The sequence below is a fragment of the Kordiimonas aquimaris genome, assembly GCF_025574485.1.
Classification (GTDB): Bacteria; Pseudomonadota; Alphaproteobacteria; order Sphingomonadales; family Kordiimonadaceae; genus Kordiimonas; species Kordiimonas aquimaris.
Genome location: NZ_JAOBPO010000002.1, coordinates 747,936 through 805,606, shown reverse-complemented (window position 1 = coordinate 805,606; position 57,671 = coordinate 747,936). Strand labels below are relative to the sequence as shown.

General features: G+C 47.5%; 50 protein-coding genes (2 of these 50 cut by a window edge). 22 read left to right on the top strand and 28 right to left on the bottom strand.

What is annotated here, in order from left to right; genetic code table 11:
- From glyS to OEU88_RS09455, 6 genes are all read right to left on the bottom strand, one after another.
- A protein-coding gene (gene glyS / locus OEU88_RS09480) for a glycine--tRNA ligase subunit beta (protein ID WP_262694918.1) crosses the window boundary here: on the bottom strand, nt 1-152 show its 5' end (the start). The gene continues 2,071 nt to the left of window position 1, outside the view; the window shows 152 of its 2,223 coding nt (coding positions 1-152); the start codon lies at nt 150-152; its stop codon lies off the left edge, out of view.
- A gap of 2 nt (nt 153-154) precedes the next feature.
- Nucleotides 155-1,009 carry a glycine--tRNA ligase subunit alpha gene (locus tag OEU88_RS09475; RefSeq protein ID WP_317279132.1) on the bottom strand — a complete coding sequence of 285 codons (855 nt, stop codon included), beginning with the start codon at nt 1,007-1,009 and terminating at the stop codon, nt 155-157.
- Between the two features lie 167 nt (nt 1,010-1,176).
- Nucleotides 1,177-1,917, bottom strand: a complete 741-nt coding sequence (gene map / locus OEU88_RS09470) for a type I methionyl aminopeptidase (protein ID WP_262694916.1) — start codon at nt 1,915-1,917, stop codon at nt 1,177-1,179.
- 18 nt (nt 1,918-1,935) lie between these two features.
- A complete protein-coding gene (locus OEU88_RS09465; protein ID WP_262694915.1) occupies nt 1,936-2,241 on the bottom strand; it encodes a chorismate mutase in 306 nt (101 codons plus the stop codon).
- 21 nt (nt 2,242-2,262) lie between these two features.
- The gene (locus tag OEU88_RS09460) at nt 2,263-3,147 is read right to left on the bottom strand and encodes a S49 family peptidase (RefSeq protein ID WP_262694914.1); all 885 of its coding nucleotides are present in this window, start codon (nt 3,145-3,147) and stop codon (nt 2,263-2,265) included.
- 152 nt (nt 3,148-3,299) lie between these two features.
- The gene (locus OEU88_RS09455) at nt 3,300-4,085 is read right to left on the bottom strand and encodes a tRNA1(Val) (adenine(37)-N6)-methyltransferase (RefSeq protein WP_262694913.1); all 786 of its coding nucleotides are present in this window, start codon (nt 4,083-4,085) and stop codon (nt 3,300-3,302) included.
- Between the two features lie 213 nt (nt 4,086-4,298).
- On the opposite strand from OEU88_RS09455, the gene OEU88_RS09450 reads away from it, so the two are divergent.
- The 5 genes from OEU88_RS09450 to OEU88_RS09430 all read left to right on the top strand — a co-directional run bounded on the left by OEU88_RS09450 (nt 4,299) and on the right by OEU88_RS09430 (nt 9,436).
- On the top strand, nt 4,299-5,327 hold the full coding sequence (locus OEU88_RS09450) for a polyprenyl synthetase family protein (protein WP_262694911.1): 1,029 nt from the start codon (nt 4,299-4,301) through the stop codon (nt 5,325-5,327).
- Nucleotides 5,328-5,656: 329 nt separating this feature from the next.
- Nucleotides 5,657-6,574 (top strand): MBL fold metallo-hydrolase, encoded by a 918-nt coding sequence (locus tag OEU88_RS09445; protein ID WP_262694909.1) that lies wholly within the window; start codon nt 5,657-5,659, stop codon nt 6,572-6,574.
- A 110-nt stretch (nt 6,575-6,684) separates the two neighbouring features.
- A complete protein-coding gene (gene nadA / locus OEU88_RS09440; RefSeq protein WP_394805251.1) occupies nt 6,685-7,674 on the top strand; it encodes a quinolinate synthase NadA in 990 nt (329 codons plus the stop codon).
- A 14-nt stretch (nt 7,675-7,688) separates the two neighbouring features.
- The gene (gene nadC, locus OEU88_RS09435) at nt 7,689-8,534 is read left to right on the top strand and encodes a carboxylating nicotinate-nucleotide diphosphorylase (protein ID WP_262694907.1); all 846 of its coding nucleotides are present in this window, start codon (nt 7,689-7,691) and stop codon (nt 8,532-8,534) included.
- Between the two features lie 65 nt (nt 8,535-8,599).
- The gene (locus OEU88_RS09430; protein WP_262694906.1) at nt 8,600-9,436 is read left to right on the top strand and encodes an N-acyl homoserine lactonase family protein; all 837 of its coding nucleotides are present in this window, start codon (nt 8,600-8,602) and stop codon (nt 9,434-9,436) included.
- 47 nt (nt 9,437-9,483) lie between these two features.
- Here OEU88_RS09430 and OEU88_RS09425 read toward each other — a convergent pair whose 3' ends face one another.
- Nucleotides 9,484-10,254: a M48 family metallopeptidase gene (locus OEU88_RS09425; RefSeq protein WP_262694905.1), complete on the bottom strand. Its 771-nt coding sequence runs from the start codon at nt 10,252-10,254 to the stop codon at nt 9,484-9,486.
- Between the two features lie 121 nt (nt 10,255-10,375).
- Entirely contained in the window at nt 10,376-10,561 is a 186-nt protein-coding gene (rpmF, locus tag OEU88_RS09420; protein ID WP_262694904.1) for a 50S ribosomal protein L32, read from the bottom strand.
- Nucleotides 10,562-10,834: 273 nt separating this feature from the next.
- Here rpmF and OEU88_RS09415 point away from each other — a divergent pair, with 273 nt between their 5' ends.
- From OEU88_RS09415 to OEU88_RS09370, 10 genes are all read left to right on the top strand, one after another.
- Nucleotides 10,835-13,537, top strand: a complete 2,703-nt coding sequence (locus tag OEU88_RS09415; protein ID WP_262694903.1) for a M14 metallopeptidase family protein — start codon at nt 10,835-10,837, stop codon at nt 13,535-13,537.
- Nucleotides 13,538-13,546: 9 nt separating this feature from the next.
- A complete protein-coding gene (locus OEU88_RS09410; RefSeq protein ID WP_262694902.1) occupies nt 13,547-14,248 on the top strand; it encodes a hypothetical protein in 702 nt (233 codons plus the stop codon).
- Entirely contained in the window at nt 14,245-15,186 is a 942-nt protein-coding gene (locus OEU88_RS09405; protein ID WP_262694901.1) for a 2-hydroxyacid dehydrogenase, read from the top strand. Before OEU88_RS09410 ends, OEU88_RS09405 begins: the two co-directional genes overlap by 4 nt.
- A 128-nt stretch (nt 15,187-15,314) precedes the next feature.
- The gene (locus tag OEU88_RS09400) at nt 15,315-16,292 is read left to right on the top strand and encodes a calcium/sodium antiporter (protein WP_262694900.1); all 978 of its coding nucleotides are present in this window, start codon (nt 15,315-15,317) and stop codon (nt 16,290-16,292) included.
- An 8-nt stretch (nt 16,293-16,300) separates the two neighbouring features.
- The gene (locus OEU88_RS09395) at nt 16,301-17,074 is read left to right on the top strand and encodes an SDR family oxidoreductase (RefSeq protein WP_262694899.1); all 774 of its coding nucleotides are present in this window, start codon (nt 16,301-16,303) and stop codon (nt 17,072-17,074) included.
- Nucleotides 17,075-17,079: 5 nt separating this feature from the next.
- Entirely contained in the window at nt 17,080-17,493 is a 414-nt protein-coding gene (locus OEU88_RS09390) for a dihydroneopterin aldolase (protein WP_262694898.1), read from the top strand.
- Between the two features lie 393 nt (nt 17,494-17,886).
- A complete protein-coding gene (uvrC, locus tag OEU88_RS09385; protein ID WP_262694897.1) occupies nt 17,887-19,740 on the top strand; it encodes an excinuclease ABC subunit UvrC in 1,854 nt (617 codons plus the stop codon).
- A 142-nt stretch (nt 19,741-19,882) separates the two neighbouring features.
- Nucleotides 19,883-20,434, top strand: coding sequence for a CDP-diacylglycerol--glycerol-3-phosphate 3-phosphatidyltransferase (gene pgsA / locus OEU88_RS09380; protein WP_262694896.1), 552 nt, complete (start codon nt 19,883-19,885; stop codon nt 20,432-20,434).
- A gap of 3 nt (nt 20,435-20,437) precedes the next feature.
- The gene (moaD, locus tag OEU88_RS09375; RefSeq protein ID WP_262694895.1) at nt 20,438-20,689 is read left to right on the top strand and encodes a molybdopterin converting factor subunit 1; all 252 of its coding nucleotides are present in this window, start codon (nt 20,438-20,440) and stop codon (nt 20,687-20,689) included.
- An 8-nt stretch (nt 20,690-20,697) separates the two neighbouring features.
- Nucleotides 20,698-21,147 carry a molybdenum cofactor biosynthesis protein MoaE gene (locus tag OEU88_RS09370; protein WP_262694894.1) on the top strand — a complete coding sequence of 150 codons (450 nt, stop codon included), beginning with the start codon at nt 20,698-20,700 and terminating at the stop codon, nt 21,145-21,147.
- 73 nt (nt 21,148-21,220) lie between these two features.
- Here the strand turns inward: OEU88_RS09370 and ftsZ are convergent, their stop codons facing one another.
- From ftsZ to OEU88_RS09300, 14 genes are all read right to left on the bottom strand, one after another.
- Complete coding sequence (ftsZ, locus tag OEU88_RS09365) at nt 21,221-22,924, bottom strand: cell division protein FtsZ (protein ID WP_262694893.1); 1,704 nt, start codon at nt 22,922-22,924, stop codon at nt 21,221-21,223.
- A 76-nt stretch (nt 22,925-23,000) separates the two neighbouring features.
- Entirely contained in the window at nt 23,001-24,266 is a 1,266-nt protein-coding gene (gene ftsA, locus OEU88_RS09360) for a cell division protein FtsA (RefSeq protein WP_262694892.1), read from the bottom strand.
- Between the two features lie 5 nt (nt 24,267-24,271).
- The gene (locus OEU88_RS09355) at nt 24,272-25,051 is read right to left on the bottom strand and encodes a cell division protein FtsQ/DivIB (protein WP_262694891.1); all 780 of its coding nucleotides are present in this window, start codon (nt 25,049-25,051) and stop codon (nt 24,272-24,274) included.
- The gene (murB, locus tag OEU88_RS09350) at nt 25,048-25,974 is read right to left on the bottom strand and encodes a UDP-N-acetylmuramate dehydrogenase (protein ID WP_262694964.1); all 927 of its coding nucleotides are present in this window, start codon (nt 25,972-25,974) and stop codon (nt 25,048-25,050) included. Before murB ends, OEU88_RS09355 begins: the two co-directional genes overlap by 4 nt.
- Nucleotides 25,974-27,389 (bottom strand): UDP-N-acetylmuramate--L-alanine ligase, encoded by a 1,416-nt coding sequence (gene murC / locus OEU88_RS09345; RefSeq protein ID WP_262694890.1) that lies wholly within the window; start codon nt 27,387-27,389, stop codon nt 25,974-25,976. The genes murB and murC overlap by 1 nt, the downstream gene beginning before the upstream one ends.
- On the bottom strand, nt 27,386-28,495 hold the full coding sequence (gene murG / locus OEU88_RS09340) for an undecaprenyldiphospho-muramoylpentapeptide beta-N-acetylglucosaminyltransferase (RefSeq protein WP_262694889.1): 1,110 nt from the start codon (nt 28,493-28,495) through the stop codon (nt 27,386-27,388). Before murG ends, murC begins: the two co-directional genes overlap by 4 nt.
- Nucleotides 28,495-29,646: a putative lipid II flippase FtsW gene (gene ftsW / locus OEU88_RS09335; protein WP_262694888.1), complete on the bottom strand. Its 1,152-nt coding sequence runs from the start codon at nt 29,644-29,646 to the stop codon at nt 28,495-28,497. Before ftsW ends, murG begins: the two co-directional genes overlap by 1 nt.
- Nucleotides 29,643-31,001, bottom strand: a complete 1,359-nt coding sequence (gene murD / locus OEU88_RS09330; RefSeq protein WP_262694887.1) for a UDP-N-acetylmuramoyl-L-alanine--D-glutamate ligase — start codon at nt 30,999-31,001, stop codon at nt 29,643-29,645. Before murD ends, ftsW begins: the two co-directional genes overlap by 4 nt.
- A 6-nt stretch (nt 31,002-31,007) precedes the next feature.
- Nucleotides 31,008-32,072, bottom strand: coding sequence for a phospho-N-acetylmuramoyl-pentapeptide-transferase (gene mraY / locus OEU88_RS09325; protein ID WP_262694886.1), 1,065 nt, complete (start codon nt 32,070-32,072; stop codon nt 31,008-31,010).
- Nucleotide 32,073: 1 nt separating this feature from the next.
- On the bottom strand, nt 32,074-33,570 hold the full coding sequence (locus OEU88_RS09320) for a UDP-N-acetylmuramoyl-L-alanyl-D-glutamate--2,6-diaminopimelate ligase (RefSeq protein WP_262694885.1): 1,497 nt from the start codon (nt 33,568-33,570) through the stop codon (nt 32,074-32,076).
- A 13-nt stretch (nt 33,571-33,583) separates the two neighbouring features.
- Nucleotides 33,584-35,281 (bottom strand): peptidoglycan D,D-transpeptidase FtsI family protein, encoded by a 1,698-nt coding sequence (locus OEU88_RS09315; RefSeq protein ID WP_262694884.1) that lies wholly within the window; start codon nt 35,279-35,281, stop codon nt 33,584-33,586.
- Entirely contained in the window at nt 35,278-35,667 is a 390-nt protein-coding gene (gene ftsL / locus OEU88_RS09310) for a cell division protein FtsL (RefSeq protein WP_262694883.1), read from the bottom strand. Before ftsL ends, OEU88_RS09315 begins: the two co-directional genes overlap by 4 nt.
- Nucleotides 35,660-36,670 (bottom strand): 16S rRNA (cytosine(1402)-N(4))-methyltransferase RsmH, encoded by a 1,011-nt coding sequence (gene rsmH / locus OEU88_RS09305; RefSeq protein ID WP_262694882.1) that lies wholly within the window; start codon nt 36,668-36,670, stop codon nt 35,660-35,662. The genes ftsL and rsmH overlap by 8 nt, the downstream gene beginning before the upstream one ends.
- A complete protein-coding gene (locus OEU88_RS09300; RefSeq protein WP_262694881.1) occupies nt 36,667-37,134 on the bottom strand; it encodes a division/cell wall cluster transcriptional repressor MraZ in 468 nt (155 codons plus the stop codon). Before OEU88_RS09300 ends, rsmH begins: the two co-directional genes overlap by 4 nt.
- A 455-nt stretch (nt 37,135-37,589) precedes the next feature.
- On the opposite strand from OEU88_RS09300, the gene OEU88_RS09295 reads away from it, so the two are divergent.
- The 4 genes from OEU88_RS09295 to OEU88_RS09280 are packed head-to-tail and all read left to right on the top strand — an operon-like array spanning nt 37,590 to nt 43,734.
- Nucleotides 37,590-39,008, top strand: coding sequence for an NAD(P)/FAD-dependent oxidoreductase (locus OEU88_RS09295; protein ID WP_262694880.1), 1,419 nt, complete (start codon nt 37,590-37,592; stop codon nt 39,006-39,008).
- A 46-nt stretch (nt 39,009-39,054) separates the two neighbouring features.
- Nucleotides 39,055-40,425 carry an APC family permease gene (locus tag OEU88_RS09290; RefSeq protein ID WP_262694879.1) on the top strand — a complete coding sequence of 457 codons (1,371 nt, stop codon included), beginning with the start codon at nt 39,055-39,057 and terminating at the stop codon, nt 40,423-40,425.
- Between the two features lie 11 nt (nt 40,426-40,436).
- Nucleotides 40,437-41,948: an aldehyde dehydrogenase family protein gene (locus tag OEU88_RS09285; RefSeq protein ID WP_262694878.1), complete on the top strand. Its 1,512-nt coding sequence runs from the start codon at nt 40,437-40,439 to the stop codon at nt 41,946-41,948.
- Nucleotides 41,949-41,994: 46 nt separating this feature from the next.
- The gene (locus OEU88_RS09280; protein WP_262694877.1) at nt 41,995-43,734 is read left to right on the top strand and encodes an amidohydrolase; all 1,740 of its coding nucleotides are present in this window, start codon (nt 41,995-41,997) and stop codon (nt 43,732-43,734) included.
- A 63-nt stretch (nt 43,735-43,797) separates the two neighbouring features.
- On the opposite strand, the gene OEU88_RS09275 is transcribed toward OEU88_RS09280, so the two are convergent.
- The 3 genes from OEU88_RS09275 to OEU88_RS09265 form a co-directional block, all read right to left on the bottom strand.
- Nucleotides 43,798-44,628, bottom strand: a complete 831-nt coding sequence (locus OEU88_RS09275; protein ID WP_262694876.1) for a transcriptional regulator — start codon at nt 44,626-44,628, stop codon at nt 43,798-43,800.
- A gap of 140 nt (nt 44,629-44,768) precedes the next feature.
- A complete protein-coding gene (locus OEU88_RS09270) occupies nt 44,769-51,596 on the bottom strand; it encodes a beta strand repeat-containing protein (protein ID WP_262694875.1) in 6,828 nt (2,275 codons plus the stop codon).
- A 58-nt stretch (nt 51,597-51,654) separates the two neighbouring features.
- Complete coding sequence (locus tag OEU88_RS09265; RefSeq protein ID WP_394805250.1) at nt 51,655-52,563, bottom strand: sulfotransferase family protein; 909 nt, start codon at nt 52,561-52,563, stop codon at nt 51,655-51,657.
- A 223-nt stretch (nt 52,564-52,786) separates the two neighbouring features.
- On the opposite strand from OEU88_RS09265, the gene OEU88_RS09260 reads away from it, so the two are divergent.
- Nucleotides 52,787-54,070, top strand: coding sequence for an MFS transporter (locus OEU88_RS09260; RefSeq protein WP_262694873.1), 1,284 nt, complete (start codon nt 52,787-52,789; stop codon nt 54,068-54,070).
- Nucleotides 54,067-55,821 carry an ATP-binding protein gene (locus tag OEU88_RS09255; protein ID WP_262694872.1) on the top strand — a complete coding sequence of 585 codons (1,755 nt, stop codon included), beginning with the start codon at nt 54,067-54,069 and terminating at the stop codon, nt 55,819-55,821. Before OEU88_RS09260 ends, OEU88_RS09255 begins: the two co-directional genes overlap by 4 nt.
- Here OEU88_RS09255 and OEU88_RS09250 read toward each other — a convergent pair.
- The 3 genes from OEU88_RS09250 to OEU88_RS09240 all read right to left on the bottom strand — a co-directional run bounded on the left by OEU88_RS09250 (nt 55,818) and on the right by OEU88_RS09240 (nt 57,475).
- Entirely contained in the window at nt 55,818-56,507 is a 690-nt protein-coding gene (locus tag OEU88_RS09250; RefSeq protein WP_262694871.1) for a response regulator transcription factor, read from the bottom strand. The two genes, OEU88_RS09255 and OEU88_RS09250, sit on opposite strands and share 4 nt — an antisense overlap.
- Nucleotides 56,508-56,644: 137 nt before the next feature.
- Nucleotides 56,645-57,061 (bottom strand): MAPEG family protein, encoded by a 417-nt coding sequence (locus OEU88_RS09245; RefSeq protein ID WP_262694870.1) that lies wholly within the window; start codon nt 57,059-57,061, stop codon nt 56,645-56,647.
- 33 nt (nt 57,062-57,094) lie between these two features.
- Nucleotides 57,095-57,475 carry a VOC family protein gene (locus tag OEU88_RS09240; protein WP_262694869.1) on the bottom strand — a complete coding sequence of 127 codons (381 nt, stop codon included), beginning with the start codon at nt 57,473-57,475 and terminating at the stop codon, nt 57,095-57,097.
- 162 nt (nt 57,476-57,637) lie between these two features.
- On the opposite strand from OEU88_RS09240, the gene OEU88_RS09235 reads away from it, so the two are divergent.
- Nucleotides 57,638-57,671, top strand: partial view of an AraC family transcriptional regulator gene (locus tag OEU88_RS09235; protein WP_262694868.1) — the 5' end (the start) only. Its footprint extends 914 nt past the window's final position; 34 of the gene's 948 nt are visible here — the first part of the coding sequence; the start codon lies at nt 57,638-57,640; its stop codon lies beyond the right edge, outside the window.

The window sequence follows — 57,671 nt, the reverse complement described above, 5'->3', positions numbered from 1 at the left end:
CGGCGCGGTGTTGCATATGCATCCGCAGCATCAAATGTTAGGCCAGCACCTTTAAGCGCATCACAGATCATGCGCTTCAAATCATCAGAAGCTTTCTTCTGCATACGCGCCGGAATTTCTTCGGAGAACAATTCGATGAGGAGATCAGCCATGACTATAACTCCCATCCATTTTTCTTCACCCACGCATCACAGCAACCTTTGGCAAGGTCGCGCACACGTCCAATATACGCTTGTCGTTCCGTTACCGAAATGACCCCGCGCGCATCGAGCAAATTAAATGTATGACTTGATTTGATGCACTGCTCGTAGGCAGGCAAAGGCAGTTCGGCCTCAATCAGCTTCGCGCATTCATCTTGAGCTTTTTTGAAATCTTCAAACAATTTGTCCGTGTTGGCATATTCAAAATTGAAGGCCGATTGTTCGCGTTCGTTTTCAAGATAAACATCGCCGTACGTTATTCCCGCGCCGTTATAGTCAAGGTCATATACATTATCGACGCCCTGCACGAACATCGCGAGACGTTCAAGGCCGTATGTCAATTCACCTGAAACAGGTTTGCAGTCATAGCCACCAACTTGCTGAAAATACGTGTACTGGCTGACTTCCATACCATCGCACCAGATTTCCCAACCAAGGCCCCATGCGCCGAGTGTCGGGCTTTCCCAATCATCTTCAACGAAACGGATATCATGCAGGGCAGCATCAATACCGATGGCTTTAAGGCTGCCAAGATACGACTCTTGCATATTCTCAGGGCTTGGTTTCAGGATCACCTGAAACTGATAATAATGCTGCAGGCGGTTCGGGTTTTCACCGTAACGGCCATCAGTAGGTCTGCGGCAAGGCTGAACATATGCCGCTTTCCAATGGTCCGGGCCTAATGAGCGAAGCGTAGTAGCTGGATGAAAAGTACCCGCACCCATTTCAAGGTCATAAGGCTGCAGTATGGCACAGCCATGTTCCGCCCAATAATTCTGCAAATTTAGGATCATTTTCTGGAATGGCATCGCGCTTTTGGGCGCTGCTGCATTGCTGGCTGAAGGTCGGGTCATGAAAACTGTTCTTACCGTGTAGTTTGCCGCATAAATGGTGCGAAATTTCCGGCAACCTAGCCTTAGCAAACACCACGGTCAAGCAAGGTTTATCACATATGAGAGATAGCTTGCCTGTTACCTCACGCCGTCAGGATAATTGGTGCGGATTTAGTCACCACAAATGTATGCTCAAACTGTGCACCAAAACCGCCCTGCGCCAAGCGCAGCGTCCAGCCATCTGCATCTTCTGCATACTGGTGGCTTTTAGTTGCCAAAAACGGCTCAATGGTCATCACCTGACCTTCTTTCAGGCGCGTGCGTTCACTCGGGTAATAGATGTTTGGCACGGAAGGTTCCTCGTGAATCCAACCACCAACACCGTGCCCATTCAGACCCTCGATGATCTTAAGGCCGTGTTTCTTCGCCTCTTTCTCAACAGCTTTGCCAACAACATTAATGGGCTGGCCCGCGCGTGCAGCAAACATTGCTTTGCGCTGCGCAGTTTTCGTTGCCTCAAGCAATATCAGCAGTTCAGATGCCACTTGCCCTACAGGAAAGCTTGCGCCCGTATCACCAAAAAAACCATCTTTCTCGGCTGAAACGTCAATATTAACGAGCTCGCCTTCTTTAAGGGGAATGTCTGACGGGATACCGTGTGCAATGGCGTCACCAACCGAAATGCATGTGTGACCCGGAAAATCATAGGCTAGAATCGGTGCTGACTTTGCACCGCATGCCGTGAGCATTTCACCGGCCATATTATCCAGCTCCCGCGGCGTTACACCGGGTGCAACCTTAGCCCCCATCGCAGCAAGCACATCACGGCAAATTGCGCCAATCTCGCGAAGTTTCTCCAATTGTTCAGGGCCATCAACAGTCATAAATTCATCACGAGCCTTTTAAAGCTCACCTTTCTCGCGGATACGTTCATGGTGCTGGATCACCTCACGGATGATAAAATTGAGGAACTTTTCGCTAAACTCCGGATCAAGCTTGGCACTGTCAGCAAGATCGCGCAGACGTTTAACCTGCTCTTGCTCACGTGCTGGGTCTGCCGGCGGCAGGTCATGCTCTTTTTTATAAAAGCCAACCGCTTTCGTGATTTTAAATCGCTCTGCAAGCATGAAAACCAGCGAAGCATCAATGTTATCAATACTTTCACGGTATGCCGTTAATTGCGCTTTATGCTTTTCATCCGTCGTCATTAGTCGCTCCGCCCTTTAAGACTAAAGCCCAAACCTGTTCCAATAAAGTCGTTCTTCAACCGCAGCAATTAAGCCGTGAGCCCAGCCACCTGATGCGTTTTCCGCAAGTGCTGTCATATCAGCCTTACCACCCAAACCCAGCAATGCACCAAGGCGCGGTTTCTTTTCACCAAGCACTTCAAACTTAACCTTGTCACCAAAACGGTCGCGCAACACACCGCGCACATCACCAATATCATCAATCAAACCGAGCTTAACCGCCTCGTTACCAGAGAAAACATCGCCAGAAAATACCTTACCACGCAATCCTTTAAGTCGTTTACCGCGGCGATCACGTACCAATTTCTTGAAATGTTCGTGAATTTCATCCTGCAATTCACGCAGGCGCGCAACATCTTCGGGTTTTTCTTCCGAAAAACTATCCAGCATAGATTTGCTTTCGCCCGCTGTGTAAAGGCGGCGTTCCACACCAATTTTTGCAATAGCTTCTGTAAACCCAAAACCAGCCGAAATAACGCCGATACTGCCAACAATAGATGACTCGTTTGCATAAATTTTATCGCCAGCAAGCGCGAGCATATAACCACCTGATGCCGCAACATCTTCTGCAAATGCAAGAACAGGGATATCTTTTTCAGTCGACAAGTCACGGATGCGCTTTGTGATCAGGGATGACTGCACGGGTGAGCCGCCCGGTGAGTTAATAAGTAATGCCACCGCAGATACGCCTGGCATGTTAAAAGCAGTGTCTATTTTGTCTTCAACAGATGCCAAACTCAAAGTTTTATTAAAGCGTCCACCAGCAGCAATAACGCCCTGCATAGGTATAACCGCAACCTTTGGAGGTGGGTCACCAAACAATGATCGGCGGAGTCCAAATATGAATTTACTTATCTTTTTTTTCATGATTGCTCTTAATTAGTGGTTTTCAGCTCATATTCGTATGTATTTGGGCATTGATTAACGGCTTTCCAGTGTCAGAGCAAAGAAATTGTCACATTCAGTAAGTATTTATGCGCCGCTAAACCTTAACACCTTATACTCACCAGTATGACTGCTTAAAGATTAAGAGCCTTACCATCCCATAATACTTCCCGCGCCTCCGGCGTGTAACGCTCTGTGTCACTGTGCAGTGCAAGCCCGGGCAACATTTGTGCGGCGCCGTGCATTCCTTTACGGCCCTGAATGATCACACGCTTTGCCGGCTGCCCAATACGCGGCCACAAAGGCATGATTTTCAGGTCGCCCACACGCCGGTATAACCTTGCGATCACTTCATCCATGCGGTCGGCGCGGTAAACAACTGAAATTGTGCCACCGTTCTTTGCGTTATGGACGCAGAATTTTATCCAATCAGACAGATTGGCTGTCGAATCCATATGCGCCAAACCTTTATTTTCTGCCGGTGGTCGAACAGCCTTACCTTTTGCCAGATAAGGTGGATTGATCATGACATGATCAAAACGTGCTTGTGGACCACTGCGATCAAGCACACTACCCTCTTCAACTGAAACAAAATCACCTAAGTCATTGTAGGCGATATTTTGCTCCGCGAGCGCAATCATTTCTGTCTGAACATCAATACCATAAACATTAACGCCCGGTATTCTGCGCGCTAAACAAAGTGCCGCACCAGCTGACCCAACACCGCCTTCAAGAACCGTCTGTCCCGGCTTGGCTGGTACCGTTGCAGCTAACATAACAGTATCCATCGATACGCGGTAACCATCGGCAGGCTGTATCAATCGGATAGAACCACCTAAGAAATCGTCAATGGTTGTATCACTGCCCGTATTCCTGACGAGCTCGTGATTGTTGTTATTTTCGTCTAACGGCTGCGTCATAACGCCCTTCAACAGAAGTTTATTTGCTTTAGGTCTTCAAGTAAGGCAATTGTACGGCATTTGATGTGGTGGTCAATTAACACAGTGTTCAGTTAAAACTTCCACAACAATTGAGTATAGAGGGATTGATACGTGCAAACGTATGTACCCACAATACGATTTAACTAATACGGCGTTGTTGAGCCACGTAACTACAGTAAAGCGAGAGTATTAATGTCAGATAATGTTGTCCCGATGCATAGCAAATCAATTGAGGAAGATGCACAAACCGCGATTGATGCAATGCAAGAACTAACAAACGCTGACATGAATCTTGTCAATGAGATTATTTTATCGCGCATGCAAAGCCCAGTAGCTCTTATCCCTGAGCTTGCGGGACACCTTATTTCGTCAGGCGGCAAACGTTTACGTCCAATGCTAACGCTCGCTGCGGCAAAACTGATTGGATATGAGGGGAAACGGCACATCGGTCTCGCCACGGCCGTTGAGTTCATTCATACGGCAACATTACTGCATGATGATGTAGTTGATCAAAGCACGCTGCGTCGCGGCAAAAAAACAGCCAATCTGATTTGGGGTAACCAACCTACAGTTTTAGTCGGTGATTTCCTGTTTAGTCGTGCTTTTGAGCTTATGGTTGAAAGCGACTCGCTGCGCGTACTCAAAATTCTGTCTAATACCTCTGCGGTTATCACCGAGGGTGAGGTGCTTCAGTTAACAACAGCAAATGACCTGTCCACAACCGAAGAAAAATACCTTGAAGTTATTACGGCCAAAACTGCGGTATTATTTGCTGCGGCCTGCGAGGTTACAGGTGTCGTCTCGGATCAAGGAACAGATGTTGAAGCCGCACTGAGCGCGTACGGTAAATATCTTGGCATTGCGTTTCAACTGGTTGACGACGCACTGGATTATTCAGCAAAGCAGGCAACAATGGGTAAAAATGTTGGTGATGATTTCCAGGAAGGGAAAATCACATTACCTGTCATCCTAGCCTACAGACGCGGGACTGATGAAGAGAGAGAATTCTGGAAACAAACAATGCAAGCCGTCCGTCAAAAAGAAGGCGATCTTGATAAAGCTTTAGTCATTCTTAATTCTCACGGAACACTTGCTGCAACGCTTGACCGTGCTAGGCATTACGGTGAAATGGCAAAAGACGCGCTTGCTATTTTCAATGATAATCCTGCGAAAAAAGCAATGCTGGATATTGTCGATTTTTGTATTGCACGCGGATACTAAGTCATCAATTGTCCCATTTTGATGCATCACATGCTGTTTCATTTTGATACAGCCGTGGTTCAACATGGAACACTGTCATACAGAAAAAATTATAAGCCATTGTAATATATATACAAAAATATTGGCACAACCATTGCGAATGTAATTACAAGTCCGCAGAACGACTGCCATCGATTGCGTGACTTGAATATATGTCAAACCATCAAGGTATGCGTATTTCCAATAATCCGGCGATGCTTGCTTTCCAAACACCCCAAGCGTCGCCGGTTTTCTTTTGCCTGAAACATGCTAATTAACATGCTAATGAAATAGTATTTAGGATTAGTGTAGTGAGTGAAGAGCAGCCTTCCCTTTTCAAACAAGACTTTAGTGCCAACTACGGCGAGGCCGAGCGCATGTCTGTACTGATTGAGCGGTTGCTGTGCAACAATCCCAGCCCATATACATACACAGGAACAGGTACATACATTGTAGGCAACAAAACTGACGTCGCTGTCATTGACCCTGGCCCACTAATGCCAGCGCACGGTCAAGCAATACTGGACGCTTTAAATGGCCGCCGCATCAGCCATATCCTTGTGACGCACACACATGCTGACCACTCACCTTTGGCAAATTGGCTAAAGGAAAAAACAGGCGCGCTGACATATGCATTTGGTGCTCATGGCAGTGGTAGAAAAGGCGGATTAGATACAGAAGAAGTAGAGGCTGGTGCAGATAAAACATTTTTACCAGATGTGAAAATAAAAGACGGTGAAATATTATCAGGCAATGGCTGGACACTTCAGGCCATTCACACACCCGGTCATACGGCTAATCACATCTGCTATCACCTACATGAAGAAAACACACTATTTGTAGGTGATCACATTATGGGCTGGGCAACCACTGTAATATCACCACCAGACGGAGACATGAGTGATTATCTTGCCAGCCTGAAGAAAGTAGCAGCATTAAATGCGGATAGACTTGCGCCAACCCACGGTCCTTGGGTTGACGAGCCAGCGCCTTTTATTCGAGGTATCATAACTCACCGGCGCATGCGCGAGGGTCAAATTCTTAAACACCTTGAAAACGGCCCTATGCAAATTGATCAACTGGTCACCGTCATGTACAAGGATGTTGACAAGCGCCTTCATCCGGCAGCCGCTCGCTCGGTACTTGCGCACATGATTTCACTTGAAGAAAATGACCGCATTCAATGTGAAGGCCCGCCAACACTTGAAGCTAAGTACAGGCTTGGATGATATTATCTGTACTCATGGCAACAATTCCTTGATTGCACTCAGGCGCAAGCGCCTGTATCTATGCGGCTGAAATGCTGATTTTCGACGTTCGGAGAGACGATATGAACTTGATGGCTGGTAAAAACGTAGACCCAACGATGGACTTGGTTGAAGAAATCAAGCGTCTGCGTAAAGAAAAAAATGCCGTCATTCTCGCGCACTATTATCAAGCGCCTGAAATTCAGGATATCGCTGATTTCGTAGGCGATAGTCTTGATTTGTCTCGTAAAGCAGCCGAAACAGACGCAGAAGTTATCGTGTTTTGCGGTGTACGCTTCATGGCTGAAGTTGCAAAAATTCTCAGCCCGGAAAAAACCGTCGTTCTACCTGACCTCGACGCCGGTTGTAGTTTGGAAGACAGTTGCCCACCCGATGAATTTAAAGAATTTGTCGAAGCACACCCAGACCATATGGTACTTAGCTATATCAATTGTTCGGCAGCGGTTAAGGCATTGACAGATATTATTGTCACCAGCTCAAACGCTGAACACATCGTGAGCCAAATACCTGAAGATCAGAAGATAATTTTTGCACCAGACCGTCACTTGGGCGGATACTTATCGCGCAAACTGAACCGCGACATGCTCTTATGGCAAGGCACGTGCATTGTACACGAGCTTTTCAGTGAAAAAGAACTGATTAAATTGAAGGCAAAACACCCGGAAGCCCCAGTAGCGGCGCATCCGGAATGCCCGGATAATATTATTCAGCACGCTGATCATGCGGGTTCTACAAGCTCCATACTTAAGTTTGCACTTGAAAGTGAAGCAGACACTCTGATCATTGCAACTGAGCCTGGTATTATTCACCAAATGGAGAAGGCCGCACCTCACAAAACCTTCATTGGTGCGCCGGGAGCTGATGGCAACTGCAGTTGCAATACATGCCCGTACATGGCGCTCAATACGATGCAGAAACTGTATCTGTGCTTGCGTGACCTTGGCCCCGAAATTGACCTGGATGAAGATACACGCGTTGCCGCTGAAAAACCATTACGCCGTATGCTTGAGATGAGTCCAACATCCGGCCCAGCAAAAGATGTTTCTGCCATTTCAGAGTAATTGGGGCGCTTTCTGTGACAGACTTTCCTCTAGATACAGCAGAAATTAATACTTTCATTGATATTGCTTTTGCAGAGGATATTGGCAGCGGCGACATAACCGCTGAAACAGTCATCCCTGAAGACGCCATGCTTGTTGCAACCATGAATGCACGAGAAGATATGATTGTTGCAGGCCTGCCATTGCTGGCTCCTATCATTAAACGCCTTGACCCAAATGCAGATATCGCAGTGACCGTAAAAGATGGTGCGCCTCTGAAGGCAGGCGACAAGATCGCAACCATCAACGCTGCAGCCAGAGCCCTTTTATCAGCCGAACGCACAGCACTAAATATCATTCAACATATGTCTGGTATTGCCACCCTCACCCACACTTATGTCGATGCGATCAAAGAAACAGCCACTATATTGCTGGACACACGCAAGACAACACCTGGCCTGCGGAAACTGGACAAATACGCCGCAGCGTGTGGTGGTGCTAAAAACCACCGCATGGGCCTGTTTGATGCTGTGATGATTAAGGACAATCATATAGCTGTCGCAGGCTCTATTCGCCAGGCTGTTGAGGCTGCGATCACTGCTGGGCAAACAAAAATTCAAGTTGAATGCGATACCCTTGCTCAGGTGAGCGAAGCTGTTGAGGTTGGCGCGACCAGCCTACTCTTGGACAACATGTCTCCGACTACTATCAGTGAGGCGCTTACTATTGTTAATGGCAGGATCCCATGTGAAGCCTCCGGTGGAGTTACACTTCAAACCATTCGCGCCATTGCCGAAACCGGTGTGGATTACATCTCGGTAGGACGATTGACGCAGTCAGCACCTGCTGTTGATATTGGCCTCGACTTCGCAGAGGCCTGAATTCTTTATTCTGCCAACATTTTTGGATATGCCATAGGCATATATGTATTTGAAAAGGATCACTCATGAAAAAAGCTCTCCTTTCTAGCCTTTGCCTCAGCGCGGCAATTTCTTTTGCGCCAGCCACATCAGCCGCAGACATTAAACTTTATACATTCAATTGCGGCGAAATTGACATGAATGACCTTAGCTTGTTCGCGCGCGGCGGCGAATTCGATGGTCGCACAAACAAAGCTGGCGACGCTTGTTTTCTTATCAGGCATCCCAAAGGTGATCTGCTTTGGGACACAGGGTTACCTAAAGCCATAGCTGAGGCAGAAGATGGCTTTACCAATGGTCCATACAAATTGATGCTACCAAAAACACTGGACGCACAACTGAGCGAAATCGGTGTTTCCGCAAATGATATCGATTTCGTTTCCATCTCACACTCGCATTTTGATCATACTGGCAACTTAAATGACTATGCAGGCGCTACATGGATTGTGCATGAAAATGAATATGCTGACATGTTCAGTGCAGAAAAACGCGCTAACCCTCAGGCTATTGCTGCATACGACAAATTAGATAAGTCGGAAAAAATTAAATTTACCGGTGACCATGATGTATTCGGCGACGGCAGTGTAACCATCCTGTCACTACCAGGGCACACGCCGGGGCATACATCATTGATGGTTAACCTAGAAAACAGTGGTCCTGTTTTACTTTCAGGTGACCTGTACCATCTGACTGAGTCGCGTGAACTCAGAACAATTCCGACATTCAACACGAATGTAGAAGACACATTGAAATCTATGGACCGTTTCGAGAAATTAGCGAAAGAAAGCGGCGCACGCGTTATTATCCAGCACGAAAAAGACGATACGGATAAAATGCCTAAACTACCAGGCTACCTGGATTGAGAACTGAATGAGTACCATTTAAGTCAAAAGGGGCGCTTAAGTGCCCATTAACCGCGGTAATATTCCAGATACCGCGGCATATTATCTCGCAGCCGCTCAATACGCTTGTCATCTGATGGGTGTGTAGAGAAGAACGTTGGTTGACTACCGCCACCTTCTTTCAAGCTTGCCATCTTCTGCCATAGTGTGATGGCATTTCTTGGATCATATCCGGCTTTTGCCATATATATAGCACCCACATGGTCTGCTTCGAGTTCCATTTTCCGACTATGCGGCAAGGAAACAAAGCCTTGCGATGCTAGAGCACCTAGGCTTACAGCCAGTTGCGACATTTGCTGATTTTCTGTTTGTGTACCAACGAGAACCCCAAGGCCAAGAATAGCGGCATTTTGTGCCTGAGCCCGGCTCATCTGTTCTGCACCGTGTCGTAGTACAGCATGAGCAATTTCATGACCAACCACCGCAGCCAATTGTTCATCGTTAAGGTTATCAAGCATTTTCCGATAAATAGCTACCTTGCCACCAGGCAAAGCCCATGCGTTCAGGACTGGCTCATCAATAACAATGAATTCCCAATCAAGTTCAGGACGGTCAGAAACGCGCGCAATGCGCTGGCCCATCTCTTGAACACGCCGTGCCATTGCACCTGTGGTAACAACAGGTGCTGTTTTCTTAACTTCCTGCATTGCCTCAAGCCCAAGCGCTGCATCCTGACTAGGTGGAATGATGATAAACTGCGAGCGTCCTGTTACTGAGTTTTCAGCAAGACAAGCGGTTAATGTAAAAAAAGCAGCAACGAGAACAAGCTTACGAATCATCGTTTCGTCCTTCCTGTGAATTTGAAAACTATCCTAGCAAACATAATGTACGGAAATAAGACAAAAAAAAGCGACGCTTCGAAAAAGCGACGCTCTTAAACTTTGTGAAAAGTGACTAAATTTAATAGTCGCCTTTTGGCTCCACAATCTGCTTACCACGATACATACCTGTTTTCAGGTCGATGTGATGACGCAGTTTATATTCACCTGTATGCGAATCTTCCTGATAGTTTACAGCTTTCAGGGCATCATGTGCACGACGCATACCACGGCGAGATGGGGATACTTTTCTCTTTGGAACAGCCATTTTCTTACCTTTTTACTCGCCAGCGCCTTTTAATAAGACAGTCTCGCGTCATAAATGGATCCGCCCAACGGCGAACACCTCAAATCAAGGCGCGCACCATAAGGGCACACCTTTTAAAAATCAAGCGAAAGTATTAATCTAATGATCTGTTATCTTCCGCAGTTATATTTCAACGCACCGATATGTGATTCTTCAAAGCTTTTCAAGTCAGCAATTTAACTTTATTGACTATAATCACATTTTCGTTTGGCAGAGTTATAAGGGGGAATTTTTATGTCAGCACTCAGAATAGTAAAATTAACACTGGCCAGCATGCTCATATTTGGCTTTTCATTGCTTGGCGGCGTTAACGCACAAGATCCAGCTAATGAGTACTTCTGGCCAGCGGCAAACTATGACCCGGCGATTCCAACAGTAAAAAGTGTTCTGGGCTACACATCAGGCGAACGTATTACTACGCATGCCGACATGAACCGCTATATGCGCGCCCTCGCCGCTGCCGCACCAAACCGCATGAAAATTATGACGTACGGCGCATCCTGGGAAGGACGCGAGCTAATTTACGCAGTTATTTCCAGCCCTGATAACATTGCACGCCTTGATGAAATAAAATCTGGTATGCAAGCTCTTTCCGACCCTCGCAAAACATCTGATTCTGACGCCAACGATCTTATAGCCAACCTCCCTGCTTCAACATGGCTTGCGTACGGTATTCACGGCAACGAAATTTCATCTCCTGACGCGTCAATGATGACGGCCTATCACTTGCTGGCAGCACGCGGTGATGACCGCGTGCCAAATATTCTGGCAAACAGCGTTGTATTCATCAATCCGTTGCAAAACCCCGATGGGCGCGACCGGTTTATTCATCGTTTCCGCACCGCGAAAGGTTTGGTTGCAGATAGTGACCCTGCTTCGGCAGAACATAATGAGCCGTGGCCTTCCGGGCGCACAAACCATTATATGTTCGATATGAACCGTGATTGGATTTCATTGACGCAGCCAGAAGTTAAAGGTCATGCGAAAGCATTACTTGAATGGCTACCTCTAGTGTTTGTTGATTTGCATGAGATGGGCGGTAATTCGACGTATTATTTTGCGCCCGAAGCCGTTCCTTACAATCCGCATCTGGCAAAAAATCAACGCGATTCGTTGTTCTTATTTGGCAAAAACAACGCCAAATGGTTCGATAAGTTTGGCTATGACTATTTCACACGGGACGTTTATGACGCCTTCTATCCCGGATACGGTGCTAGTTGGCCTGCCTATTACGGCGCAATTTCCATGACGTATGAGCAAGCCTCATCACGCGGCCTTGTTTACCATCGCTATGATGGGACAGACCTTAAATACGCTAAAACTGTCAAACAACACTTCGTAACATCTTTGGCCACAGCTGAAACCACTTCGGTTAACCGCGAGCAACTTCTGGCGGATTTCTTCAACTACCAAAAAACTGCAATCGCTGAAGGACGTACGGACCGCAATAGCCGCAGCTATATTTTTCCAGCAACAAGAGATAAAGCAGCCAACCGAAAACTGGCCAGTATACTGGCAGAACAAGGTATCGAAATTAATCAGGCCACCACGGATTTCAGAGCTTGTGGTGTTTCATACTCCAGCGGAGCTTATGTTATCGACGCCGCACAACCACGCAAACGCCTGATTCACACGCTTTTGGATCCGCAAGTGGATATGGAGGCTGATTTTGTTCGGGAGCAGGAAAGACTGCGCGCTAAAAATGTTGATCATAGCATTTATGACGTAACAGCATGGTCACTGCCCCTAATGTACGGTGTTGATCTTGATACGTGTGGTCGCGAAGTTAACGAGTCCATGCAAACTGTCATTCCAGACCGAATTGGGACCGGTTCAGTGACCAATGCCGACGCAACCGTTGCATACCTTGTTCCATGGGGCGATATGGCAGCTGGTCGCTTTATGGCCGCTGCTCTTCGAAACAACATTGACATGAAAATCATTGATAAGGGCTTTACAATGCAGGGCCGCGAATATTCCGCGGGAACCTTGATCATTGATAACGCAAGAAACGCCAGTGACCTTGGTACTACAGTGGCGGAAATTGCTGCATCTACAGGTGCAGAGGTTATCGGCATCAATGATAGCTGGGTTGACGCAGGCATGGACCTTGGCAGCCGAGCAACCAACCGTGTGATTGCGCCTAAAATTGCTATGTTATGGGATGAGCCAACCAGCCAATATGCAGCAGGCAATACGCGGTTCGTTATCGAGCGTCAGTTTGGTTATCCGGTTACGGTAATTCGGACTAATGATTTCAACATGGCGCGTCTGGACCGTTATCAGGTGATTATTATTCCATCGAGCTTTGGAAGCTATTCAAGCTTCTTAGGCGAACGGGGCGCTAATGCGCTGGAAGGCTGGGTTCGTCGTGGTGGTGTTCTGATCGGCACCGGCACAGGCGTGCGATACCTTGCCGACGAAAAAGTAAATCTGCTGTCTATTCGCCGCGAAAATCAGGTGAAAGCTGAGGGCGTTAACAAACCCGCCGAAGGCAACCGTGTTGACGGTCAGATCATCAACTCATTAGATGAGATGAAACTGCTGAGCGAGCCAAAGTCAGAATCTCCGGATAGCATTCCCGGGGTACTGGTCAAAGCCAGCATAGACAGGGACCATTGGCTTGCCTCAGGTGTCAATGATACGGTCAACGTTCTTGTACGTGGCTCCGACATATATACGCCAACCAAATTGAACACTGGCAACAATGTGTCATGGTTCAATGCTGCTGATGACTTACTCGTCAGCGGTCACTTGTGGGAAGAGAACAGAAAGCAGCTTGCTTTCAAGCCATTTGTGGTTGTCGAAGAAAAGGGTAACGGTATGGTGATTGGTTTTACCCAAGACCCTACTATCAGGGCATATCTTGATGGGTTAAACTTGATTTTCATGAATGCTATTTTCCACGGGGCGGCACAAGCACGCCCACTGCGTTAGGAGTACATAATGTTTAAGGTCATGAAATACGCGGTTTCAGTGATAGCTTTAATTGCATCATTCACACCGTCTTCCATTGCAGATGAATATTTTGTCGCACAATACAGAGCGTCTCCGGGGAAATTACCCGATCTCTTAAACTTGATCAGCTCTACAGATTGGGCTGTGCTCGATACGGGCAAGCCATTCATTATGCGTCACAGTCAAGGCAACCATTGGGACCTGATGTTGCTTGGTCAAACAACGGGCTGTATGAGTGAGCGGTGCGCATCCGCAATGGCGAGCTTTGATCGTGCCGTTGATGAGCTTGTGGATTTTGAGTTAAACTTCACTGCCACATCTGACAAATCATGGGTAGATTTGAAAAAAATAAGTGAAGGTAAAAACCTTTATCATATTGAGATGTTTCAAGCTGGTGGTGGCAACCACGAAGCTCTGATGCGACAGCGCATTATTGAAAATGACTTCATCGAACGGATCGGCCAGCGACCCAATGTAATTTTCGATGTCAAATTCGGCTCGGACTTTGATATCTTCACAATCGGCTTTTACGAGAACCTGCAAGAATATGCGACGCCGGCAAATGTGACGGCACAACAATCTGAAGAAGCTGCAATTGCTGCTGGATTTAAGAATCGTGCAGACGTCAGTTTTCTTTTACGGGAGCTAATTGTTGGTCACCAAGATACGCTCGCAGTTAGAGTTCCATGACGCGTATTCTTTTCTATCTTGATGAACCTGGATACGAAATCTGGAAAGAAGCATTTATTGACGCAATTCCCGGCGTTGATGTGCGCAATTACCCGCACTGGGGGGAGCCCGAAGACGGCCCCGCTTACGCATTTGTGTGGAACCCGAAGCCGGGTATTATTGCCGATCAGCCAAACATCACTCATGTGTTTTCTTTCGGGGCTGGAGTGGACCATATACTAAGAGATCCGACAATACCTGAAGAGTTACCCGTCATTCGCATGAGCGATGATGGGCTCAAGGATGGTATGGCAGAGTTTGTCCTGATGTCGGTTTTGATGCATCATCGCGGTATGCACAAACTAATGGCCGCACAGCTTCAGAAGCAATGGATCGACACGTTTTATCCAACTGAAGCAGCAGATGTGCGCGTAGGCATGCTTGGATACGGGGCTTTAGCCAGAGCGGCTATCAGTAGGTTGCTTCCCATCGGCTATAAGATCAACGCATGGTCACGCACACCTAAAGCTACTGAGAACAATGTTACACATTATGCTGGCCGTGAAGACTTAGCCGATTTTCTGAATGCTACTGACATACTTGTCTGCCTGCTTCCCGCAACGTCGGAAACAAACAACCTCTTGGATGCGGACACACTCTCACTGTTACCCAAAGGAGCAGCAATAATTAATGCCGGGCGCGGCAATCTTATTGATATTGATGCACTGGTAGTACAGCTAGATTCAGATCATCTTTCAGGTGCAACGCTCGATGTGTTCCCTACAGAACCGCTACCTCAAGGCAGCTTATTATGGCACCATCCAAAAATTACAATAACGCCTCATATTGCAGCAATAACCCGACCCAAGAACGCCACACGATATGTCGCCCATTGTATTGCTCAGATTGAACGCGGCAAACAACCTGACAACCTTCTCGACCGCTCATCAGGGTATTAAGTTCAACGCAGAAATAGCAGATAAACCTTTTTTTACCGCAGCAAGCTGGTTTTTATTTCACTTCATACTTATATAAGCATGAACCGCGCGCTAAAAGTGCGCCTGTATTTTAAGGACTAGAAAACTTCATGGCCTATTTAGAAGTTATTGCCGGAATCATTTTATTAGTGGTTGCCGGGGACTTTTTGGTACGTGGAGCAGTTTCTGTTGCCCATAAGGCTGGCATTTCTCCCCTCATTATCGGATTAACGATTGTTTCCATCGGCACATCAGCCCCTGAACTGGTTGTTGGCGTTGACGCTGTTCTGAAAGGTTCACCTACACTCGCACTCGGTAATGTCGTTGGCTCAAACATCGCCAACTCACTTCTTGTCGTCGGGTTGCCTGCACTTATTGCCCCCATGACTTGCGACGCACCTCGTCTTGGTCGCAACATGTTTATGATGCTAGTGGCATCTGTTGCCTTCATTCTCCTCGGCCTTAATGGTAATTACGGATGGACCAACGGTATAATGCTGCTTGGTATGCTGAGTATATTCTTGATTTACTCAGGACGTAGGGCACAACGATGTCCATCAGAGATAGATAACTTTGATGAGATTGCCGCTATAGAAGAGAACCCTATCTCAAGATCAAAATCATGGATCATGGTAGGCGGCGGCATGATTGGTCTAGCCGTAGGCGCAGATTTATTAGTTGTCGGGTCCATTGAACTCGCGCGGTCCTACGGCATATCTGAGGCATTAATTGGTCTAACGCTTATTGCTCTTGGTACAAGCCTGCCTGAACTAGTTACTTCAATTGTCGCAGCGCTGCGTCGTCATTGTGATGTAGCTGTAGGAAATGTTATAGGCTCTAACATCTTTAATGTGCTTGGTATAATGGGTGTTTCATCCATTGTTGGTGACATTCCTGTTCCTGACAGCTTCTTGCAGATTGACCTGTGGGTCATGCTTGGTGCGGCACTTTTGCTTGTTCCCTTTGTAAGATTAAGAAGCCAAATAGGAAAACTTGCAGGACTTGTAATGGTAGCATTATACGTTGGTTATATCGCTCACCTTGCAAACAGTGCAGAACGTGCTGCAGCTATGGGTATGCCGGTATAGAGGGCTATATGGCGAAACAAGCAAACATTCCGTATCATACAGCATTAGTGACCGGCGGAGCTGCACGTATTGGCAAAGCGATTGTCCTAAAACTTGCAGACATGGGAATTGCCGTAGCTATACATCATCGCAGTTCAGAGCAGGCAGCATCCGCGCTTGCAAACGAGATTAGAGAAAATGGTGGCACTGCGGTTACTATTGAAGGTGACCTGGCAGAATCAAACAACTATGCAAGCATAGTTAACAAGGCAGCAACCAGCTTAGGTTCCCCAATAGATGTGTTAGTTAACAATGCATCCGTTTTTGAAGATGATACACTGGAAAGCCTTTCCGTTGAGGCATGGAATAAACACCAGAATGTTAATTTACGTGCACCAATTTTCTTAGCCAAAGAAATGGTAAGCGCGTTAGAAAGTGGCCAAAAAGCTACCGTGATCAATATGATTGATCAAAGAGTGTTGAAACTCAATCCTCAATTCTTTTCCTATACTACATCAAAGGCTGGCCTATGGACTGTTACCCGGACAATGGCACAGCATTTTGCGCCAAATGTCAGAGTTAATGCAATTGGACCAGGCCCTACTCTCGGTAACGAGTTTCAATCCGAAAATGATTTCATGAATGAAGCCGCAAGTGTACCGCTGGGCCAAGGACCAAGTTTAACAGAAATTACAACGGCAATTGAGTTTTTACTTGCGACGCCGTCAATGACAGGGCAGATGCTAACGCTGGATGGTGGTCAACATTTAGCGTGGCAAACCCAAGATATTGTCGTGGAGTAACTTATATGCCGTATGAAGAGACAGATAAGTCAACCAATGTTGTGCATTTTTCAGACAGCCGTGAGAGAACACGCCGCGTATTTGTCCATGATTATGTTACGCAAGCCGAGATCGGTGTTTGGTCACATGAAAAAGGTAAAACACAAGCTGTTCGCATCACTGTCGATTTAGTTGTCCATGAACACGGCGAGCATCACGGCGACCAGCTGGAAAAAGTAGTTTGTTATAACGAAATAGTTATAGGCATTCGTCGCATTATTGAAGCTGGTCATATCAACCTTGTAGAAACTCTTGCAGAGAAAATTGCAGACATGACAATGCAAAATTCATCCGTTATGAAGGCACGCGTCATGGTTGAAAAACTAGAGGCTGTACCGGAAGCTGGCAGCGTTGGTGTTGAAATCGAACGTGAACGGTAAAAAATCAAACAAAACAGACGTAAATGCCTTAACTAATTGGTAATAATTGAAGTTTTAGCTTCATACACCATTCAGTTGTTCACAACGAATCAATGCCTGCCACACGTCTAATTTTGCTGCAAGCTAACAAAATAAATTTATTTAAGTTACAACCTTGGACTTCTTAAAAAGGTATATATAACAATGGCTTAAAAATATTGCCTAAAAAATAGGCAACTCGTGTAAAACCTAGCATTACAGCGATGTTGCAGTTTTGTGGCAAGAGTTTTGCACATAGTTATCCACAGATTCCGTGAACAATTCACAAGCTTGTTATATCGATTATACTGACACATTGATTCTATTGGATTTTCTGTCAAAAATAGACGCTCAATGATAATAAAGGCGCACAAAGTGATCGCTCTAAATCTCGCAGACGGCATTAATATTATTCGGTCACATCTAAAGACCGCGCCAAATGCACCTGGCGTGTATCGCATGCTAAATCAGCATGGTGATGTTCTCTATGTTGGCAAAGCAAAAAACATCCAGAAACGCGTCACAAGCTACACGCAAGTTAACCGTTTAAACAATCGCTTACAGCGTATGGTTTCTGCCACAAAAAGCATGGTTTTTATTACAACACGAACTGAAGCCGAAGCACTGCTACTTGAAGCGTCATTAATCAAACGTTTCAAGCCTCATTACAACGTACTACTTAAAGACGATAAATCTTTCCCATACATATTACTGCGCACAGACCATAAGTGGGCGCAAATTACAAAGCACCGCGGCGCTCGCAAACATAAGGGGTATTATTACGGGCCTTTTGCTAACGCTGGCGCAGTTAACCGCACACTTAACACGTTACAAAAGGTTTTTCAGCTACGGTCATGCACAGACAATACGCTTGAAACACGTCACCGTGCGTGTCTTCTTTATCAAATTAAACGCTGCTCAGCGCCGTGCGTAGATAAAGTAGACGATACCGAATACGGCGACATGGTCGAAGAAACACGCCTGTTTCTTGAGGGAAAGACCAGTGACATTCAGAAAAAGTTTGCTGCCTCAATGCAAACAGCCAGCGACGAAATGGAATACGAAGCCGCGGCCGTTTACCGCGACAGACTAAATGCCTTGACCCAAATACAAAGCCACCAGACGATTGTTAACGCTATGGTCGATGAGGCAGATGTTATTGCCGCAGCCAAGGTGGGCGGTCAGGTTGGCATCCAAGTATTCTTTTTCCGGGCCGGGCAAAATTGGGGTCACCGCGCCTATTTTCCTAGACACGATAAAAGTGAAGATACTGCCTCGGTATTATCGGCTTTCATTACGCAGTTTTATGACAACAAACCCGCCCCTCGCTCCATCTTGCTGTCACATAAACTCGATGATCAAACACTTCTTGCTGCTGCTCTGACTGAAAGAATGGAGCGAAAAGTTGATGTCACGGTTCCGGTGCGCGGCAAAAAGGCCGACACGGTTAAGGAAGCAATACGAAATGCTAAGGAAGCAATAGAGCGAAAACTGGCAGAAAGTGCTAATCAAACAAAATTATTGGAGGGAATAGCTGAAGCTTTCGCTTTAGATGCGCCGCCAGACAGAATTGAGATTTATGATAATAGCCATATTCAGGGAACCAATGCTGTCGGGGGAATGGTTGTTGCCGGACCTGATGGCTTTATTAAAAACAGCTATCGTAAATTCAACATCAAATCTGAAACATTAGTGCCAGGTGACGACTTTGGTATGATGCGCGAAGTATTGCAGCGCCGGTTTTCCCGGTTGTTGAAAGAAGATAGCGATCGTGAGCGTGGCATGTGGCCGGATCTTTTATTGATTGATGGCGGTAAAGGGCAATTGTCAGCTGTTTGGGAAACACTCGACGAACTCGGTGTAGGTGATGTATCAGTAGTTGCAATCTCAAAAGGGCCAGACCGCAATGCAGGGCGTGAACAATTCCATATACGCGGACGCTCAACTTTCACTATGCCACATAATGATCCTATCTTGTATTATCTGCAGCGCCTGCGCGACGAAGCCCATAGGTTTGCTATTGGCACGCACCGTGCGCGTAGAAAGGCGGATGTTAAAAAGTCTCCACTTGATGGTGTGCCTGGCATTGGTCCCAAGCGTAAACGTGCACTTTTGCATCACTTTGGCAGCGCCAAAGCTGTAATTGGAGCAGATGTTCGTGACATTGAAAGTGTTGATGGCATATCAAAGGCTATCGCCCAGCAAATTTATGACCATTTTCACGAATAAACATCATGATCCTTTATTGGTTACTTATTCTAATAAGCACTTATAACAACTTCGCGTGACGATCGGCCAATTGCATGCGCAATGCGTTGACGAAACGAATGGGAACAGTATGGTAGTCGCCTAAAGGTCATTGGAAAACCACATGTGGAACTTACCCAACATACTGACTTTGTCACGTATCTTTGTCATACCGGTTTTGGTTGCATCATTTTTTATGGAGCAACCCTTGGGTAGTCATGTGGCATTTATCACATTTACTTTGGCTGGAATTACAGATTTTTTTGATGGTTATCTGGCTCGCGCAACAGGCAACGTATCAAAAATTGGACAATTTCTTGATCCAATCGCTGATAAGCTAATGGTCGGTGCCGTCATTATGATGGTGGTAAGCATTCAGTGGGTGTCAGGTATTCATGTTCTTGCCGCCGTGATTATTATGTGCAGGGAACTATTAGTCTCAGGCTTAAGGGAATTTCTTGCGGGCATTCAGGTCAGTGTGCCTGTCACCATCCTCGCAAAATGGAAAACAACTGTTCAAATGATTGCGCTCGGCGCTTTATGTTGGTCAGAAGGTGCACCCGTATTTGGCTTGCCTGCACTAGAGATTGGCCTCACCCTTTTATGGATAGCAGCAGCTCTAACTCTCTATACTGGATACGATTATCTTCGCACCGGCTTGAAACACATGGTTTAGAATATGATTGTTAAATACTTTTCATGGATACGAGAAAACATTGGTCAAGCTGAAGAAACATTATCTTTGCCTGACACCGTTAAAACCGTAGCTGACTTGCTGGATTATCTATCAAAGTCAAGTGAAGGCCATGCTGCTGCTTTAGATGTACGCGGCCTCGTTCGCGTCGCTGTAAATCAAATACATGTACAACATGATCATGCTTTAAGCGCTGATGACGAGATTGCAATCTTTCCACCTGTTACTGGTGGCTGAATTTTATTATGGCATACGTTTCTGTACAAACTGATGATTTTGACCTCAATGCAGAAGTGGCCTGCATACGAGCAGGCAATCAGGACATAGGTGCTGTTGTTAGCTTCATAGGTACAGTGCGAGACATTGATGGATCGCTTAGATCTATGACGCTTGAGCACTACCCCGGCATGACAGAGCAAGAATTAGAACGTATTGCGAATGAAGCAGAAAAGCGCTGGCCACTTATTGGTTGCCGCATCATTCATCGCTTTGGCACACTTAAGCCTGCGGATAACATTGTGCTGGTGATAACGGCTTCCCGCCATAGATCCGCAGCATTTGAGGCTGCTGATTTTCTGATGGATTTTCTAAAGTCGAATGCACCGTTCTGGAAAAAAGAAACCACCGCCGGAAAAGAACAATGGGTAGAAGCCAAAGCCGCTGATGAGCAAGCATTAGAACGCTGGAACAGCTAAACAACAGGTCTTTTGCTTCGCGTATAAAAAAAGCCGGAAAATCCGACTTTTTTATAATATTCATGTGTTTTCTTTAGTTTTGCTGCCGCCTCAGAAAACTGGGGATTTCCAATTGCTCTGATTTAGCGGCTGGCGCAGGTCTGTCCTCAGCAGAAACACCACCAATAGCGTCTTGGGAATGCACTTCCTGCGATGCACCAGAATCATTACTCGCCGGAGATGGCGTAACAACCGAAGGCTTTTCAGCATCTTGAGGCCGAAGACTTGATGTCATTATTTGGAACAAGCTTCGTTTTTGCGGATGTTCTTCTTCAACAACAGGTTGTTCAACTGCTCGCTCTTCCCGGTCTTGCGTATCGGAAACATAAGCCTCTTCGTTTGCCCTACTTGGCTGTAAGGCTTCTGTAAATGTAACCTTTGGCGCCATAGGTGCTTCAGCAACAAAAAGATCATCACCTTGGCTTTGGAGCGCTTTCGCCTCCAGATCTTCCTCTTCATTTACTACTGGTTTGTTTCTCCCCTGCAAATCACGAGCAATGCGATCCAGAGTTGATTGTGTATCCTCTATTTGAACAGAACCGGCTACTTCTTCAGCATCATTTGCATCAGCAAATGATGGTAACGTGAGATCCTCAATTACTTCCTCTTCAACGTCTGTATCAATAGCTGTGGTTTCTTCTTCAACATCGACGCTTTCATCCGAGGTTGCTGTATCCATAGAAACTTCTTCAGACACTTCAATCTCAGACTCAGATGCAACAGGTGTTTCTTCTTTTGTCCGAATAGGTTCAGGAATAGGCAAGCTTGCACCGCTACCCTCAATACCTGTTGCAACAACAGAAACTCTTAGCTTGCCTTCAAGGTCTTGATTAAACGCCGAACCGAACACGATTAAAGCATCAGTGTCCACTTGATCACGCACCATATTAACCGCTTCATCAACTTCAAACAGGGTCATATCCATACCACCTGTCACGTTAATGATAACTCCTTTGGCACCTTTAAGTGACGCTTCTTCAAGCAATGGGTTTGATATTGCAGCAGCAGCAGCATCAGCAGCGCGGTTGTCACCCTCTGCTTCTCCTGTCCCCATCATTGCTTTGCCCATTTCTGACATCACTGTGCGAACATCGGCGAAATCAAGATTGATCAACCCGGGCATAACCATCAAATCTGTAATACCGCGCACACCAGAATGCAGCACTTCGTCTGCCATATTAAAGGCGTCAGCAAATGTTGTGCGTTCATTAGCGACACGGAACAGGTTCTGATTTGGAATAATGATCAGTGTATCAACATTACCCGCCAGGTCTTGAATACCTGCCTCGGCGATCTTCATACGACGACCACCTTCGAACTGGAACGGCTTTGTGACGACACCAACAGTCAGAATGCCTTTTTCTCTAGCACGGCGAGCAATAACCGGCGCAGCACCAGTACCTGTACCACCTCCCATTCCCGCTGTAACAAAGGCCATATGGCAACCGGCCAATACTTCATCAATACGCTCAAGTGCCTCTTCAGCAGCAGCTTCACCAATTTTTGGTTGAGCACCGGCGCCTAGGCCTTGGGTGATTTCGACACCTAGCTGGATACGATTATCTGCATCAGCATTTGCCAGTGCTTGCGCGTCTGTATTTGCAACAATAAAGTCGACACCTTGAAGTTGCGCGCTGATCATATTGTTAACAGCATTGCAACCTGCGCCGCCAACACCAATTACTGCGATACGCGGCGTTAGTTCTGTCAACTCAGTATTTCCAAAATCAATAGACATTGCCCAGTTCCTCCGTTTCAAATCATGTTAGCCTATATAGTGCCTGCATGCCAGCACCGAGGCCATCTCTTGCCCGTTAGAAATTGTCCCTTAACCACCGCGTTATGCGGCCTAATGCACCAAGTTCACCGCTTGGTTCACTTACTTCTTGTTTTCTATCTTTTACATCTTCAATCGTGCCACTGGCCGCATACAATACCAAACCAACAACACCAGCAAAGCTCGGCGACTGCGCAGCCTGAGGCAACCCATCAACGAATTGAGGCTTACCAATACGAACACGGCGATTAAGCATCTTGCCAGCTAAGTCCCTAATCCCTTCACAGTTGGCAACGCCGCCTGTCAACACAACACGCCGACCAGTTACACCTGAAAAACCGGATGCATCTAGATGCTCACTGATAGTTGCAAACAAAAGTTCCAACTCAGCTTGAATAACAGACGTCAGGCTGCTGCGCGGCATGCGTACAAGACTATCACGGCCTGCCTCACCGACTTGTTGAACTTCCATCTCCTGTCGCTCATCTGCAGGGTCAACAATCGCCGCACCGTTAAACGTCTTGAGGCGTTCAGCTTGGTCAAAGGGCGTCAGCAAGTTGCGCGCAATCACATCTGTGATTTGTCCACCACCTATGGGCAGCGTTTCTGCATGAACAAGCGCACCTTGCGCAAAAATAGAGATACCGGTCGTCCCCTCGCCAATATCAATGCAAGCGGCGCCCATCTTCATTTCATCCTCTACGAGAGTGGAAAGACCTGCCGCGAATGGAGTTAACACCACATCAGGTATGTTAAGGTGTGCTCGTCTGACACATGCTTGTAAGTTTTGGAGAGGTCCTGGATCAACGGTAATAACTAGCAGAGCAAGGCTTAACTTTTTACCGTACATACCTTTAGGCGCCTTAACGCCGTAATTACCGTCAACAGCATAGGCTGCTGGAAAGGCATGCAACAATGCACCTTGCTCAGGATCAATCTCTGCTTTTGCCTTGGTAAGTGCTTTGTCAATATCATCACTGCTAACAGCATGGCCAGTTACATCAACCGTTACTTCAATAACCTGACTTTTAGGGTCACCACCAGAGAAGGTAAGCAATACGTCACTGATTGTATGCCCAGCCATTTTTTCAGCTTGGTCAACAGCCGCTTTAATTGCATTTTCGGTTGTGCGCATATCCACAATAGTTCCGCTGGAAACACCACCGTCACATGTACGATTGCCAACACCTAGAACACGGGCTTGCCCATTTTCGGTAATTTCAGCAATTAAGCATGCGACTTTGCTCGAACCAATATCAAGTGCTGCAACAATACTTTCTTGTTTGCCGTTTTTTGCAATCATGTTCGTTACAATACTCTCTCTTTACCTGCCATCTGGCGCTGGCCTTCCGGCGTAATTCTCAGAGTCAGCCTGTCTGGTGTTCTCATATCCACCACGCTGATTTCCCGCGCCAAAAGTTTGTATTCTTTATTGAGGTTTATGAACTTTTCCCACGCAACCGATGCGTCGTAGCCGCGCGTTATATCTTCCGGCAATTTAACGCGAATTCCATTGTCAAAAATCAGATCCCATCTTCTGTCCCCAACGCGCACCGCAGACTTTACGCGCACTGCAACATCAGCAGCTGCAGTCATCAAGCCTTCAAAATGGCGTAAATCTGCAGGTGACAAGCTTCCAACCAGTAATGGAAAATCAGAGAATTCCGCCAAATTTCTATCAGTTATGACCATACCGTCCGGATCAACCAGCACAACTTTTCCATCAGATTGCAGCAACGCAAAGGGCTTACACTCTGTAATATTTATGTTTAATCCGCCGGGTAAAACACGACTAACATCTGCACGCTTGACCCATGGCAACGCTTCAATTCTCTTTTGCAAAGCCAGCAAATCAACTGATAGCAGCGGCATTCCATCATCAACATCCAACACAGCCAAGATACTATCGTGCCTTGTGCGCTTAAGGCCATTAATTCTCAAGTCACTTAAAACAAAGCCAGCGTCACGTGTTGTTTCGATAATCAGATTGTTTGTTTGCGCTTTCCAAACCTCGGCACTGATGCTGATTCCCAGCAGCAGAAGCAAAAATACCGCGACAGATTTATTGTGCTTTACAGCTTCTATCATTTGGCGTCTCCGTCACCGAAATCGCCAATCCGTTTTATTTCCCACTCAAGTTCAACACCGCTATGTGCCAAAACCTTTGCACGCACATCATCACCAAGGCGTTCGATATCCTCCGCCGTGGCATCACCGTGGTTAATCAAGAAGTTACAATGCTTTTCCGAAACCTGAGCGCCACCTATGCGCATGCCACGGCATCCAGCCTGATCGATTAGCTCCCAAGCATACTTTCCGTCAGGGTTCTTAAACGTGCTGCCACCAGTACGTGTACCTAGTGGCTGACTGTCTGCGCGTGAATTCGATATTTCGTTCATTTTCACTAGAATAATTTCTTCATCACCTGCCACCACATTAAAAGAAGCGCCAAGAATTATTAGGTCATCATCAAGCTTTGAATGGCGGTAGCTAAAACCGCAATCAGCTGGCAAAAATTCATGAAGATGTCCATAACGATCAACGGCATGGACATGCTTTAAAACATCTTTAATTTCATCACCGTATGCACCAGCGTTCATACGTATAGCGCCGCCAATGGTACCTGGCACACCAACCAAGAACTCCAGCCCGGACATTTCTGCTTTTGCAGCTGCTTTGGCAACATGAACATCCATAGCTGCAGCACCAGCCTTAACAACGTTGCCGCGAATATTGATGTCGGCAAACCCGCGTCCAAGGCGAATAACGATGCCTCGCACCCCACCATCTCTTACTAACAAATTAGACCCAACACCAATAACTGTAATGGGTGTTTTTATCGGTACGGTTTTCAAGAATGCGATGAGGTCAGCTTCATCAGCAGGTTCAAACAACAAGTCAGCTGCGCCGCCTGTCCTGAACCAGCTAAGTCTTGCAAGCGGCGCATCTTTTACCAAACGCCCTTTTACGTGCGGTAATGCATCAAGAAACGATGAGAAAGATGCTTGCATCACAATTGACCTCCCACTTCCTCGAGCTGGCCAGGTAGTGCATTTGCCCATGCAGAAATAGATCCAGCACCCAAACAAACAACCACATCACCAGCGTTCGTGTATTTCGCTACTGTTTCTGCCAAACCATCAGGACCATCAACTGCATCAACTTGTCGGTGTCCACGCGCAAGTAGTCCTTCTATCAAGGAATTCTGACTAGCACCTTCAATAGGTTGCTCACCAGCTTCATAAATAGGTGTGACGATCACGACGTCTGCATCATTAAAACAGGTACAGAAGTCCTCGAATAAACTTTTCAAACGGGAATAACGGTGAGGCTGTACAACTGCGACAACTTTTTGATCAAACGAGTCCCGAGCGGCTTTCAAAACAGCAGCAATTTCCACCGGATGATGGCCATAATCATCAACAACCGTAACACCGTTAGCTTGCCCTGTTATGGTGAAGCGGCGTTTTACCCCACTAAAGCCAGCAAACGCATTTGCTAGAACGTCACTAGTAATATTCATTTGAAGACCTACCGCAATTGCGGCCAGTGCGTTCTGGACATTATGATTACCCGGCATTGGTAATTTTACAGACTGGATTATCGTATCCTGCTCACCGCCAAGGCCCCGTACCGTTACATCAAAAGTGGTTGTTCCCAGTTTTGAAACAATATTATGCGCTCGCACATCAGCCTGAGCGGACATGCCGTAAGTTACAAATTTTCTGCCTTGCAGCGAGCCTATAAGGCCTTGCACTTCTGGGTGGTCAATGCATAGAACTGCTGATCCATAAAACGGGACACGATCCAAGAATTGACGAAAGGCCTCTTTCTCAGCATCGAAGGTGCCATAGAAATCCAAATGCTCTGGGTCCATATTTGTTACAACAGCAATTGTTGCAGGTAGCTTGACAAAAGTACCGTCAGACTCGTCTGCTTCAACAACCATCCAGTCACTTTCACCAAGGCGGGCATTTGTGCCGTAACTGTTAATAATGCCGCCATTGATAACTGTTGGATCAATAGACGCGGCCTCAAGAACAGCCGCCACCATAGAAGTGGTTGTGGTTTTACCGTGAGTGCCCGCAACGGATACACACCATTTCAAACGCATAAGCTCCGCGAGCATTTCCGCGCGACGTACAACTGGCAAACCACGGCGTCTAGCTTCTTGCATTTCCGGATTGTTAGACTTTATTGCCGATGAAACGACAATAACTTTGGCACTATCAAGGTTGCCCGCTTTTTGTCCTATTTTAACGTCAATACCCAAATGGCAAAGACGCTCAACATTGGCATTTTTTGATAGATCGGATCCTTGAACTTTATAACCGAGGTTATGCATAACTTCGGCGATGCCGGACATACCAATACCACCAATACCAACAAAGTGAACAACACCAATATCAAAAGGTACGTTTTTCATCGTACAATCGAGTCCTTATCACCAATAGCAATGATTTCCGATGCAAGCATTTGCGCAGCATCAAGTCGTGCAAGTGTGCGCATGCCATCTGACGCATCTCGCATATCACCCATGTCCTCAAACATTTTATCTAGAAGTTTAGTCAGAGCCTCGGCCGTAAAGTCGCTCTCTTCAATTAACCAACCAGCACCTGCTTCTTCAATAATTGCAGCATTTGCTGCTTGATGATTATCTGCAGCAATCGCTAAAGGCACTAAAATGGCAGGGCGACCCATTGCCGTCAGTTCAGCAAGAGTAGAGGCGCCAGAACGCGCTATAACAAGCTGCGCTTTAAGCAAAATCCCGCCTACATCATCAAAATAAGGCTCTATCACTGCACGAATACCAGCGTTTTTATACGCGCTTGTTACACGTTTAACATCCTCAGGTCTTGCCTGATGCATTACGTCTAATCGCTCACGATAATCATCACTAAGACCAGCAAGTGCTTCTGGCACCACATCTGACATAATGCGAGCACCCTGACTACCACCCAGAATTAATAGCCGTATATCGCCAAAACCCATCGGTACAGCGTAGGCAATATTAGCCAAGTTTGCGATAAGTGTGCGCACAGGGTTACCTGTGACGATGGTGTTCACATCATCGGGGACTAATTCTGTCTTCTCAACACTCAAAGCGACTAATTCTGCACGCTTCGCCATTTTACGGTTCACGCGCCCCAGCACAGCGTTCTGTTCATGTAAAACATATGGTATTTTCATCAAGCGTGCTGCCAAGACAGCAGGAAGCGAAGGATATCCACCAAAGCCAACTACAACCGTAGGCTTTCGAAGCTTGAACATTTTTCGCACAGCAATAGTGCTGAAAAATATACTAAATAAAGACGCGACTTTACCAACCAAACCACCACTCATGTGACTGCTGGCATTCAGCACCTTGCGGTCGATTGTGCGGAATACATTACCAATAGCGCCGCCTCGTTTGTCAGTCACAAGGGTAACCTCATAACCAGCAGCAACAAGCTTATCCGCAACAGCTTCAGCTGGCATCATGTGCCCGCCTGTACCGCCTGACGCTAAAATAATGTATGGAGCATCGCTCATTATTCCGCCGCCTTCCATCCAAGTGGGTCCACACTCGCCTGGATAAAACGGTTGCGGCGCGTAAGGGCAAGTACCATGCCCATACCAATCGCTAGCGCCAGCATTGAAGACCCGCCATAAGAAACAAAAGGAAGTGTCATGCCTTTTGACGGGAGAATTGCAAGATTGACGCCGACATTGATCAGTGTTTGGAGACCAAATTGCGCTATAAGCCCTGCAGCAGCGAGCATACGAAACGGATTTTCCTCATCTACCAAATGAGACAAACCACGCATCACAATTCCGGCAAATAGCATTAACAGCATCACACATGCTATCGCACCAAACTCTTCTCCGATGACGGCAAAGATGTAATCAGCATGAGCATCCGGCAAATGAAGTTTAACAGCGCCTTCACCTGGGCCTTTACCAAGCATACCGCCAGATTCGAATGCCTGCATTGCCTTGTCTGTTTGAAATGTATCGCCGCTTGCTGGGTTAATAAACCTGTCTATGCGACTGGCTACATGTGGCAAAAATGCGTAGGCGAGACCCACGCCCATTAATGCGACAACACCCGCAAGTGTAAGCCATGCAAGCGGTAGACCAGCCAAAGCCATTTGAGCAAGCCAAACTGCACTGACCAAAACGGTCTGACCAAAATCTGGTTGCAGAATCAGCAAACCAACTACAGCAACATAAAGTGCTGTTGCAACGCGCTTGGCTGGCAAACCATCCTGTTCAAAGTCGGCAGACAATACCCAAGCTGTCGTAACTATGAAGAACGGTTTGAGAAATTCACTTGGCTGCAACGTGAAAACACCGAGCGGCAACCAGCGAGTTGCTCCCTTTATCTCCGGACCAACAAACAAAGTGGCCACAACCAGGATCAACGCAATGGGAAAACCTATCACTGACATGCGACGCACCATTGCAGCAGACATCATGGAAACTGCAATAATTACCCCAAGTCCAAGTGTCAGAAAAAAGGACTGTTTCTTAACAAAGTGAAGAGACCCCAGTCCGATACGTTCTGCGACTGCTGGGCTGGCTGTTAGTGTCAGCCATATGCCTACCATCGTCAATGCCAGAACCAGCACTAACATCCAACGATCTACTGTCCACCACCAGCGAGAAAGTACGGAATTATCATTTCTGGAAAATGCGATCATTGACACTTCTCCGTTGCGGCCACTTGTGCTTTGAACGCGTCGCCTCTTTCCTCGAAATTTGCGAACTGATCAAAAGCTGTACACGCCGGAGACAAAAGAACCGTGTCACCTTCTTCCGCATCGTCAATAGCGCATGTTACTGCTTCTTGCATCGTCTTAAACTTTTGCTGCAAAAGATTATCTGGAAGCGCTTCGCCTATGTCAGGACCATGCTCACCCATCAGGTATGCTTTTCGAACGGCACTTATCCCATTTGCGAGCGCTTGAAAATCACGGTCCTTGGAACGTCCACCCGCAATCCACCTTATGCGCGGGAATGTTCTCAGCGCACGCAGAGCTGCATCAACGTTTGTCGCTTTGGAATCATTCACAACACTAAAATCACACTTAGTCGGCACAAGCTCTTGACGATGCACCAATCCGGGGAATGTTTTCATTGCTTCATATACAGATTTGGACTTGAGACCTAATTTACGGCATGCGGCATATGCTGCGGCAGCATTTTGCCAGTTATGAACGCCTTTAAGCGCCACCAAATCAGCGACATCACCAACAATGCGGCCTTTACCTTTGATGTCATCCACCAGCATGCCATCGTCAATATAAATACCGCCCTCAACAGTTTGTTGAACAGAAATCGGCACAATATTGCTGTTACAAGCAGCAGCCATTGCAAGACCGTACTCATCATCAACACTAATAACGGCAGTACGATTGCTCGACTGCATCTCGAACAAACGAGCTTTTGCGGCAACATATGATTTCATGTCGCCGTGGCGATCCAGATGATCAGGCGAGACATTTAATAATATAGCAATATCTGCGTCAAATGACTGTGTAAGTTCTAGCTGAAAAGAAGACAGTTCAAAAACGTACACGCCTTTTTTTGGTAATGGATCAAGCGAGAGTATACCTGTGCCGATGTTTCCCCCCATTTCAGCAGGCATGCCCAGCGTTGCAACAATGTGGTGAATAAGCGCCGTTGTAGTAGATTTGCCATTGGTGCCGGTAATTGCCACTACTTTATGGGGGGCAAGATTATCCCGTGCAGTTTGAAAAACGTCTACATCGCTCAACAGGGGCACATCATTTGCTGCAGCTTTTTCTACCAATTTATGTGGCGTTGGGAATGTTAAAGGCACCCCTGGTGCCAACAACAGTGCATCAAACTCAGAGAAATCTGCGTCATACAGATTGCCAGCAAACTCACCTGCCTGTTTACATGACTGTTGATTATCATCCCAAGCCATCACTTTTGCACCCGATGCAACAAGTGCGTGAACAGCGGCAACGCCTGTCCGCGCAAGGCCAAAAACCCCGATATGCTTGTCTTGATAATATGGTGCAGTAATCACTGTGCCTTACCTCAACTTCAATGTAGCAAGGCCAACAAGGGCAAGGATAACCGCAATAATCCAAAATCGGATTACGATCGTTGGCTCAGCCCAACCCTTCTGCTCATAGTGGTGATGCAGCGGCGCCATACGAAATACGCGCTTGCCGGTTAGCTTAAATGAGATGACTTGTACGATGACAGAAATGGTTTCCAGCCAGAACAAACCACCAATAATACCAAGAACAATTTCATGCTTTGTAATAACAGCAACCGTACCTAATGCACCACCTAGTGCTAGCGATCCGGTATCTCCCATAAACACCATTGCAGGTGGTGCGTTAAACCACAAAAAACCAAGCCCTGCTCCGATAATTGCACCGCATAACACGGCAAGCTCACCAGCGCCCGGGACATAAGCGATGCCCAAGTAGCCGGTATAAACTGTGTTACCAACAAGGTAAGCGATCAAACCAAAAGCGGCAGCCGCAATCATAACTGGTACAATGGCCAAGCCATCAAGGCCGTCGGTCAGATTGACAGCGTTCCCTGCCCAAACAATAACCAGACAAGCAAACGGTAGATAGAAAAGGCCAAGATTTAGTAGCAGCGTTTTGAAGAACGGTAATGCAAGAGTTGGCTCAACAAGAGCAGCCAGCCACCAAGCAACCGAAAGCCCGATAAGAAGCTCGATTATGAATTTTAGACGCCCAGGCACACCAGCAGAGGAAGATTTAGTAACTTTTAGGTAGTCATCAACAAATCCAATAGCGCCGAAACTAAGAGTAACAAACAAAACAACCCAAACGAACGGATTGGTAAGGTCTGCCCATAACAGCGTTGCGACAAACAAACCCAATAAAATCATGAAACCACCCATAGTGGGTGTACCCGCTTTGGCTATAATGTGGCTCTGCGGTCCATCTTCGCGAATTGGCTGGCCTTTTTTTTGCTTCTTTTTCAACCAGTTAATTATTGAAGGGCCTGTTAAAAAACATATTAACATTGCAGTCAAAACCGCACCGCCAGTGCGGAACGTCAAATAACTGAATAGATTAAAAATTCCGCCTTGATCCGAAAGAAAATGAAACATGTTAGCGCCCTTTCGGTTGTAATTGTGGGTCAGTCCCGGCAGATGTACCAAGGCTCAGCAAATCAACAACTGTTTCAATGTCTGAATATTCAATTACTTGATTGCCTATAGATTGACCTGTTTCGTGCCCCTTACCTGCCACGATAATGATGTCACCAGCTTGCGCCGCTTCAATTGCAGCTTCAATTGCTGACCTACGATCAGCAATTTCCAGCGCATCAGGGCAACTTTCGATGATTTGTGAGCGAATGACCGCCGCATCTTCGGTACGCGGATTATCATCAGTTACATAAATGTAGTCCGCAAGTTTAGCGGCTATCTCGCCCATTTCAGGCCGTTTTCCTTGATCACGGTCACCGCCACATCCAAAAACCACATGAAGCTTTCTGGAAGCATGAGCACGAGCAGCATTTAAAACTGTTCTCAAGCCATCCGGTGTATGCGCATAGTCAACATAAACAGCAATGCCGTTACTAATACCCATTAATTCCATGCGACCCGGTACACCAACCAGTTTTGGTATAGCGTTGACCACATCATCAATATTGCCACCTGTGGCTATAGCCAGCCCCATGGCAGCAAGCACATTAAATGCCTGAAATTCACCTAAAAGCGGAATGTGGAAAGCAATCTCCGCTCCATCATATGTTATTTCAACATCTTGGCCTGCTGGCGTTAGTTTTGTTGATACAAGACGCAAAGCTGCAGTTTTTGAACGCCCATAACTAATACGATTGACCCTTAAACCAACGGCTATATCATCGAGTATCTGCCCCCACGGATCGTCAACATTGAGAACAACACAACCACTTTCTGAGTCAACCAAGTCAATGAACAAGCGCGCTTTTGCTTGAAAATATGCCTGCTCAGTCCCGTGATAATCCAGATGATCTCGCGTTAAATTAGTAAAAGCGGCTGCCCGAATTTTCATACCATCCAAACGACACTGGTCTAAGCCGTGACTGGACGCTTCAACTGCCACATGATCAATGCCAGCTGATTTTAAATTTGCTAATGTTGAATGCAATGCCATCGGATCAGGCGTTGTTAGGCCACCCTCCACAGTAAGCGCACTGGAACGCACACCTAAAGTGCCATAACTCGCCGCTTCGCTGCCTATTGCCTGCCAAATTTGCCTAGTAAAATCAGCAACTGACGTTTTGCCATTAGTGCCAGTTACTGCGACTTGAACATCCGGTTGTTGGCCGTAGAATTTTGCTGCCATCTCAGCATATAATTTTCGCGGGTTACTGTGCTCAATAATCGGCTGCCCATTCCGTTCAGCCACATCATCAGCACCGCCAGGCACAGTCAAAATAGCAGCAGCGCCTTTACGCAAAGCCTCACCTATATAAGCACGTCCATCTAATTTAGCACCCGGCACAGCTACAAACAGGTCGCCTTCACGCACACCTCGGCTGTCAATTGTCAGGCCGCTAACAACAGCATCTTGTTTGCAAGCCGACCCCCCCATCAATTGCAGCAATGTTTTCGCCATTTGTTTTTACTCGTTAATCTTCATCAATCATCAAAGCTACTTTTTGATACAGTCCTTCATCTTCCCATTTTGGCAAAACGCCGAGAAGAGGTGCTGTTCTCATAATGACGTTTTTCACCACAGGCGCAGCCACCCAACCGCCAGACGCAAAGCCAAATGTTTCCTTCGTACCCTGTGGTTCATCCAACAAAGCAAATACGACATATTGAGGGTCATCCATTGGATAAACTCCAACAAATGAAGAAATCAGTGATTTACGGTCATATCCACCACCAGATGCTTTTTCAGCAGTCCCCGTTTTACCGCCGACACGATAACCACGTGCATCAGCACGTCCGCCAGTTCCCTTGGTAACAGCAAGACGTAACAATTGACGCATTTGGCGGCTAGTGCTCTGTGAAATCACTTGGCGTTGCGATTGAACTGCTGCACTTGTACGCACCAAAGTTGGCGCATTCAAACTTCCTCCATTGACAACAGAAGCTATGCTCGTCGCAAGCTGCACGGGGCTAACAGCAATACCGTGGCCATACGAAATAGTCACTGTTGATACCTTACGCCAGCTTGCCGGATACATCGGTGCACCCACCTCTGGCAGCTCTAACGCTGCAGGATTTAACAAGCCCAAATCACCCATAAATTCGCGCTGCCTATCGGAACCTATGTCGAGCGCCATCTGAGCCGTACCGATATTGGACGAGAAAGCAAAAATTTCCGGTAGTGTCAGATATCTTTTCTTGGGATGATCATCGCGGATCAAAAACCGTGCTACTTTCAATGGCTTAGTTGCATCGTACCCATCTTCCAACGTCGCGACACCGTCATCCAGTGCATTAGCAAACGTAAATGTTTTGAATGTTGAACCAAGCTCATAAACTCCTTTACTTGCACGGTTGAATAGCTCGTCATCGCTTACGCCGCTAATGTTGTTAGGATCATAGTCAGGCATGGACACCAGAGCGAGCAACTCACCTGTGTTAACATCCATTACCAATCCAGCCGCCCCTTTAGCTCTATGCGCTCGCATCGCCGCTTCAAGCTCGTCCGCCAGTGCATATTGAACGCGAATATCAAGCGAAAGCTGTAATGCCTCTCCGCTACGATTTGAATTAGAAAGCTGATCGTCAAAATAATGCTCAACACCAGCAATACCATTACCGTCAACATCAACATAACCAAGTACATGCGATGCCAAACGTCCATGCGGATATAGACGGTCTTCTTCTTCCTGAAATTTTAACCCGGGAACACCAAGCGCATTTACGTCCCATTTCTGCTTCGGTGTCAGCTTACGCTTGATCCAAACAAAACTTCTTCCTGACTTCAATTTCTGCAACAAACCGGCCCGCGGTACTGAAGGCAAAATTTCATTCAGCTTTTGAGCAACTGCTTCAGGATTAGAAATCATCTTCGGATTGGCATAAAGCGAGGATGATTTAAGATTTATCGCCAACGCTTCACCGTTCCGGTCAACAATATCGGCACGTGCAACTGTTGTAGCCGGCACCTCAATATGCCTTGCAATAGTTTGTTTGGCTGTAATCGGCGTGGACATTCCAAGTTCAACGGTTCTTGCGCCCATAACAACAAAGGCTACCAGAAAGAAAAACACACCAAACATAAGGCGTGTGCGAGCAACAGCAATCGTTGGCGCCTTCAAGTCACCTGCAAACATATTAGATTGGCTTTTACTTGCCGATAAATAATTCATAATGCTCGCTCCTTATTTTTAGAAGCTTTTTGCTTCGGCGCATTTTTCTTTTTTGTCATCGCAGACGGCAATAAAACACTGGCATCTCCATCAACTGCATCCCCTTTGATGCGAAACGGAATGTCATCTAAAGAACCAAGAATTTGCTTAGGGGCCGGCGGCATGAGAGCTAAAAAAGAAATCGACTTTTCCTGCAAGGCATGCGGTGACGTCAAATACGCCCACTCAGCATTCAAAACGCGAATATTTTCGCGGTCATTATGAATTTGCTGAGCCAAAACCTCTACTTCATCAGCCTGCTCTTGAACTGCGAGCTTAAGCTGCATAACCGCCGCACCAGATATCATCGCAGACACTGCGGCAAATGCTGTAAATGCCTTACGCATGAGCCGCCTCCTCCGCGTCATGCCACGCTTGGGCAGATGTCCTTATAGCCACTCGCAACCGCGCTGAACGCGCCCTTGGGTTTCTCTGCTCTTCATCCCTTGAAGGCTTAACAACTTTTGCAGACTGCATAGAGAAAGAAGCGCTTGGACCCGTACCAACTGTCGCAGGCATATGCCGCGACGCAGATGGCACGCGCCCAGACCGCTCCGCCATAAAACTTTTTACAATTCTATCTTCTAGTGAATGGAAACTAACAACAACCAAACGCCCGCCTTCAGCAAGCGCAGCCTCAGCAGCGCGAAGCCCTCTACGCAACTCACCAAGTTCATCATTCACATGGATGCGCAGTGCCTGAAACGTTCGGGTCGCCGGATGCACTGACCTTCGCCCTTTTTGCACAGGAGCTCTGCCAAGAACGGCTTCAATCAAGTTTGCCAAATCAAGCGTACGCGAAAAAACTTCCGCATCACGACGTTTAACAATGGCAGATGCAATACGGCGTGACTTACGCTCTTCACCGTATTGATAAATAATGTCTGCTAGAGCGCCTTCATCATATGTGTTAACCACATCTGCAGCACTTTCACCTTCAGCACTCATGCGCATATCAAGGGGACCGTCTTCACGAAACGAAAAGCCGCGCTCAGCTTCATCAAGCTGAAATGACGACACACCAATATCAAGCATAATCCCGTTTACGGTCGGTGTTCCCGCTTTGCTCAGCAACGTATCCATGTCACCAAAACAACCTTCGCATATACGAAAACGCTCACCGAACTCTTGTACAAATGCGCCTGCTCTACCAACCGCATGTGGGTCACGGTCAATTGCAACAACACCGCAGTCAGCAGCGCCAAGAACTGCGCGCGTATAACCGCCCGCACCGAAGGTTCCATCCACATAAACCTCACCAGAAACCGGGCTCAGCGCTGTGACAACTTCATCCAACAGGACGGGGATATGTTTGTTTGCATTATTTTCTTGCGCCAGCTGAGCGGTCATGGCCGCCCCCGCGCGCCAACAGGTGGCAAAGTGGTTACCTTATCAACAGCAATCTCGCGCTGCTCTTGACGATGCGCCGCAAATGCCTTTGGTTCCCAAACTTGAAATTTACGACCAATACCTACAAAAGTCGCTAACCCATCAATTCCCATGAACTCCCGCATAACCTGCGGCAACATCACGCGCCCCTCTGGATCAAACGCCAATTGGTGCGATTCTGCGAGAATAGCAGTGGCCACAGATAGCTGATCCGTACTGAAAGGACTGAAGTCTTCATAAAGTTGATCAGAGAACTGCTCAAGGAAAGAAATATCTGCACCCTCAACACAAGGGAGGCTGAGGTGACGGTATATCGCAATGCCCTGAAAATGGCTGGAGGAAACGGCCGAACGGAAAGGCGCCGGGACAGAAACGCGCCCTTTCTTGTCAACTTTATTCTCGAATGTGGACAGGAATAACGCCATTGCCCGACAAGTCCCCCTTGTTTCCCCTCGTGAGGCGCAAACAAACAATTGCGCACTTCACAAGCGTCCAGATCGTCATCTGAACATAATTGGGATAACATGGTTCAAGTTGGTTATCAATGGTATTTAATGGACTTATTTATCTCCGCTATCAATCAATTAGTTGTTTAATAAACCAATAAAACATAACTACATCAAACTATTACACTAATATGTTCATTTTTTGTTCTCGCATTTACAGATACTCTACTTAGGTGACATGACGCGTTCAATCTAATGACAAATCCACAATGACTGGTGTTTCGCATATGTCTGTTTTCAGACATTAAATGTCTGTCAGAAAAGTTGTATAAGTGACTTTGAATTGCTGGTGCGCTTAACAAGAACAGGTAAAGCACCGTGATGTTTATGGCTTAGCATTCATATCTGGCAACAGTTTGACAGGAACAATGACAGTGACGATACATACCAGCCCAACACAACATGCCGAACATGCACTGCAAACTGCCCAATACAAACCATATTGGCTAGACAGCAGCAAGAAACCAAACACGACCCCCTCGCTTAATCACGACGAAACATGTGATCTACTTATTGTAGGCGCTGGTTTTTGTGGCCTATGGGCCGCTTTACAAGCTAAAGAAACTGACCCAGAGCGACACATCATCATGATAGAAGCAGGCGAGGTAGCGAACGGCGCAACAGGTCGGCCAGCCGCCATTTTATCCACATCTGTTATGCACGGTATCGATAATACAGAAAGGATGTTCCCTGATGAAGTTGCTACGCTCGAGCAACTGGGCATGGACAATATGGATGGTTTTGAGGCTGCGATTAAAAAATACAAAATTGACTGTGACCTGGAATGGGGCGGCGAACTCACTGTCGCTGTCGGTGAACAGGAACTGCCTCAACTGCAGCACGAAAAGGAACTATTCGACAAGTATGGACACGAAACACAGTTACTGAACCGCACCGATCTTCAAGATGAAATCACCTCCCCTATATTTGATGGCGGCTTAATGATCAAAAAACGTAGTGGCACAGTACACCCCGGAAAACTCGCCTGGGGGCTTAAACACGCAGTTTTAGAACTGGGCGTTGTCCTCTATGAAAACACCAAACTCATCTCCACAAAAAAGACCGCCACAGGCATCAATGTAAAAACACCTTCGGGTACAATAACAGCACGCAAGGTGCTGCTTTGCACCAATGCTTTTGCAGCAGGTCATAAGAACATCCGGCGCAAGGTCGTAGCGATCAGAGATAGAATTGTCGTTACAGAGCCGCTTTCAACAGAACAAATGGCTAAAGTGGGCTGGAAAAGCCGTTGCGGCATATACGACACCCGCACACAACTCAACTACATGCGGTTAACAGCTGATAACCGTATCCTCTTTGGCGGTCGTCTCGGCTATTTTTATGGTAATGACACAGACCCTGATGCGGATAAACAGGCAAAACCATTCATCCCGCTGGTTGAGAACTTCTTCAAAACTTTCCCGCAGCTTGACGATGTAAAAATCGATTATGCATGGTCAGGCCCTATAGGCTTAACGACACGCATGGCCGTCCATTATCAAAGCTATCATGGCGGAGATATGGTCTTCGCCGGCGGCTATTCCGGTTTCGGTGTCACTGCCACACGTTTCGGCGCTCGCGTGGGCCTCGATATTCTCGATAATAAAGACACAATTGAACGCAAGCTAACATTTGCTCAAACACAACCCGGTTATGTGCCAGGAGAACCACTTCGCTGGCTTGGTTTCAAAATCACCATGTACGCACTTGATACACTCGACGCAAAAGGCGGCTGGCGAAAGCTTTGGGTAAGAATAGTCGAAAAAATGGGTTTCCCCATTACTATGCATTGATGTCTTGCTGGAGCAAGTTATGAAAATTGTAGAACGGAGAAGATAAATGAGCGCCGTGGACCATAAAAGAGTGATGGGCAAAAGAGACATTACTCTCTTTTGCATTTCGGCAATTCTTCTTCTGGATACGCTCGCTGCAGGTGCAGCTATTGGCCCTTCCAGTATTTTCTGGTGGGTGTTTCTCGGCGTTATTTTCTTTGTACCCTTTTCACTGATCACTGCTGAATTAGGCTGTTCTTATCCAGACCAAGGCGGTGTTTACGCGTGGGTTAAGCGTGCTTATGGTCAGCGCTGGGCCTCACGCATCACATGGGCATACTGGGTTAATGTTGCCGTCTGGTGCCCTTCTATCTTTATTTTATTTGCCGGAATCTTCAGTCAAATTTTTTGGCCAGACATGACGCTCACAATGCAAATCATTGTTGGCATTGGCCTGACTTGGTTGGCAGTTGGAGCTAACATCATCACACTAGAGCTGGGGAAATGGGTGCCCAATGTTGGTGCTATCATAAAAGTAATGGTGTTTCTGGCCATTATTGGTGGCGCCATTAGCTATAGCCAAACTCACGAAACAGCTAATGATTTATCATTCGACAGCATGATCCCTAATCTCGGAGATGGATTTAAATACATTACCGTTATTATATACGGCATGCTTGGCTTTGAGCTTGTTTCTGCGGGTTCGGATGAAGTGCAAAATCCGCAGAAAAATGTCCCACAAGGGATAATGATATCTGGTTCGATAATCATTTTGCTTTATATATTAGCAACATATGCCATTTTAACTGCGATCCCTGCATCTGACATCAACCTTGTAGAAGGTTTGGTTGATACACTCACTCTTTTCCTTGGAGGAACAACCCTCGGCAATGTCCTTGTCACGGTATTGAGCATCGGTACACTTTACACCTTTTTCTCAAACGGCGTAACGTGGTCACTAGGGGGAAATCGCGCAGTCGCTGAGGCTGCCAATAATGGTGACTTACCTGCAGTATTTGCATATGAAGACAAACAGCGCGGAACGCCTGTTGGCGCAGCTGTTATTTTTGGCATTATTAGCACATTGGTATTGTTTTTTTACGGTTTGGTTGCAGGCAATAATCAAGACCTGTTTTGGTCCCTGTTTGCATTTAGCGGTGTATTGTTCATGATGCCATATGTCGCCATGACCTTCGCATTTGTGAAGCTTAGAAAAACGAACTCTCCACAGAAAGAACTGTTCCGCATTGCAGGTCCTCGTTGGTTTGTAAATGGGCTCGCTTATTTGTGCGCAGTTATTCTTACTTTGACGATTGGCCTTTTCCTTTACGTTCCCGGCGAAGGGCTTCAGTGGTCCGTATTAATTGGTTCTGCTGCACTACTGATCCTTGGTGAAATTCTAATGTTCGCCAGCACCAAAGCTACATCAAATAATTGATAGAAAATATAATGACACAGCATTTCTTCACAGGTCAAAACCCGAACATAACAACAGAAACGAAAGCTTTTGTGACGCGGTATCATGGCTTGTTTATAGACGGCCAGACCATGCCAGCAGCATCTGGTGAAACGTTTGATGTTTTTGAGCCATCAACAGGTCATTGGTTAACCTCCATTGCCGCAGCCAATAGCGAAGATGTGAACCGCGCTGTACAGTCATCCCGCAACGCATTTGACACAGGGCCATGGCCGCGCATGACACCCGCTGAACGGGAGCTTATCTTGTTCCGCTTGGCTGATTTGATCGAGCAAAACAAACAGCTTATTGCTGAAATTGAAACACTGGATATGGGTAAACCAGTCATCGAAGCGCGCGACATTGATGTAATGGAAAGCGCAAGCTATTGTCGCTATATGGCTGGCTGGGCAACTAAACTGGACGGGCGTGTCACACAGCTGTCTGCCGGACCAGGCAACTTCGGCTACACCCGCAAAGAGCCTATCGGTGTTGTCGGCGCGATTATCCCGTGGAACTTCCCTTTCTCAATGGCTTGCTGGAAAGTTATCGCCGCATTAGCTGCAGGTTGCACTGTGGTTTTAAAACCTTCCGAATTGGCATCACTAACTTCGCTTAAGCTTGCTGAGTTAGCGATTGAGGCAGGCGTACCCACTGGTGTTCTTAATGTTATTACTGGTGACGGTCAAAACGCTGGTGCTCCACTGATGGCGCACCCCAGCATCAATAAAGCGTCTTTCACCGGATCAACCGCTGTCGGCAAAATGATTGGCAAAGCAGCCATGGAAAACCTGACACGGGTGACACTTGAACTTGGCGGCAAGTCACCAATGATTGTATTGGGTGATGCAGACCCCGCATCAATTGCAGAAGAGCTTGCCGCGGGAATTTTCTTCAATGCAGGTCAAGTTTGCACGGCTGGCTCTCGTCTTTTAGTCCAAGAGAAAATCTATGAAGATGTCTTGCTAGAACTCACCAAAGTAGCAAACAATCTGGTTGTTGGTGCAGGTCTGGATGAAAGCACTCAAATGGGGCCTCTGGCTTCACTAGCTCACAAAGAAAAAGTCGAAAGCTATATTAACCTTGGCCGTGAAGAAGGCGCTCGCCTCATAACATCAAATAGAGATATGGACGAGAACGGTTACTATGTTTCACCAACTATTTTTGCCGATTGCACAGACACGATGCGGATCGTTACAGAAGAGATATTTGGGCCCGTTCTCGTGGCATCCTCATTCAAGGATATCGACGAAGTTGTTTCACGTGTGAACAATTCATCATTCGGTTTAGCCGCCAGCATTTGGTCAAACGACCTGAAAAAAGTCATGGATATTACGCCTCGAATACAAGCCGGTATCGTGTGGGTAAACACACACAACCCTATTGATGCCAGCTTACCATTCGGCGGCTTCAAACATTCAGGGATTGGCCGCGAAAACGGGCCGGAACAAATAGAAGCTTATCTGGAAACGAAGTCAGTTTGGATAAATCACGCCGATAGCTGAACTATAAATCGCTATTTATTATGTCGTATTAGCAGGGAGAATGCAGATGACGTTAAAACAAACACTCTTACCCATCATGAGCGCAATTGCGCTTTTATTGACGGGTTGTTCGGATGATCAATCATCCTCCGCCCCTGTTGACATATCAGCACCAGATCTAATCGTGATAAACGGAGATGTCTACACCAGCGACCCGAGCGCAGCACGCGTGCAAGCTTTTGCCATAACTGATGGTAAGTTCAGCGCAATCGGCAGCAATGAACAGGTGCAGGCACTCGCAGACGCCAATACGCGTATAATTAATGCTGGCGGTAACACTGTTACGCCCGGCCTCATTGATGCTCATTCGCATGTTAGCGGTAATTCACCAGCTGTCGCAGGTGTAGACCTCTCGTATGTGGCGGATAAGACTGAATGGTTGTACATGATCACAGAAGCGGACAAACGCATGCCAGAAGGTGAGTGGTTGATCGGCGGCAATTGGGATCACACACTTTCTGACGGTGTATACCCTACCAAGCAAATGTTAGACAAAATTATCCCTGACCGCCCTGCTTACCTAACTCATATTGATGGCCATTATGCGTGGGTAAATTCCAAAGCACTTGAAATGGCTGGCGTAACAGCAGAAACAGAAGCTCCTCCAGGCGGTGAAGTTGTAGTTGACGCCGCAACCGGCGACACAACTGGTATTCTTCTTGAAGGTGCTCAAAGACTTGTCAGTAACATTGTGCCCGACCGCAGCGATATGCAGCGCCAAGAAGGCTTGGCCAAAATGTACAAATACGCCAATAGTTTTGGTATTACGGGTCTTCACCAAATGGGGGGCCTTGAGGACTATCTGCATATCATTGAAAACGGCGACCCCACAATGCGGATATGGTACGGCACATGGAACCGTGGCGGCATCAATGAGCCTATTGAGTCAGTTGTAAGTAAAATCGTCACCAAAAAAGCAGAAGTTGCCAGCCGCGTTTCTGCAACTGCAAAAGAGGAAGTAACTGGCCCTCTGTTAAATTTAGGCTTCGTCAAACTTATCAATGATGGTGTGTTATCTGCCCATACAGCTGTACTTACAGAAGCTTACAATGACCGTGAAGGGTGGAAGGGCGAATATATTACAAGCCCGGAAGACTTGAAACATCAGGTACAAGTAGTAACAGCTGCAGGCTTGCCAGTTGCAGTTCATTCAATTGGTGACGCGGCTGTTGCTGCAACCCTTGATGCTTTTGAGGCCGCCAAAGATAATGCTGTTCCCCATCCCAATCGTATTGAACACATTGAAATTGTGCATCCCGAAGATATCGTACGCTTCAAGGATCTAGGCATAATAGCCTCAATGCAGCCAAATCACGCAACTAATTCAATTGTTTATGTCCCTGAGCGTGTTGGCCCTCAAAGGACAGCGAATGCATACGTATGGCGATCAATGTTAGACGCAGGCGTACCTGTAGTTTTTGGTGCAGATTATTTTACATCGCCGCTTAGCCCACTCATTCAAATTGCGGACGCTGTTTTCCGTGTTAGTCCGTTTGGCTTCAACGATGGCAAGCCGTTTCATCCAGAACAAGCCGTTACATTTGAGGAAGCTTTGATGGCTTACACACAGGCCGGTGCCAACATCACGCCCTGGAAGGACGAAATCGGTTCGATCACGATCGGTAAATGGGCAGACTTTGTCGTGCTTGACGGCAAGGTACCAACACCAATAAATGTGAGTTTCCGCAATCTTGCCGTTGAGGCAACATACTTTGCTGGCCGCGAGGTATACAGGAAATCTGAATAAGCTTGGCCAGCTGCATCATCAATAAGGTTACGGGGTCACCGCTCCGTAACCAATTACACTACCTCATGTAATGTCAGCATTTGATGATGAAGCCGCTAAGGCATCAAGAAACAAACCAAAAACCTGCCCTTGCGACGTCACATCCAACTTGCCAAAAATACTTTTCTTGTGATTACGAACGGTCCCTGGAGATATCTCCAGAATTCTTGCAGTGGACTTATCAGAAAAACCTTTCAGCATTAATTGAACAATTTGCCTTTCGCGCGCAGTTAGCACCGAAGCGCCAAAAGTTTCAAAAGCTTGAGTAACAGCATCATGTTCCTTTTGTTTTTCCCCGGCGCTGTCCTTGTGCGGTTGCGCAAAATCCTGCCAATAATCATCAACCACCCATTTTACAACCGGTTCTAATGCTCTTAACGTATCCAGGTCCATAGGCGTGAAAGGTGTTTGATTGTTAACACGCGTCAATGTGATGTGAATCACCGTGTCCGCATCCATGATCATATTAAAATAGAATTCATCCTGAATACCCAGTTGTCCGTAGTATTTCTGGTAATACTCCGATGAGAAAAAATCATCAGGCGCACTATCCCGCATCAAACAGTTAGTAGGCAAAGTACCTGCCAAAAAGCGGTCATAAATAGGGTCTAACAAATACGCGAAATCAACATAGTCACTCAGGCTACCATCGTCCTCAACTTCATCAAAAATACATGTTGGCGCACTGCGACGATGCAAAACGAAAACAGCCGCGAAACATATGTCTATAGTGTTTTTCACACCGTCACATATCGCGGAAAGGCGTCCAATTTTATCAGGCTTATTCAGCGCAGATAACACTGCGGCATTCCATACCTGCAGCTTGTCAGCACTGATCCCCGCATGCTGTATCAATACAGTCCCCTCTTCATTGCAAACCCGCAACTACTACCCTAACCAAACGATGCAATGATCGCTAGTAATCATGTTCACAACAAAAAAGGCGCCCCTGAGGGCGCCTTTATTTAACAAGCGAAACTAAGCTTATTTGGGCGTTAGACTAAAACCTGTCCATTATCGAAAATCGCCTGTAGTTCAGCTTGATCCACACCCTCAAGCACAATAGTGCCATGTGTACCAATGATCAGCGTCGCGTTGCCATCACTGAATGTTGCAGCAGATAGCAAGTCGGTTAACACAAGACCCTCAATCTCTGTGAAATCAAGCGTATCAGTATCACCGTCCGTAGAACCAAAGTCACTGATAGTATCGGCGCCAAAGCCCGTGATAAACGCGAATGTGTCATCACCTGAACCGCCACTGATGGCATCATCGCCTGAACCACCGTATATCAGGTCATCATCAGCACCGCCGTTAACAATGTCATCACCGGCACCGCCAAATAATGTATCGTTACCCGTACCGCCATCAACGATGTCATTATCGGAAGCTCCAAAGGCCTGATCATTGCCGCCGCCGCCCATCAAGGTGTCATTACCGCTTTCAATAGTGCCGCCGTAGATGATGTCATCACCGCCGCCGCCTTCGATGTTGTCATCGCCAACACCGCCACCAATAGTGTCACGTGCATTGTCACCAAACACGGTGTCCATACCAAAGCCCGCGTAAATAACGTTATCACCGCCTTCTGTGTTCACAACAGTGCCAGTTTCAGTGTTGTAGGAGCCACCAACGATCAGGTCGTTACCATCTCCGCCAAACAAAGTGTCATCACCCGCAGGGCCGGTGTTTTCCTCGCGTGTTGTTGCTCCGGCTTCACCGCCTACAACCAAATCATCACCAGCACCAGCACCAATCACATCATTGCCGCTGTTGCCTTGAACCGTGTCACGCCCTTCATCATTTGGCCCGGCAAAAATCCTGTCGTTACCGCTACCGCCAGAGATATCATCGTCACCCTCATCGCCCCGCAAGAAGTCATCACCACTGCCGCCATTAACGGTATCGTTACCTGCCCCGCCCTCAATGGTGTCATCAAGGCTACCGCCATCTACGCGGCTGCTATTGCCTTCCGGGTCGTCAGTCGTTCTAACAACAACCGGCTCAGGTGCCGGAGCCGGAGCCGGAGCGGGGGCCGGAGCCGGTGCAGGCGATGGCGCAGGAGCGGGCGAAGGTGCGGGAGCAGGAGCTGGAGCCGGTGCAGAAGCTGTCGTCTGTGTGAACGTAAAATCACTTGAACGTAATTCACTTACATCCGTTATGCCTTGAATGGTCAATTGACCACCGTTCCCCAGATCAATGACCAGATTACCGCTAACCACTGTTGCTGCAGCAGTTAAATCTGCAAAGCTTGTAAACGCCGTATCTACCAGCTCAATCGTATCGCCTTCAGCCTCGTTAAAATCTGTAATGATGGTTTGGTTGGGTGACACCTTCTTGTCACCACCGGAAGAAGCCAGCGTACCTGCCACAATGAAAGTGTCTGCTCCTGCACCGCCTGTCAGCGTGTCATCCTGTCCGCTCAGCGCATTACCATCTTCATCAACAGTACCGCCTGTCAGTGTGTCGTTACCATCACCACCAACGATGCTGTCATCACCACCAAGGCCGTTCAGGGCATTGTTATTCGCATCACCAGTAAGCGTGTCATTACCGCTACCGCCGTTCGCGTTTTCAATATCCCTTAATGTATCAACATTGCTACCTGATGTTGCCGTTCCCGTAGCCAGATCAAGGTTGAGGCCAGAACTACCACAGAAATCAAAGGTGTCGATGCCGTCGCCGCCATCGAGGATATCACTACCGACACCACCAACAAGGGTGTCATTACCATCGCCTCCCATTAGCGAGTCGTCACCCCCGTTACCAATCAGCCTGTTATCACCCGCATCGCCAGTGACAGAGTCGTTGCCGTTCGAGCCAATGACATTCTCAAAGTTCGCGATTGTGTCCATGCCGCCTGCAAAGTCTGTTGCCGTGCCGCTCACTAGGTTAACAACGATTACGCCAGTTGGATCGACGGTATCAGTGAAATCTATCGTATCAATGCCGTCACCGCCGTCTAGGCTATCATCACCGCTGTTACCGTCAATTGTGTCATCACCCGCGCCGCCGATGATCGTATCGTTACCAGCACCGCCAAACAGGCTGTCATCACTCGCTGAGCCATTGATGGTGTCACCAGCACTACTGCCGATGACCCCTTCAATACTGATAAGTGTGTCGGTTTCACTGCCAGAAATGGCCGTACCCGCCGCCAAATCAACGCTAACGCCCATCAAGTTACTGAAATCAATGGTGTCGGTGCCATCACCGCCGTCCAGCGTATCGTCGCCGTTACCGCCGTTCAACAGGTCATCACCGTCCTGCCCGCGCAGGCTGTTTGCACTGCCATCACCGGTTAGCGTATCATTGGCGTTAGTACCAACCAGATTTTCAATACCGGATAGTGTTCCCGTCTGAGGTATACCTGACCCTATGCGCATCACCCCAAATGCCTGATTGAGGCTAAAACTAGATACTGCGACTGCACCACCGCCGCCCACAATCAGCCCGACACCGGCAGAGCTGATGGTGCCGCTGGCAAGGCTGGCGTTAACGCCCGAAAACGGTCCGGTTACAGCGCCAAATTCACTTTCCCCAAGGAAGGCAGTATCGTTGCCATTGCCGCCGATGAAGGTGTCATTGCCGCCGCCACCAACAAGGATATCGTCGCCTTCTCCGCCGTCAATGCTGTCGTTACCTGCACCGCCGTCCAACGTGTCGTTATCATCGCCGCCGCCTAACGCATCATTGTCGTCGCCACCAGATAGGCTGTCGTTGCCACCGCCCCCAACAAGCGTGTCATTGCCACCTGCACCAGCGAGTGTGTCATTTCCGCCTTGACCATCAAAATTCTCAATACCCGCTGTGCCAGCGAGTGTATCGTCACCCGCCGTTCCAAGATCTACCACATTTGTGACCTCAATCGTGCGCGCATCATTGGCTGACGCACCGTTGGCGTCCACAATCGCGATTGTTACCGTGCGGTCATCAGTTGAAGGTGATGTTGAACTGCTATCAAAGCTAACTGCCTGCAGCACTTCCTGCACAATCGCGGCGGTTGCCATGCTATTGAAGGTGATCTGCAACACACCATCGCCATCTACATTAACAGCAGAACTACCTTGCGCTACAGTACCAACAACAACACCGTCCGCCGATACATCGCCGCCACCAACTGTGATCGCAGGGCCAGTGCCGTTACCGTCCACAATGCTGATGCGGTCTGTGCTTTCGCTGCCATCGGTGATCTGAACGAAAAGGTTTGCACCGTCAAAGTCCGCATCCCCGTCTGCGTCGGCAACCATTGCCGCCAGATCAAGCGCCGTCGCCGCATCGCCCTCGGTGTAGGCAAGCGGTGTAGTGTCATCAATGCTGATGGTTGGCGTATTGTTGCCCGCAGGTACTGCCGACACACCCACACCTGCCGCCGGGCCAAGTGGGTTGGTCGTAAATATTGTATTATTGCCGACGGTGGTCGTCGCACCAGTCAGTATCTGATCGAAATCATTTTCAACGATCGACGATCCATTCACGCTGACACCACTACCGTAAAAATACGTGCCGCCCTGCACGACATTGGTGCCAGAAAAAGTTAAGTCTGAACGCGTATATATGCCGTCATTTCTATTATTTGCACCACCTGCAAAAATACTATCGGTGATCGTCGTCGTTCCAGAACCGTCACCGACACTTACCTGACGCCCACTGTTGTTGGCAAATGTGGAGCCAGTAATACTGAGGTTATCTGCGGTGCTATCACCTCGGAAATAGACCGCAGTGCCGCCCCCAGTTGTATCTGAAATTGTAGAGTCAGTAATTGTCAGGTCGCCATTACGCGCAAAAATCACGCCGCCAGTTCCACCATTTGTACCGGTGATAGTGTTGTTATCGAAGGTAGAATTTGTGATGGTTGTTGATAGGCCATTTGTATTGTAGATGGCGGCAGCTTGGCGTGTGGCTGTGTTATCACTGATGCTGCTACCCGTGACAACAAGATTGGTATAGTTATCCCTCACAAGAATGCCTGAACCGCGGTAAGCGGTGTTGCCAGTGATCACACTGTCAGAGACCGTCACTGTTCGCGTACCCATGCTGTAACCACTATCGATATAGACACCCGCCCCGTGCGTTGATCCATTCGTTGGGTCCAGATATCCACCCTGAATAGTCAGGCCGTTCAGGGTAACGTCTTCGGTGGTATTGATGTTCAGCACGCGGCTGTTGCCGTCTGCGTCAATCGTCACATCCGGCGTGCCGTCATCGTCCAGATCACCATCAATGGTCACACCTGTTGTGATTTCAAGCTGCGTACCGCCCAGTGTAATGGTCCCGCCCTGATTGCCAGATGTTGACCCATCCAGATCAAAGGTGATCTCAGTGCCATCGCTCGCCAGCGCAAGCGCTTCACGCAGCGACAAGCCGCCACCGTCCGCCGTTTCCGACGCCAAGTCACCCGTTACGGTGGCGTCATCGCCCGTATCAAGGGCGGTTGTCACCGTCAATGTTGGCACAACAGCAGGCCCGGACCCCGCCACAACTGTACCTGACGGTGCCGCCGGTCCGCCCGATAAAACAGCAATGGTTTGCGCACTGCCGCCGTTATCTGCCAGTAAGCCGGCACCCGCAGGTGCACCGCTGCTGGTGTCAAGACTGGCAAATACAGTTGCAGGATCTGCGTTCACCACATTGGCTGCTGAGGCATCAAAAGCGCTGTTGTCGGCCCCAACAATATTGGTGCCGGTAAAGTTTACAGTGCCATAAGTCGATAATTCCGTCGAGCTATTGCCGAGCACAATGCTGTCGGTCAAAGTCAAAGTAGAGTTAGTAAAAATCCCGCCTTCGATTCCAGCAGTGTTTCCACTGATCGTAGTACTTGTTATTGTTAAGGTGCCGAAATTAGATATGCCACCACCTCTGCTACTACCCAAACCTTGAGTAGTGGCGGTGTTACCACTAATCGTGCTATTTGTAACGACTAAGGTGCCCCCGTTAGAAATACCACCCCCATTGCCAGTAACTGCACCGCCGGTAATCGTCAGGCCGTCCAGCGTGCTGGTGCCGCCCGTGATATTGAACACACGGCTATTGCCGTCAGCATCAATCGTCACATCGGCTGTGCCGTCATCATCCAAATCACCGTCTATGGTGATGCCTTGGCTGACCGTAAGCTCGGTGCCACCAAGTGTGATGGTGCCGCCCTGATTGCCGGATGTTGACCCGTCCAGATCAAAGGTGATGGTGTCCCCCGCTTCTGCAAGTGCGATCGCCTCGCGCAGCGACAAGCCACCGCCGTCCGCCGTTTCCGCCGCCAAATCACCGGTGACCGTCGCATCAACGCCCGTATCAAGATTGGTGGTGACGGTAAGCGTGTCAGCCACCGCTGAAATATTGAACGTGAGGGTTTCGTCGTCAGTGCCACCTGCACCATCATCTGTCTGAATGCGAATACTGCCAGCATTGATGCCGTTCAGGTTGGCGGTAGGGGTAAAGGTCAGGCTATCAAGCGCAGTATTTACATTGGCAAGTGAACCATTGAATACAATGAGCGCGTCGTCGTTGCCGTCCCCTGTACTAACGGTCACGCCGGTCGTGTTGATGGAGGCTGTTCCACCCGTGATTGTGAGTGTGACCGTCTGGCTATCGGTGTCTGCATCAGCAATGTCAATGGTATCTGCGATAGCCACATCAGTTGCATCTTCAGCAACAACCGGCTCCGCAGGTAGTGTAATAACAGGAGCAGCCGTATTGCTGGACGCCGCACCTGCCGTCACCCCCGCCGCCAACGGCGCAAGCTGCACGTTACCAACCGTTGATAAGGCACCGCCTGTAATACTGTTAACCACTGCGGTTGAAGCAAAAACCTGACTAAGGTCTGCTTGAACAGTTGGCGTACCTGAAAATGTGACACCTGCATTGGCTGTAACGGCTGTACCAGATGGCGTGGCATTGACTATATTGGTTCCGGTGAAATTAACGTTCAACGTGCCAAAGATATCTGTTGCTGCAAACAAGCCTGCCCCGGCACCTGTATTGTCTACCACGCTGTCCGATATGTTTACTGTTGCACTTCCAACGAAAATAGAACTGCCGAATGGCTCACCATTATTGCCTGTCAACGTTGAGTTTGAAATATTCACTGTAGCATCAGCCGCCCCCAAGTTAATGGCATTTGCCCCACCGATATTTTGAGCAATGGTTGTATTTGTGATGGTGGCTGTTATTCCATTGACTCTTATGGCATTTCCACCATTTATGCTGCTGTTCCCAACGATACTGCTGTCGGTTATGGTAAAGTCAGCGCTTGCAAAAATGCCACCGCCAGTACCACCACCCCCTGCCATCAGGGTATTGTTGGTAATCTGCGTGTTGTCGATGGTCAGCGATGTACCACGGTGAAATATGCCACCACCAAAGCTAGCCTGATTGCCGGTGACAACGCTGTTTTGTATGGTTGCTGTTACATCGGCACCAACGCGAACACCGGCACCAGTATTTCCGTTGTCGGCAGAGACAATAGCCAGACCATTTGTAATGGTCAGGCCGTCCAGTATTGTGGTGCCGCCAGTAAGGTTGAACACGCGGCTTGTCATGTTGCCGTCAACGGTTACATCGGGTCGGTTATCACCGTCCAGATCGCCGTCAATAGTGACACCTTGCGTGACTTCCAGCTCTCCGCTGCCCACCGTGGACGCATTTCCCGCTGTCACTTGACCCAGCGTGAGTGTGCCACCGCTAAGGCTGCTGGCAAATGTAATTGTGTCACCGCTTCCAGCTAGGCCGATAGCCTCACGCAACGAGAGGCCATTGCCATCTGTTGCGTCATTGCCGTCATTATCAAATGCTTCGTCATCAAGGGTGGTTACGGTGAGCGTTGCCATGTGTCTATGTCCTTAAAGAGGGGCGCTATATGTGTGGAATTCTGTGAAACGGGTTGCGTTACGCGGCGTTGGTTTTATCTGTGCTTGATCCAGCAGCGTCTGCTGCATTGCTGTTCTCGGCCTCTGGCTGTTGAACGATCATCTTGGCGCGGGAGCCCTTCAGGTTTTGCCAGAAGTTCAGCTGTGAATACTGCTGGAACAGTTCGGGCGGCAGGATGGTGCGGCGCGGCATGGGCTGCACCTTCTTGTGCACCTTGTGCAGGCCCGATACGCCGAGGTTCTCGTCAAACGCGGGGGCATCGTACTCAACATTATCGAAGTCATGATCGTATGCGTCTTCCCCGAGGAAACCGTAGACAAGCCCCATCACCTCTGCGGGACGGGCAACCAGCAGGTCATAATCAATCAGCAGCAGCTTGTCGGCGTTCGTGCCGTATAGCGCTTCTTGCAAGGCTGACCAGCCATAACCGACAAGACCGTTGCGGTTGGCAAGTGCCTCGCACCGAGTGAACACAGTGCTGCGCTGGTTGGCGTCACCAAACAAACGGGTGTTTTCAAACGCATTGCTTTGGAATTGGCGTTCCATACTGTCCATCACCCACGCAACATTGCGCACACAAGCCAGCACCTTGGCATTTGGGTATAGGTCCGTCAGCGCCGCGAGGTTGGCTGTCCACGCCCGGTTGGTGTCAAACACCACAGACTGCTCAACCGGCAGGTCAGCATAGTAACTATCGAACAAGCCTTGGGCTAAACGCTTGCGCTGTTCGGTGTTGACCATCGGTGCCATCTCGGAGCCAGCGCTGACAGATGCAATGAGATTACTGAACAAACCACCCACCGGACTTGTCATGCCAGCGTGAAATTTGGGGTTCTGGCGCAGTATTGCACTCAGCAACGTGGAGCCAGAGCGCGGCATCCCTGATATGAAATTAAATGTACGTTCAATTGGAAATACGCCAGCCATGATAATGGTTCCTCCTGTGCGGCGCAAAGCCCCACTCCCCTCAAAAAACAAAACACGACCACCCATCGCTGTTTTCATGGTTAACAATGGGTTAAGAAGGAAACAATCGCCCAAAAGGGTGATTGACGGCACTTTTTTGAAAGCCGACAGTGAACTAAATTTTACGAAAGTGATTCTGACTTTGGCGGCAGAAAACATAAATAAAAACAATGATGTAACAGACATGGAAGCGTCATTTACACTGTGGCAATTGATTTGTTTCGGTGTGTTAACAACCCCGCTTGCCATGGCAAGTTTTGCGTTTGTCGTGTTTATTCCAACTTTTTATGCTGTGGATATGGGACTTGGCCTCGGCCTTGTTGGCGGTGTGTTTGTAGCTGGGCGTTTGTTTGATGTGGTGACGGACCCGTTGATTGGTTACCTGAGCGATGAAACCCGCACACGCTGGGGGCCACGCAGGCCGTGGATTGTGCTGGGAGCGCCGGCATTCAGTGTGTCAATCTGGTTATTGCTGGCGCCGCCTGAAGGCGCAGGCTTGATCTACCTGTTGATAGCAAGCGGTATGTATTTCCTGTTTTATACGGCGCTTGATGTGCCTTATTCTTCTATTGGGCTAGAGATTTCACCGCACGTTCACGAACGGTCATTACTGGCGAGTTCCAAAGCGGTGTTTCAGGTGATTGGCGCATTGACAGTCGCCGTTATTCCGCTTGTTTTTGCATTGCCGACACCGGCCGCCCTTGGCCTGATCGCGCAGATCATGATTGTGTTATGTTTTGTAGGCTTGGCATCATTTTTGATTTTTGTACCCGGCGGATACAGGCCCGTTACTGCGCCGCGCATCACCATGCCAGCCTCACTGAAAATGATACTCGCCAGCCCGGCATATAGAAATCTTGTGCTCACATTCCTGATTATTCAATCAGCTAATGCCTTGTCAGCGGGACTTGCTGTGTTGTTTATCACTCATGTTATAGGGGCGCCGGAACTTGTCGGGGCATTTGTTGGGCTTACCCTACTATCATCTGCTTTGTTCCTGCCTGTTTGGGTGATGATATCAAAGCGGTTCAGCAAAATTGCAGCGTGGCGCGCGGCCATCATAACTTGCTGTATTATTCTCTCGATTACCCCATTTTTGGGGCACGGTGACGTTGTTGGTATGGCCGTATTGTCGGTGGTGATTGGCGCCGCATTCGGTGCAGATGCCATTATGCCAACGTCCATGCTGGCTGATATTGTATATGCTGAAGAGAAAGACGGTAAGAACCGACTTGCCGGTCTTTATCTGGCAGTCAAAAACGCAGTTTCCAAGCTGGCGTTCATTGTGCCGATGGGCCTTGCTTTCCCTGTGCTTGATCTTGTTGATTTTAATGAAACAGGTTCAAACTCGGAAACACAGCTTTTTACCCTGACTTTCTTTTACGCTTTAATGCCCATCATATTTCGTTTCATTGCGCTTGTTGTACTGAGGCGCGCACCGCAAACTCAGGAGCTGGTCAGCACGTGACGCCACCTGAAACATATGACTTAACGGATATCCGCGTGGAACAGGCAACGATGCTGAAGCAGCGTGTTGTTGCATCATGCGTCTTTGTTCAGTTTTTGATCTGCAATTATTCCATTATATTGCTCGCTACTGGTGAGCAGACAGGCATATTGTTATGGTTTTTTCTATCAACAGCAATGGTAGCTGTTACTTATTTTTACGCCAAAATAGTCGCGAAAAGCGGCATTACACGTGCCAATGTTAATGGCTATTTAGCCGGCCATATTATGGTTAGTAGCATCACCGGGATAATATGGGGTGGCTTTGCCATATATATCAGCAGTGGCATGGAACCGATGGATTTGCTTGTTTCTGTGTTTCTGGTGTGCGGCATCACCATTGGTGGCATGTTACCCAGTTCAGCATACCGACCGGGGTATATGGGGCTGGCTACTTTTGCACTCGCACCTTTTGCTTTGTTTATTCTTTTAACTGCGCCTTGGCCAATGATACTAATGGGGCTGGCAATACTTGTGTATTTTGCCTTTGGTATCATAACAAGCGCTCGTGCAGAAAAAGACCTTTTCGATTCCATAGAACGCCGTAATGCTCACGCGCAAGCTGAGCGGTTGAAGGCAGAAAATCTGGTTATTCAGCGTGTAAACGAAGAAAAAACAAGGTTTCTGGCGGCAACAAGCCATGACCTGTCGCAACCACTACATGCGCAAGGATATTTTATTCAGTCACTTCGAGAAAAGTTAAACGAACCTTCAACGATAGAATTGTTGGATAAAATTGAACAAACATGGCAACGGCAAGGGCAATTCCTTAGAGGATTGGTTGACATTAACCGCCTTAACAGCGGCGCTATCAAACCAAACATTGGCAGCATTAGCTTAGCCGGGGAAATGCAGGCCATAGCAGATGAATTTTCCGGTATAGCCGATGAAAAAGACATTACATTAACCTGTACATTTGAAGACAGCGTGACACAAACGGATGCTGTGTTGTTGAACCGCATTGTACGCAATGTAATTTCCAATGCCATTAAGTATACACCGCGCGGCGGCAATGTGAGTTTTAAACTTACAAACAACAAAGGCATGCCAGAAATTGTCGTAAGCGATAATGGCCATGGCATACCAACCGACCAACTGGAGAACATATTTGAAGAATACGTACAGCTTGGGAAAAACGATACCAACGAAAACGGCGTTGGTTTGGGCTTATCCATTGTACGCAAATTGGCTGAATTATTAGCTATTAAAATGGATGTGCAATCAATCGTTGGTAAAGGTACAGTATTCAAGATATGCCTGCCTGACATCGTCGATCAAATTGCAGTGGATGAAAAAACCAACACCGCCGAAAGCTACCAAACACAATTGAATTCATCACCAATGGTGGTGCTGGTTGATGACGACCGCATTATCAGAGAATCCATGTCCAATTTGCTAACATCGTGGGGATGTCAACTTATTACGGCCTCCACCTCTGATGAAGCAGTGGAGCTTTTAAACAATATTGCCGAGACACCTTCACTGTTAATAGCCGACAAATGGTTAGAAAACGGAGCATCAGGTATCGACCTTATTACGCAACTACGCGAAGAGGTTAACGATGATATTCCTGCAATTTTAATGAGCGGTGACCCGAGTGGCTTAAACAACAAAGAACCAATGACTGACGTCACGTTCCTAATAAAGCCTGTTGCTCCTGAAGAGATATACAAACGACTGCAAGACGCAACAGCCATGCACGTCAAAACCTAGATAATACCTAATGCTTGTGCTTTACGCACACATGCCGTGCGTTTATTGACGGCAAGTTCTTCAAATATTTGCCTGAGATGGGTCTTAACAGTGTTTTCGCTGATGGTTAGGCTGGAAGATATCTCTTTGTTTGAGGCGCCGTTTGCTATCATTCGCAAAACTTCGATTTGTCGCTTTCCCAATATAGGGATTGCAGCGGGCATATCGTAGGCTTTTTCTTGGGCGTCACCATGAGGCGCTGATTTTTCAGATTCAACAGAAACACCTTCAAAGTACTGCGCGCCCGAAATCAATACATTGATTGCATTCAATAAGTCTTTGTTTTCTGCCGATTTATGGATAAAGCCATTGGCACCAAGGCGCTTGATCTCATTGATTGGCGGGTCTGTATTAATACCTGACAAAATAAGAATAGGCGTTTGTTTATCATGAACGCGTGCCGCAGCAACAAACGCAAGGCCGTTCATTTGGTTCATCACCAAATCACACACGATCAAATTAAATTTCTGCTTATCTTGTATTCTGGCTAGAAGGCTACTTGGTGTATCAAAGCCTTCCACTTCAAAACGAGACGCCATGCCTTTTACAACAAGGGATATACCTTCCAGAAACATCCGGTGATCATCAAGAACAGCAATTTTCAGTGCTTCAGTCATACAACAATCAGTTTTGTTTACGGCTGTCACACTAATCACCATACGGCACATTGGCAATGAAAGTGTGGTAACAAGTTAGTCACAAACGATTATTTATCAGTACCTTCCATGATTATTTTGCAAAAAGAAAACGCGGCTCCAGGAAGCCGCGCTTAATATAATAGTCTCTATGCAATCGCAGAGAACCCAATCATCAATACAGACAACCAAGACACGAGGTAAACTGGTGTTCTAAGGAATGGAACGCCCAAAATATAAACAACAGCGTGAGCCAAACGAGCAAAGAAGAAAACTTCAGCCCACATAGCCACTACCTGCAGCGTATCCGTTGAACCGCCAGCAAGCATCAATGCTGCAACAACAACCGCAACAAATGCTGGCATTGTTTCGACCATGTTGAGGTGCGCGCGCTGTGCACGTGCCGCCCACAAAGGTTGTTCAGGTTGTTCTTGCGGGAACTTTTCAGGGTAATTGTTAAGAAAAGTTGGCAAACCCCACGTTAGAAGGCGAGAGAAAATGTATGGGACCCAAAGCAATACTGTTAATATACCACTGAGAGCTAGATATAAAAGTGTCGTTTCCATCGTTTATTCTTTCCGAGATTAAGTATGTTAAATTTATGTAGAAAAGCCATTTGTTAATGCTTCAAGCTTATGGCCAAATGGGTCACGCACATATGCGGCGTAAACTTCTTTATGTGGATAAGCACGTGTACCTGGGGCACCTTCACATGTCGCGCCTTCGCTCAATGCGGCATTATAGAATGCGTCAACCGCCTGCGAAGAACTGGCATGAAAAGCAATGTGCATACCATTAGCGCTAGTGAAGGTTTCACCATTAAATGGCATCATTGCTAAAAACTGAATGTGCTCGGCACCGTATGCAATCAAGCCATCCATCTCTGCGAGGCAACTCAGGCCTAGCGCATTAAGGCTCTTGTCGTAGAATTTCTTGGCGCGAGCCAAGTTATCTACCCCAACGCTTAAATGGTCGATCATTTTTCTTTTTCCTGTCTCATTGAAGGAAAAGAGAAATTAACCATGCCAATAAGATTAACAATGTGCATTAATCTTGATTTTTTGACTATTCGTCCTGATTTCTTGCTAAAGCTAAATTAACAGGCATACATAGATATCAGCGAGTTTGTAACGGAGACTAAAATGGATGTTTTGAGTGATATATTGGACCTTCTAC

What these genes read in the sequence shown, in the direction of transcription:
- OEU88_RS09475 (WP_317279132.1), bottom strand. Translation starts at nt 1,009, where the DNA reads ATGCCATTCCAGAAAATGATCCTAAATTTGCAGAATTATTGGGCGGAA.
- map (WP_262694916.1), bottom strand. Translation starts at nt 1,917, where the DNA reads ATGACTGTTGATGGCCCTGAACAATTGGAGAAACTTCGCGAGATTGGC.
- OEU88_RS09465 (WP_262694915.1), bottom strand. Translation starts at nt 2,241, where the DNA reads ATGACGACGGATGAAAAGCATAAAGCGCAATTAACGGCATACCGTGAA.
- OEU88_RS09460 (WP_262694914.1), bottom strand. Translation starts at nt 3,147, where the DNA reads ATGAAAAAAAAGATAAGTAAATTCATATTTGGACTCCGCCGATCATTG.
- OEU88_RS09455 (WP_262694913.1), bottom strand. Translation starts at nt 4,085, where the DNA reads ATGACGCAGCCGTTAGACGAAAATAACAACAATCACGAGCTCGTCAGG.
- OEU88_RS09450 (WP_262694911.1), top strand. Translation starts at nt 4,299, where the DNA reads ATGTCAGATAATGTTGTCCCGATGCATAGCAAATCAATTGAGGAAGAT.
- nadA (WP_394805251.1), top strand. Translation starts at nt 6,685, where the DNA reads ATGGCTGGTAAAAACGTAGACCCAACGATGGACTTGGTTGAAGAAATC.
- OEU88_RS09430 (WP_262694906.1), top strand. Translation starts at nt 8,600, where the DNA reads ATGAAAAAAGCTCTCCTTTCTAGCCTTTGCCTCAGCGCGGCAATTTCT.
- OEU88_RS09425 (WP_262694905.1), bottom strand. Translation starts at nt 10,254, where the DNA reads ATGATTCGTAAGCTTGTTCTCGTTGCTGCTTTTTTTACATTAACCGCT.
- rpmF (WP_262694904.1), bottom strand. Translation starts at nt 10,561, where the DNA reads ATGGCTGTTCCAAAGAGAAAAGTATCCCCATCTCGCCGTGGTATGCGT.
- OEU88_RS09415 (WP_262694903.1), top strand. Translation starts at nt 10,835, where the DNA reads ATGTCAGCACTCAGAATAGTAAAATTAACACTGGCCAGCATGCTCATA.
- OEU88_RS09410 (WP_262694902.1), top strand. Translation starts at nt 13,547, where the DNA reads ATGTTTAAGGTCATGAAATACGCGGTTTCAGTGATAGCTTTAATTGCA.
- OEU88_RS09405 (WP_262694901.1), top strand. Translation starts at nt 14,245, where the DNA reads ATGACGCGTATTCTTTTCTATCTTGATGAACCTGGATACGAAATCTGG.
- OEU88_RS09400 (WP_262694900.1), top strand. Translation starts at nt 15,315, where the DNA reads ATGGCCTATTTAGAAGTTATTGCCGGAATCATTTTATTAGTGGTTGCC.
- OEU88_RS09395 (WP_262694899.1), top strand. Translation starts at nt 16,301, where the DNA reads ATGGCGAAACAAGCAAACATTCCGTATCATACAGCATTAGTGACCGGC.
- OEU88_RS09390 (WP_262694898.1), top strand. Translation starts at nt 17,080, where the DNA reads ATGCCGTATGAAGAGACAGATAAGTCAACCAATGTTGTGCATTTTTCA.
- pgsA (WP_262694896.1), top strand. Translation starts at nt 19,883, where the DNA reads ATGTGGAACTTACCCAACATACTGACTTTGTCACGTATCTTTGTCATA.
- moaD (WP_262694895.1), top strand. Translation starts at nt 20,438, where the DNA reads ATGATTGTTAAATACTTTTCATGGATACGAGAAAACATTGGTCAAGCT.
- OEU88_RS09370 (WP_262694894.1), top strand. Translation starts at nt 20,698, where the DNA reads ATGGCATACGTTTCTGTACAAACTGATGATTTTGACCTCAATGCAGAA.
- ftsZ (WP_262694893.1), bottom strand. Translation starts at nt 22,924, where the DNA reads ATGTCTATTGATTTTGGAAATACTGAGTTGACAGAACTAACGCCGCGT.
- ftsA (WP_262694892.1), bottom strand. Translation starts at nt 24,266, where the DNA reads ATGATTGCAAAAAACGGCAAACAAGAAAGTATTGTTGCAGCACTTGAT.
- OEU88_RS09355 (WP_262694891.1), bottom strand. Translation starts at nt 25,051, where the DNA reads ATGATAGAAGCTGTAAAGCACAATAAATCTGTCGCGGTATTTTTGCTT.
- murB (WP_262694964.1), bottom strand. Translation starts at nt 25,974, where the DNA reads ATGCAAGCATCTTTCTCATCGTTTCTTGATGCATTACCGCACGTAAAA.
- murC (WP_262694890.1), bottom strand. Translation starts at nt 27,389, where the DNA reads ATGAAAAACGTACCTTTTGATATTGGTGTTGTTCACTTTGTTGGTATT.
- murG (WP_262694889.1), bottom strand. Translation starts at nt 28,495, where the DNA reads ATGAGCGATGCTCCATACATTATTTTAGCGTCAGGCGGTACAGGCGGG.
- ftsW (WP_262694888.1), bottom strand. Translation starts at nt 29,646, where the DNA reads ATGATCGCATTTTCCAGAAATGATAATTCCGTACTTTCTCGCTGGTGG.
- mraY (WP_262694886.1), bottom strand. Translation starts at nt 32,072, where the DNA reads ATGTTTCATTTTCTTTCGGATCAAGGCGGAATTTTTAATCTATTCAGT.
- OEU88_RS09320 (WP_262694885.1), bottom strand. Translation starts at nt 33,570, where the DNA reads ATGGCGAAAACATTGCTGCAATTGATGGGGGGGTCGGCTTGCAAACAA.
- OEU88_RS09315 (WP_262694884.1), bottom strand. Translation starts at nt 35,281, where the DNA reads ATGAATTATTTATCGGCAAGTAAAAGCCAATCTAATATGTTTGCAGGT.
- ftsL (WP_262694883.1), bottom strand. Translation starts at nt 35,667, where the DNA reads ATGCGTAAGGCATTTACAGCATTTGCCGCAGTGTCTGCGATGATATCT.
- rsmH (WP_262694882.1), bottom strand. Translation starts at nt 36,670, where the DNA reads ATGACCGCTCAGCTGGCGCAAGAAAATAATGCAAACAAACATATCCCC.
- OEU88_RS09300 (WP_262694881.1), bottom strand. Translation starts at nt 37,134, where the DNA reads ATGGCGTTATTCCTGTCCACATTCGAGAATAAAGTTGACAAGAAAGGG.
- OEU88_RS09290 (WP_262694879.1), top strand. Translation starts at nt 39,055, where the DNA reads ATGAGCGCCGTGGACCATAAAAGAGTGATGGGCAAAAGAGACATTACT.
- OEU88_RS09285 (WP_262694878.1), top strand. Translation starts at nt 40,437, where the DNA reads ATGACACAGCATTTCTTCACAGGTCAAAACCCGAACATAACAACAGAA.
- OEU88_RS09280 (WP_262694877.1), top strand. Translation starts at nt 41,995, where the DNA reads ATGACGTTAAAACAAACACTCTTACCCATCATGAGCGCAATTGCGCTT.
- OEU88_RS09270 (WP_262694875.1), bottom strand. Translation starts at nt 51,596, where the DNA reads ATGGCAACGCTCACCGTAACCACCCTTGATGACGAAGCATTTGATAAT.
- OEU88_RS09265 (WP_394805250.1), bottom strand. Translation starts at nt 52,563, where the DNA reads ATGGCTGGCGTATTTCCAATTGAACGTACATTTAATTTCATATCAGGG.
- OEU88_RS09260 (WP_262694873.1), top strand. Translation starts at nt 52,787, where the DNA reads ATGGAAGCGTCATTTACACTGTGGCAATTGATTTGTTTCGGTGTGTTA.
- OEU88_RS09245 (WP_262694870.1), bottom strand. Translation starts at nt 57,061, where the DNA reads ATGGAAACGACACTTTTATATCTAGCTCTCAGTGGTATATTAACAGTA.
- OEU88_RS09240 (WP_262694869.1), bottom strand. Translation starts at nt 57,475, where the DNA reads ATGATCGACCATTTAAGCGTTGGGGTAGATAACTTGGCTCGCGCCAAG.